Origin of the sequence: Streptomyces pyxinae, from assembly GCF_024756275.1 — a bacterium.
Classification (GTDB): Bacteria; Actinomycetota; Actinomycetes; order Streptomycetales; family Streptomycetaceae; genus Streptomyces; species Streptomyces pyxinae.
Map to the genome: position 1 here is coordinate 1 of NZ_JANUGQ010000021.1, position 57,671 is coordinate 57,671.

At 74.9% G+C, this 57,671-nt stretch carries 46 protein-coding genes and 1 rRNA gene (1 of these 47 running past the window's edge); 37 read left to right on the plus strand and 10 right to left on the minus strand.

The window, feature by feature from the left end; all coding sequences use genetic code 11:
- The first annotated feature begins 86 nt into the window (after nt 1-86).
- Nucleotides 87-203: ribosomal RNA gene (gene rrf, locus NX801_RS22040) — 5S ribosomal RNA — on the plus strand.
- Nucleotides 204-1,505: 1,302 nt separating this feature from the next.
- Nucleotides 1,506-2,255, plus strand: a complete 750-nt coding sequence (locus NX801_RS22045; protein WP_258789658.1) for a tetratricopeptide repeat protein — start codon at nt 1,506-1,508, stop codon at nt 2,253-2,255.
- 134 nt (nt 2,256-2,389) lie between these two features.
- Here NX801_RS22045 and NX801_RS22050 read toward each other — a convergent pair whose 3' ends face one another.
- Nucleotides 2,390-3,673 (minus strand): DUF1015 domain-containing protein, encoded by a 1,284-nt coding sequence (locus tag NX801_RS22050; RefSeq protein ID WP_258789563.1) that lies wholly within the window; start codon nt 3,671-3,673, stop codon nt 2,390-2,392.
- 153 nt (nt 3,674-3,826) lie between these two features.
- Between NX801_RS22050 and NX801_RS22055 the strand changes: the two genes are divergently transcribed.
- The 4 genes from NX801_RS22055 to NX801_RS22070 all read left to right on the plus strand — a co-directional run bounded on the left by NX801_RS22055 (nt 3,827) and on the right by NX801_RS22070 (nt 8,270).
- Nucleotides 3,827-4,864 (plus strand): HAD hydrolase-like protein, encoded by a 1,038-nt coding sequence (locus tag NX801_RS22055; RefSeq protein ID WP_258789564.1) that lies wholly within the window; start codon nt 3,827-3,829, stop codon nt 4,862-4,864.
- Between the two features lie 231 nt (nt 4,865-5,095).
- Nucleotides 5,096-6,145, plus strand: coding sequence for a FecCD family ABC transporter permease (locus NX801_RS22060; protein ID WP_258789565.1), 1,050 nt, complete (start codon nt 5,096-5,098; stop codon nt 6,143-6,145).
- Nucleotides 6,142-7,227, plus strand: a complete 1,086-nt coding sequence (locus tag NX801_RS22065) for a FecCD family ABC transporter permease (protein WP_258789566.1) — start codon at nt 6,142-6,144, stop codon at nt 7,225-7,227. Before NX801_RS22060 ends, NX801_RS22065 begins: the two co-directional genes overlap by 4 nt.
- A gap of 221 nt (nt 7,228-7,448) precedes the next feature.
- Complete coding sequence (locus tag NX801_RS22070) at nt 7,449-8,270, plus strand: ABC transporter ATP-binding protein (RefSeq protein WP_258789567.1); 822 nt, start codon at nt 7,449-7,451, stop codon at nt 8,268-8,270.
- A 24-nt stretch (nt 8,271-8,294) separates the two neighbouring features.
- On the opposite strand, the gene NX801_RS22075 is transcribed toward NX801_RS22070, so the two are convergent.
- Nucleotides 8,295-8,642: an SCP2 sterol-binding domain-containing protein gene (locus NX801_RS22075; protein ID WP_258789568.1), complete on the minus strand. Its 348-nt coding sequence runs from the start codon at nt 8,640-8,642 to the stop codon at nt 8,295-8,297.
- A gap of 53 nt (nt 8,643-8,695) precedes the next feature.
- Between NX801_RS22075 and NX801_RS22080 the strand changes: the two genes are divergently transcribed.
- The 6 genes from NX801_RS22080 to NX801_RS22105 all read left to right on the plus strand — a co-directional run bounded on the left by NX801_RS22080 (nt 8,696) and on the right by NX801_RS22105 (nt 16,163).
- Nucleotides 8,696-9,019 (plus strand): hypothetical protein, encoded by a 324-nt coding sequence (locus NX801_RS22080; RefSeq protein ID WP_258789569.1) that lies wholly within the window; start codon nt 8,696-8,698, stop codon nt 9,017-9,019.
- Nucleotides 9,020-9,026: 7 nt separating this feature from the next.
- A complete protein-coding gene (locus NX801_RS22085; protein ID WP_258789570.1) occupies nt 9,027-9,842 on the plus strand; it encodes a TlyA family RNA methyltransferase in 816 nt (271 codons plus the stop codon).
- 116 nt (nt 9,843-9,958) lie between these two features.
- A complete protein-coding gene (locus tag NX801_RS22090) occupies nt 9,959-10,945 on the plus strand; it encodes an NAD kinase (protein WP_428986201.1) in 987 nt (328 codons plus the stop codon).
- Nucleotides 10,946-11,171: 226 nt separating this feature from the next.
- Nucleotides 11,172-11,711: an HIT family protein gene (locus NX801_RS22095; RefSeq protein WP_258789571.1), complete on the plus strand. Its 540-nt coding sequence runs from the start codon at nt 11,172-11,174 to the stop codon at nt 11,709-11,711.
- Nucleotides 11,712-11,918: 207 nt separating this feature from the next.
- On the plus strand, nt 11,919-13,637 hold the full coding sequence (gene recN / locus NX801_RS22100; RefSeq protein ID WP_258789661.1) for a DNA repair protein RecN: 1,719 nt from the start codon (nt 11,919-11,921) through the stop codon (nt 13,635-13,637).
- 1,437 nt (nt 13,638-15,074) lie between these two features.
- Nucleotides 15,075-16,163 carry a glycosyltransferase family 4 protein gene (locus NX801_RS22105; protein WP_258789572.1) on the plus strand — a complete coding sequence of 363 codons (1,089 nt, stop codon included), beginning with the start codon at nt 15,075-15,077 and terminating at the stop codon, nt 16,161-16,163.
- Between the two features lie 22 nt (nt 16,164-16,185).
- On the opposite strand, the gene NX801_RS22110 is transcribed toward NX801_RS22105, so the two are convergent.
- Together NX801_RS22110 and NX801_RS22115 are read right to left on the minus strand one after the other, a co-directional pair.
- Nucleotides 16,186-17,883 carry a PucR family transcriptional regulator gene (locus NX801_RS22110; RefSeq protein WP_258789573.1) on the minus strand — a complete coding sequence of 566 codons (1,698 nt, stop codon included), beginning with the start codon at nt 17,881-17,883 and terminating at the stop codon, nt 16,186-16,188.
- A gap of 402 nt (nt 17,884-18,285) precedes the next feature.
- On the minus strand, nt 18,286-20,088 hold the full coding sequence (locus NX801_RS22115) for a glycoside hydrolase family 15 protein (protein WP_258789662.1): 1,803 nt from the start codon (nt 20,086-20,088) through the stop codon (nt 18,286-18,288).
- 636 nt (nt 20,089-20,724) lie between these two features.
- Here NX801_RS22115 and pyrG point away from each other — a divergent pair.
- The 10 genes from pyrG (at nt 20,725) to NX801_RS22165 (ending at nt 33,971) form a co-directional block, all read left to right on the plus strand.
- Nucleotides 20,725-22,458 (plus strand): CTP synthase, encoded by a 1,734-nt coding sequence (gene pyrG, locus NX801_RS22120; protein WP_258789664.1) that lies wholly within the window; start codon nt 20,725-20,727, stop codon nt 22,456-22,458.
- 277 nt (nt 22,459-22,735) lie between these two features.
- Nucleotides 22,736-23,365 (plus strand): NUDIX domain-containing protein, encoded by a 630-nt coding sequence (locus tag NX801_RS22125; protein WP_258789574.1) that lies wholly within the window; start codon nt 22,736-22,738, stop codon nt 23,363-23,365.
- 330 nt (nt 23,366-23,695) lie between these two features.
- Nucleotides 23,696-26,176 (plus strand): tetratricopeptide repeat protein, encoded by a 2,481-nt coding sequence (locus NX801_RS22130; protein ID WP_428986197.1) that lies wholly within the window; start codon nt 23,696-23,698, stop codon nt 26,174-26,176.
- Nucleotides 26,177-26,365: 189 nt separating this feature from the next.
- Nucleotides 26,366-27,481 (plus strand): alanine dehydrogenase, encoded by a 1,116-nt coding sequence (gene ald, locus NX801_RS22135; RefSeq protein ID WP_258789667.1) that lies wholly within the window; start codon nt 26,366-26,368, stop codon nt 27,479-27,481.
- Between the two features lie 427 nt (nt 27,482-27,908).
- The gene (locus NX801_RS22140; protein ID WP_258789575.1) at nt 27,909-29,051 is read left to right on the plus strand and encodes a ParA family protein; all 1,143 of its coding nucleotides are present in this window, start codon (nt 27,909-27,911) and stop codon (nt 29,049-29,051) included.
- Complete coding sequence (locus NX801_RS22145) at nt 29,036-29,596, plus strand: hypothetical protein (RefSeq protein ID WP_258789576.1); 561 nt, start codon at nt 29,036-29,038, stop codon at nt 29,594-29,596. Before NX801_RS22140 ends, NX801_RS22145 begins: the two co-directional genes overlap by 16 nt.
- A 254-nt stretch (nt 29,597-29,850) precedes the next feature.
- Nucleotides 29,851-31,095, plus strand: coding sequence for a segregation and condensation protein A (locus tag NX801_RS22150; protein WP_258789577.1), 1,245 nt, complete (start codon nt 29,851-29,853; stop codon nt 31,093-31,095).
- 116 nt (nt 31,096-31,211) lie between these two features.
- Nucleotides 31,212-31,817 (plus strand): SMC-Scp complex subunit ScpB, encoded by a 606-nt coding sequence (scpB, locus tag NX801_RS22155; protein WP_258789668.1) that lies wholly within the window; start codon nt 31,212-31,214, stop codon nt 31,815-31,817.
- Complete coding sequence (locus NX801_RS22160; RefSeq protein WP_258789578.1) at nt 31,817-32,881, plus strand: pseudouridine synthase; 1,065 nt, start codon at nt 31,817-31,819, stop codon at nt 32,879-32,881. The genes scpB and NX801_RS22160 overlap by 1 nt, the downstream gene beginning before the upstream one ends.
- Nucleotides 32,882-33,203: 322 nt before the next feature.
- On the plus strand, nt 33,204-33,971 hold the full coding sequence (locus NX801_RS22165; RefSeq protein WP_258789579.1) for a nucleotidyltransferase domain-containing protein: 768 nt from the start codon (nt 33,204-33,206) through the stop codon (nt 33,969-33,971).
- Here the strand turns inward: NX801_RS22165 and NX801_RS22170 are convergent.
- Together NX801_RS22170 and NX801_RS22175 are read right to left on the minus strand one after the other, a co-directional pair.
- Complete coding sequence (locus NX801_RS22170) at nt 33,891-34,640, minus strand: nucleotidyltransferase domain-containing protein (RefSeq protein WP_258789580.1); 750 nt, start codon at nt 34,638-34,640, stop codon at nt 33,891-33,893. The two genes, NX801_RS22165 and NX801_RS22170, sit on opposite strands and share 81 nt — an antisense overlap.
- A gap of 31 nt (nt 34,641-34,671) precedes the next feature.
- Nucleotides 34,672-35,010 (minus strand): DUF952 domain-containing protein, encoded by a 339-nt coding sequence (locus NX801_RS22175; protein WP_258789581.1) that lies wholly within the window; start codon nt 35,008-35,010, stop codon nt 34,672-34,674.
- A 197-nt stretch (nt 35,011-35,207) separates the two neighbouring features.
- Here NX801_RS22175 and aroH point away from each other — a divergent pair, with 197 nt between their 5' ends.
- From aroH to der, 5 genes are all read left to right on the plus strand, one after another.
- Complete coding sequence (aroH, locus tag NX801_RS22180; RefSeq protein WP_258789582.1) at nt 35,208-35,570, plus strand: chorismate mutase; 363 nt, start codon at nt 35,208-35,210, stop codon at nt 35,568-35,570.
- Nucleotides 35,567-36,661, plus strand: a complete 1,095-nt coding sequence (locus NX801_RS22185; protein ID WP_258789584.1) for a prephenate dehydrogenase — start codon at nt 35,567-35,569, stop codon at nt 36,659-36,661. Before aroH ends, NX801_RS22185 begins: the two co-directional genes overlap by 4 nt.
- A 764-nt stretch (nt 36,662-37,425) precedes the next feature.
- Nucleotides 37,426-38,109 carry a (d)CMP kinase gene (cmk, locus tag NX801_RS22190; protein ID WP_258789586.1) on the plus strand — a complete coding sequence of 228 codons (684 nt, stop codon included), beginning with the start codon at nt 37,426-37,428 and terminating at the stop codon, nt 38,107-38,109.
- Nucleotides 38,067-38,810, plus strand: a complete 744-nt coding sequence (locus NX801_RS22195; protein ID WP_428986198.1) for a lysophospholipid acyltransferase family protein — start codon at nt 38,067-38,069, stop codon at nt 38,808-38,810. Before cmk ends, NX801_RS22195 begins: the two co-directional genes overlap by 43 nt.
- A 195-nt stretch (nt 38,811-39,005) precedes the next feature.
- Nucleotides 39,006-40,454 (plus strand): ribosome biogenesis GTPase Der, encoded by a 1,449-nt coding sequence (gene der, locus NX801_RS22200; RefSeq protein WP_258789587.1) that lies wholly within the window; start codon nt 39,006-39,008, stop codon nt 40,452-40,454.
- Nucleotides 40,455-40,669: 215 nt separating this feature from the next.
- Here the strand turns inward: der and NX801_RS22205 are convergent, their stop codons facing one another.
- Together NX801_RS22205 and NX801_RS22210 are read right to left on the minus strand one after the other, a co-directional pair.
- Nucleotides 40,670-41,005, minus strand: a complete 336-nt coding sequence (locus NX801_RS22205) for a hypothetical protein (RefSeq protein ID WP_428986199.1) — start codon at nt 41,003-41,005, stop codon at nt 40,670-40,672.
- A gap of 200 nt (nt 41,006-41,205) precedes the next feature.
- On the minus strand, nt 41,206-42,000 hold the full coding sequence (locus NX801_RS22210; protein WP_258789589.1) for a hypothetical protein: 795 nt from the start codon (nt 41,998-42,000) through the stop codon (nt 41,206-41,208).
- 412 nt (nt 42,001-42,412) lie between these two features.
- On the opposite strand from NX801_RS22210, the gene NX801_RS22215 reads away from it, so the two are divergent.
- The 5 genes from NX801_RS22215 (at nt 42,413) to NX801_RS22235 (ending at nt 47,545) form a co-directional block, all read left to right on the plus strand.
- Nucleotides 42,413-43,135: a LysM peptidoglycan-binding domain-containing protein gene (locus tag NX801_RS22215; protein ID WP_258789590.1), complete on the plus strand. Its 723-nt coding sequence runs from the start codon at nt 42,413-42,415 to the stop codon at nt 43,133-43,135.
- 217 nt (nt 43,136-43,352) lie between these two features.
- Entirely contained in the window at nt 43,353-44,669 is a 1,317-nt protein-coding gene (locus tag NX801_RS22220) for a glycosyltransferase family 4 protein (RefSeq protein ID WP_258789591.1), read from the plus strand.
- A complete protein-coding gene (locus tag NX801_RS22225) occupies nt 44,666-45,535 on the plus strand; it encodes a hypothetical protein (RefSeq protein WP_258789592.1) in 870 nt (289 codons plus the stop codon). Before NX801_RS22220 ends, NX801_RS22225 begins: the two co-directional genes overlap by 4 nt.
- A gap of 163 nt (nt 45,536-45,698) precedes the next feature.
- Nucleotides 45,699-46,667: a helix-turn-helix transcriptional regulator gene (locus NX801_RS22230; RefSeq protein ID WP_258789593.1), complete on the plus strand. Its 969-nt coding sequence runs from the start codon at nt 45,699-45,701 to the stop codon at nt 46,665-46,667.
- A gap of 662 nt (nt 46,668-47,329) precedes the next feature.
- Entirely contained in the window at nt 47,330-47,545 is a 216-nt protein-coding gene (locus tag NX801_RS22235; RefSeq protein ID WP_258789594.1) for an I78 family peptidase inhibitor, read from the plus strand.
- 108 nt (nt 47,546-47,653) lie between these two features.
- Here the strand turns inward: NX801_RS22235 and NX801_RS22240 are convergent, their stop codons facing one another.
- A complete protein-coding gene (locus tag NX801_RS22240; RefSeq protein WP_258789595.1) occupies nt 47,654-48,748 on the minus strand; it encodes a phosphatase PAP2 family protein in 1,095 nt (364 codons plus the stop codon).
- Between the two features lie 897 nt (nt 48,749-49,645).
- Between NX801_RS22240 and NX801_RS22245 the strand changes: the two genes are divergently transcribed.
- Together NX801_RS22245 and NX801_RS22250 are read left to right on the plus strand one after the other, a co-directional pair.
- A complete protein-coding gene (locus tag NX801_RS22245) occupies nt 49,646-51,490 on the plus strand; it encodes an MFS transporter (protein WP_258789596.1) in 1,845 nt (614 codons plus the stop codon).
- 98 nt (nt 51,491-51,588) lie between these two features.
- Nucleotides 51,589-52,800: an acyl-CoA dehydrogenase family protein gene (locus NX801_RS22250; RefSeq protein ID WP_258789597.1), complete on the plus strand. Its 1,212-nt coding sequence runs from the start codon at nt 51,589-51,591 to the stop codon at nt 52,798-52,800.
- Between the two features lie 166 nt (nt 52,801-52,966).
- On the opposite strand, the gene NX801_RS22255 is transcribed toward NX801_RS22250, so the two are convergent.
- Nucleotides 52,967-53,404 (minus strand): cell division protein SepF, encoded by a 438-nt coding sequence (locus NX801_RS22255; protein WP_258789598.1) that lies wholly within the window; start codon nt 53,402-53,404, stop codon nt 52,967-52,969.
- A 420-nt stretch (nt 53,405-53,824) separates the two neighbouring features.
- Between NX801_RS22255 and NX801_RS22260 the strand changes: the two genes are divergently transcribed.
- From NX801_RS22260 to NX801_RS22270, 3 genes are all read left to right on the plus strand, one after another.
- Entirely contained in the window at nt 53,825-55,054 is a 1,230-nt protein-coding gene (locus NX801_RS22260) for a DUF5685 family protein (protein WP_258789599.1), read from the plus strand.
- A 168-nt stretch (nt 55,055-55,222) separates the two neighbouring features.
- Nucleotides 55,223-56,137, plus strand: a complete 915-nt coding sequence (locus tag NX801_RS22265) for a DUF1684 domain-containing protein (protein WP_258789600.1) — start codon at nt 55,223-55,225, stop codon at nt 56,135-56,137.
- 470 nt (nt 56,138-56,607) lie between these two features.
- On the plus strand, nt 56,608-57,671 hold the 5' portion of the coding sequence (locus NX801_RS22270; RefSeq protein WP_258789670.1) for a S1 family peptidase. 22 nt of this gene lie beyond the right edge of the window; 1,064 of the gene's 1,086 nt are visible here — the first part of the coding sequence; it begins with the start codon at nt 56,608-56,610; its stop codon lies off the right edge, out of view.

Genomic DNA, 57,671 nt, shown 5'->3' on the forward strand with positions numbered 1-57,671 from the left:
TTCCCGGGTTGCGAACAGTCGCACCGGTTGAACAGTTTCACTTCATTAATTGAAAAGTGTGCTTGTTCGCTAGAACCCGATAGGGTTTCGGTGGTCATAGCGTTAGGGAAACGCCCGGTTACATTTCGAACCCGGAAGCTAAGCCTTTCAGCGCCGATGGTACTGCAGGGGGGACCCTGTGGGAGAGTAGGACGCCGCCGAACAATCTTTCAAGGACCTCTGGTCCCAGCGTGCAGCGCTGGGACCAGAGGTCCTTTTTGTTTTGTGCTTATCCCTCGAAGCGCGTCGATCCGCCGGCTGCGCGAGAATGAATGCGTTACCCGAAGACAGGAGCTGTACCCATGTCCACCTACTCCTCCGACGACCGTCCGGAGCGCGAACCGCGTCGTAGGGACGGTGGCGGCGACCGGGGCGGCTTCCGTCGGGACGACCGGCGGGACGATCGCCGCGATGACCGTCGTGACGACCGGCGCGGTGAGCGCCGTGACGACCGTGGGGGCTTCCGGCGGGACGACCGCGACCGTGACCGGGGCGGCGACCGTGACCGGGGCGGTTTCCGCCGCGATGACCGGCCCGCTTTCCGACGTGACGAGCGTCGGGACGACCGACCGTCGTTCCGGCGTGACGAGCGGCCTGGTTTCCGTCGGGACGACAACCGGGGTGACAACCGGGGCGGCGGCTTCCGCCGTGACGACCGCCGGGATGATCGCCGCGACGACCGCCCGGCCTTCCGCCGTGACGACCGGCGTGACGAGCGCCGTGACGACCGGCCGGCTTTCCGCCGGGACGACCGTGACCGGGATCGCGGTGGCTTCGGCCGCCGGGACGAGGGCCGGGGCGGTGGGTTCCGCCGCGATGATCGTCGTGACGACCGCCGGGATGACCGTCCGGCCTTCCGCCGGGACGACAACCGGGGCGGCGGATACGAGCGCCGTGACGACCGTGGGGGCTTCCGTCGCGACGACCGGGACCGGGGCGGCGACCGTGACCGGGGTGGCTTCCGCCGTGACGAGCGTCGGGATGACCGCCCGTCGTTCCGGCGTGACGAGCGCCGTGACGACCGTCGGGACGAGCGGCCGGCCTTCCGGCGGGACGACGACCGGCCGCGTGGTCCGCGTCGTGACGACGAGCGCGGTGGCTCGGGCGGGTTCCGTCGGGACGACCGTCGGGACGACCGCCCCGGTTTCCGTCGCGACGACCGGCGGGACGACCGCGGGGGCTTCCGGCGTGACGACCGGGACCGGGACCGTGACGGGGGTGGCTTCCGTCGCGACGACCGCCGCGACGACCGTGGGCCGCGTCGGGACGACCGGCGCGGTGGCGGCGGCTTCCGCCGGGACGACCGGCGTGATGACCGGCGGGACGACCGCCGGGGTGGCGGCTTCCGCCGGGACGGCAGGGACGAGAACCGGGGCGGCGGGTTCCGGCGGGACGACCGGGACCGGGAGCCGGTGAAGCGGCTGCCCATCCCGGAGGACGTCACCGGTGACGAGATCGACCAGGACGTGCGGCAGGACCTGATGTCGCTGCCCAAGACCCTGGCGGTCGACGTGGCCCGGAACCTGGTCATGGTCGCCCGGCTGATCGACGAGGACCCGGAGCAGGCGTACGGCTACTCGCGGGTGGCGCTGCGACTGGCGTCCCGGGTGGCGTCGGTGCGGGAGGCGGCCGGCTTCGCCGCGTACGCCAACCAGAAGTACGCCGAGGCGCTGGCCGAGTTCCGGGCCGCCCGGCGGATGACCGGCAGCGTGGAGCTCTGGCCCGTGATGGCCGACTGCGAGCGCGGCCTCGGCCGTCCGGAGCGGGCCGTGACGATGGCCGGCGAGCCCGAGACGCACAAGCTGGACAAGGCCGGCCAGGTCGAGATGCGGCTGGTCGCGGCCGGGGCGCGGCGGGACATGGGCCAGCTGGACGCGGCGATCGTGACCCTGCAGAGCCCGGAGCTGACCGCGCACTCGGTGCAGCCGTGGACCGCCCGGCTCCGGTACGCGTACGCCGAAGCCCTGCTGGCGGCCGGGCGCGAGGACGAGGCCCGTGAGTGGTTCGCCCGTGCCCTGGAGGCGGACAAGGACGGCTCCACCGACGCCTCCGACCGGCTGGCGGAGCTGGACGGGGTGGAGTTCCTGGACGTGGCCGACGAGGCCGGGGGCGAAGCGCCCGCGGAGGAGCGGGACGGCGAGTCGGTGAAGGACGAGCCGGTGAAGGGTGAGCCGACCGACGGGCCCGCCGACGGCGAGAGCGGCCGGCGGGACTGATCCGGCGGGACTGACCCGCCGCCGGGCGGAGGCCCGGCGGCGATGTCCCAGAGCCAAGAGCAGAAGGGTGGCACCCCGGCCGGGGTGCCACCCTTCTGCCGTACCCGGGGTCGGCGGCCCGGCTCAGTCGACGGTCAGTCGATGGCCAGGCTGCGGAGCACCAGACCGGTGGCGGGCTTGGGGCCGAAGGAGGTCGACTTGCGCGGCATGGTGACGCCCTGCCGGGCCAGGTCGCGGACGACCTCCTCGCGCACCGGGTGCATCAGCACCGCGGTGGCGTCGTACCGCTCGGCCTGGGCGACGACCGCCTCGGTGTCATGGATGTAGGCGATGTGCTCGGGGGCGTCCGGGACCCGCCAGAGATGGTCCAGCAGGGTGGCGTGCAGAACGGTCGCGTCCAGGGTGCGCCAGGCCGCCGGGCGGTCGGCCGGCACGGTGCGGGCCAGCAGCTCCGGGGCCGGGCGGTCGATCAGGTGGAAGCGCCCGTCGCCGGCGAGCAGGAACGCGTTGCCGTGCCGGGCGGCGCCGGCCAGCGCGGACAGGGCGCTGGGCAGCCGGGCGTCCGGCAGCGTCCGTATCCGGAAGGCGCCGTCCAGCGCGGCGAGCGCCTTGGGCACCGGCAGCCGGTGCAGCAGCCGGTGGATGGCGCGGACCTGGAGCGGGTAGCGGGCCGTGTCGATCAGCAGCACCAGGCCGTACCCCCAGGGGCCGGGCGCCGGGTGCTCGTCGCGCAGCCGGAGGTAGGTGGCCCAGCGGTGGTGGCCGTCCGCGATCAGCGCCTGGTGCCGGGCGAGGTCCTGGGCGGTGGCCGCCAGCTCGGCCGGGTCGGTGATCGCCCAGAGCCGGTGACTGAAGCCGTCCTCGGTGGTGGTGGCGAGCAGCGGGGGCCGCTGGATGACACGTTCGATGACGGCGGTGGCCCCGGTGGCGCTGCCGTCGCCCCGGTACGTGAGAAGAAGCGGTTCCAGATTGGCGGCGGTGCCGCGCATCAGGCCGGCTCGGTCCGCCACCACGTGCGGCATGACGTCCTCGTGCGGGAGGACGACCCCTTCCTCGGGCGCGGAGAGCTCCAGGGCGCCGATCAGCCCGCGCTGCAGGATGTCGCCGTTGCGCTGCTCGTACACGTACAGCGCGGGCTCGGCTTCCGGGGTGAGCACCCCGTCGGCGAGCCAGCCGCTGAGCGTCTCGGCGGCCAGCCGGTTGCGGGCGTCGGGCTCGGCGGCCTGCGGCAGGATCAGCCGGACGATGTTGTGCGGGTCCAGGGACTCCAGGTGGTGCAGGCCGTCGGGCCGCACGACGACGTCGTACGGGGGTGAGGTCACCGCCGCGATACTGCCCACCCGTTCGGCGTCGTAGCGCAGTCCACGGAAAGGAATCACGTGCAGACCGTCGTTGGCCGCAGAACCTGTCGAGTCCATCCCTGCATCGTATGTGTGATCGGGTATGCGCGATGATCGGGGGCAGTCGGAAGCACACGGTGAGTAGCGTGCCGGGTGGGCACACGGTGAGTCACCCGCTGAGTCACCTGCTCAGTCACCCGCTGACTCACCCGCTGAGTGAGGAGTACGGATATGGGGCAGCCGGCCAGGACGCGTCCGGGCACCAGCACGCAGGCACTGAGCGAGACGTACGACACGGCGCTGCTGGATCTGGACGGGGTGGTGTACGCGGGCGGTGAGGCCATCGAGCACGCCGTGGACTCGCTGGGCACGGCCCGCCGGGGCGGGATGCACCTGGCGTATGTCACCAACAACGCGCTCCGGACTCCGGACGCGGTGGCCGCGCATCTCACCGAGCTGGGAGTGCCCGCCGAGGGCACCGATGTGATCACCTCGGCCCAGGCGGTGGCCCGGCTGATGGCCGACCAGCTGCCGGCGGGCGCCCGGGTGCTGGTGGTCGGCGGCGAGGGGCTGCGGGTGGCGCTCCGGGAGCGGGGGCTGGAGCCGGTGGAGTCGGCCGACGACGACCCGGTGGCCGTGGCGCAGGGGTACGGCGGCCCGGAGCTGGCCTGGGGGCGGTTCGCGGAGGCGGCGTACGCGGTGGCGCGCGGGCTGCCGTGGTTCGCCTCCAACACCGACCTGACCATCCCGAGCGCCCGGGGTATCGCGCCCGGGAACGGGGCGGCGGTGGAGGTGGTCCGGATCGCCACGGGCGCCGAGCCGCAGGTGGCCGGGAAGCCGCTGCCGCCGATGCACCGCGAGACGATCCTGCGCACCGGGGCGAAGAAGCCGCTGGTGGTGGGGGACCGGCTGGACACCGACATCGAGGGCGCGGTCAACGGTGGGGTGGACTCGCTGCTGGTGCTGACCGGGGTGACCACCCCGGCGGAGCTGCTGGCCGCCCGGCCCGAGCACCGTCCCACCTATGTGGACGCGGATCTGCGCGGGCTGCTGACCGCCCAGCCGGAGGTCGGCGCGGCGGAGAAGGGCGACGGCGGACACGTCTGCGGGGGCTGGACCGCCTCGGTACGCGGCAAGGCGCTGGCCCTGGACGGTGACGGCGAGCGGCTGGACGGGCTGCGGGCGCTGTGCGCGGCGGCCTGGGACCACGCGGGCGACGACTCCTGTGCCCTGGAGGCGGGGGAGGCGCTGGCCCGGCTGGGGTGGTGAGGCCCGGCCGACCGGGGCGGTGAGTCCCGGCCGGGAGCAGCGGGACGGCCGGGAGGGCAACGGGCTGTGCCGTCGTGCGGCCGGGGCCGACGGGGCCCGTGCCCGCCGCGCTCCGGAGCGGAGGGGGGAACCGGCGTCCCCGGCTCCGGCTCCGGCCGCCGTCCGGCCGCGACCGGGGCCCGGGAACCCCGGGCCGGGGGCGGAAAGCGCAGGGTAGGCTAGCCTAACCACGTGTTGGTCCAGAGTCCTCCCCGACAGAGCGCGGAGCCGAGGCCCGCCACCGTCCGGAAGCGCCAGACACTGCGCGCGGCCGGACTGCTGGCCGCCGTCGGTGTCCTGCTGCTGGTCTGCGTCGCGAGCATCGCGGTCGGCGCCAAGGCGATTCCGCTCGGTGAGGTGTGGCACGGCCTGTTCCATCCCACCGGCACCGGTGACGATGTGATCGTCCGGGACGTCCGGGTGCCCCGCACCCTGATGGGGGTGCTGGTCGGCGTCGCGCTCGGCCTCTCCGGCGCGGTGATGCAGGCGCTCACCCGCAATCCGATGGCCGAACCCGGACTGCTCGGCGTCAACGCGGGCGCGTCCGCCGCCGTCGTCTCGGCCATCAGCTTCCTCGGGATCACCTCGCTGACCGGCTATGTCTGGTTCGCCTTCCTCGGTGCCGCCGTGGTCTCGGTGGTGGTCTATGTGCTGGGCGGCACCCGGGGCGCCAACCCGGTGCGGCTCGCGCTGGCCGGCACCGCGGCGACCTTCGCGCTCTACGGCTATGTCAACGCCGTACAGCTGCTGGACTCCGCCGCCCTGGACCGGCTGCGATTCTGGACCGTCGGCTCGCTGGCCGGCGCGGACCTGGAGACGGTCGGCAAGGTCTGGCCGTTCATCGCCGCCGGGGTCGTCCTCACCCTGCTGATCGCCCGGCCGCTCAACGCCATGGAGATGGGCGACGACACCGCCCGGGCGCTGGGCGCGCACCTGACCCGCACCCGGGTGCTGGCGATGGTGGCGATCACCCTGCTGTGCGGGGCGGCCACCGCCGCCTGCGGGCCGATCGTGTTCGTCGGGCTGATGGTGCCGTATCTGGTCCGGACGCTGACCGGGCCCGATGTGCGCTGGATCCTGCCGTACGCGGCGGTCCTCGCCCCGGTCCTGCTGCTCGGCTCGGACGTGCTCGGCCGGGTGGTCGCCCGGCCCTCGGAACTCCAGGTCGGCATCGTGACGGCGCTCGTCGGCGGCCCCGTCTTCATCCACCTTGTCCGCCGCAAGAGGATGGCGCAGCTGTGAGCACCACGATCCGTACGGCACCCGCCGAGGGCGGCCGGGCACTGGCGAAGGGGGTCCGCGCGATACGCACCCCCGGCGGCCTCTCGGTCCGGGTGGAACCCCGGGCGGCGGCCGCCGGGGTACTGCTGACCCTGGTGACGCTCGCCGCCGGTGTCCTGCTCATCGGCAGCGGCGACTTCGACATCCCGCCGGACCAGGTCGTCGCCACCCTCCTCGGCCACGGCGACGCGGCCCAGGAGTTCATCGTCCACGACCTCCGGCTGCCCCGGGCGCTGGTGGCGGTCCTGGTCGGCGGCGCGCTGGGACTCGGCGGCGCCGTCTTCCAGTCGATCACCCGCAACCCGCTCGGCAGTCCCGATCTGATCGGTTTCGGCCCCGGCGCCACGGTCGGCGCGCTGACGGTGATCGTGCTGCTGCACGGCGACGCGGCGGCCACCTCGGCCGGCGCGGTCGCCGGGGGGCTGCTCACCGGGGCGCTCATCTATCTGCTGGCCTGGAAGCGCGGGGTGCACGGCTTCCGGCTGGTGCTCATCGGCATCGGCACCGCCGCCATGCTGACCGCGGTCATCCACTATCTGGTGACCAAGGCCGATCTGGTCGACGCGACCCGGGCCACGCTGTGGATGACCGGCTCGCTGGACGGCCGGGACTGGGCGCAGTTCTGGCCGCTGCTGATCGCCTCGGTCGTCCTCGTCCCGCTGATCCTGGCCTTCGGACGGCCGCTGCGGATGCTGGAGATGGGCGACGACGCCGCGTACGCGCTGGGGGTACGGGTGGAGCGGACCCGGAGCGTGCTGATGGTCGCGGCCGTGCTGCTGGTCTCCCTCGCCACCGCCGCCGCCGGGCCCATCGCCTTCGTCTCGCTCAGCGCCCCGCAGCTGGCCCGCCGGCTCACCCGGTCGCCCGGTCCCAATCTGGCCGCCGGGGCGCTGATGGGTGCCGCGCTGCTGCTGGTCGCGGACTGGACGGCCTCCAACGCCTTCGGCGAACGCCAGCTCCCGGTGGGCGTGGTGACCGGAGTGGTCGGCGGCGTCTATCTGCTCTGGCTGCTGGTCGCGGAGCGCCGGGCCGGACGGATCTGAGCCGGAGCCGAGCCGGTGCCGAGCCGGATCCGAGACGGACCCGAGCCGCCGCCCCGCCGACCCGTGGCCGGCGCCCCGGCCACCCGCCCGACCGCCCGACCGCCGGCCCCCGCGCCCGGTCCCGTACCACCCCCGTACGACCCACTCCCCGCCCGCCACACCCGCCCCACCGCTCGTACCACCCGCACGACCCGGAAATACCAGACTCCAGGAGTACGCCCATGCAGCGCCTCAGTGCCGAGTCGGTGACCCTCGCCTATGAGCAGCGGGTCATCGCGCGCGACCTGTCGGTGGAGATCCCCGACAACTCCTTCACGGTGATCGTCGGCCCCAACGCCTGTGGCAAGTCCACCCTGCTGCGGGCCCTCTCCCGGATGCTCAAGCCGACCGAGGGCCGGGTGCTGCTGGACGGGCAGACCATCCACTCCATGCCCGCCAAGAAGGTGGCCAGGACGCTCGGCCTGCTGCCCCAGTCGTCCATCGCGCCGGACGGCATCACCGTCGCCGACCTGGTGGCCCGGGGCCGCTACCCGCACCAGGGGCTGCTGCGCCAGTGGTCCCCGGAGGACGAGCGGATCGTCCAGGAGTCCATGGCGGCCACCGGCGTCGCGGAGCTGGGCGAGCGGTACGTGGACGAGCTCTCCGGCGGCCAGCGCCAGCGCGTCTGGATCGCCATGGCCCTGGCCCAGCAGACGCCGCTGCTGCTGCTGGACGAGCCGACCACCTTCCTGGACATCCAGCACCAGATCGATGTGCTGGACCTCTGCGCCGAACTGCACGAGACCCAGGGCCGCACCCTGGTCGCCGTGCTGCACGACCTGAACCACGCGGCCCGGTACGCCACTCACCTCATCGCGGTGCGCGACGGGGAGATCGTGGCCGAGGGCCCGCCGTCCGAGGTGGTCACCGCCGAGCTGGTGGAGAAGGTCTTCGGGCTGCGCTGCCAGGTCATCGACGACCCCGAGACCGGCACCCCCCTGGTGGTCCCGGCCGCCCGCGCCGCCCGCCGCCCCCAGGAACCGGCCGCCGTCCAGCAGGTCTGAGCCCCGCCGGACCGAGGACCGGCCCTACAGCAGGGAGCGCAGGCGCAGCAGGTCGCGGAACCCCGCCTCCAGCCGGACCCGGCCGGCGGCCCAGGCCCGGGCGAAGTCCAGCTCGCCGGCGACCAGCGCCACCAGGTCGTCCCCGGTCATCGCCAGCCGCAGCTGCGCCTTCTGCCGGGGCGGGCCGGCCAGCCGGTCCTCCACCACGATCCGGCCGTTCTCCAGCCGGCCGGTGAAGGTGGTGTCCAGGTCCCGCAGATGGCAGCTGAGCGTCCGGTCCAGGGCGGTGGCGCCCCGGACCGGGCCGTCCGCCCCGGCCAGCCTGTCGCTCAGCCGGGCGAGCGCCGCCCGGCACTCCTCGATCGTCGCCATGGCGACCGACCGTACACCTCCCGGTCCCGGCGCTTCGCGGTAGCGTCGGGGGCATGAGCGACGCGCACCCGGGGCCCGCGCGGCCCGAGGATCCCGTACGCCCCGAAGCCCCCGCGCGGCCCGACGAGTCCGCCGGGCCCGGGGCGGGCGCGGGGCACGGCGGCGAACCGGCCGCCCCCGCCCCGCTCGGGGTGGTGCGGGAGCCGACCGGGCAGCCCTGGGTGGACGCGGCGCTGGAGCGGCTCGGGGCCGCCGACCACCTCCCGGCCGACGGTCATCCGGCCGTGTACGAGGATGTACACCGGGAGCTGCGTGAGACGCTCGCCGCGCTCGACGCCCGCCCCCAGCCCGCACCCCCGTACGACCACAGGAGCTGAACCGAACGTGGCAGGAGTGGCACGCCGCCGTCTCGACGCCGAGCTGGTACGCCGCAAGCTGGCCCGCTCACGGGAGCACGCCGGCCAGCTGATCGCGGCGGGCCGGGTGACCGTCGGCGGCAACCCGGCGAGCAAACCCGCCACCCAGGTGGAGACGGCCGCCGCCATCGTGGTGACCAAGGACGACAGCGACCCCGACTACGTCTCGCGCGGCGGCCACAAGCTGGCCGGGGCGCTCGCCGCCTTCGTGCCGCGCGGACTGGAGGTCGCCGGACGCCGGGCGCTGGACGCGGGCGCCTCCACCGGCGGCTTCACGGATGTGCTGCTGCGCGCCGGAGCCGCCCGGGTGGTCGCCGTGGACGTCGGCTACGGCCAGCTCGCCTGGTCGCTCCAGAGCGACGAGCGGGTCGTCGTCAAGGACCGCACCAACGTCCGGGAACTGACCCTGGAGGCGATCGACGGCGTCCCGGTCGACCTGGTCGTCGGTGACCTGTCGTTCATCCCGCTCGGCCTGGTGCTCCCCGCCCTCGCCGGGGTCACCGCGCCCGGGGCCGACCTGGTGCTGATGGTGAAGCCGCAGTTCGAGGTGGGCAAGGAACGGCTGGGCAGCGGCGGAGTGGTGCGCAGCCCCGAACTGCGCGCCGAGGCGGTACGGAACGTCGCCGCCCGGGCGGCCGGTCTCGGCCTCGGGGTGCTGGGCGTGGCGGCCAGCCCGCTGCCCGGCCCCTCCGGGAACGTCGAGTACTTTCTGTGGCTGCGGGCCGGGGCGCCCGCGCTGGATCCGGCCGATGTGGACCGCGCCGTGGCGGAGGGACCTCGTTGAACTCGCTGAACCCGCTCGATTCCCCGAACTTCCCGAACTCCCCGGAGTCCTCGAACTCCCCGAACTTCCCGGAGTCCTCGGGCCTCCCGGAGTCCTCGGGCTCCTCGGATGGCCCCCTGGCCGCTCCGGACTCCCCGGGTCTCCCGAACGCCCCGGGCTCCCCGGTTCCGGTCCCGGCCGGCACGCCGGCTCCGGCGGCTGCCGGGCGGCGTACCGTCTTCCTGCTCGCCCACACCGGGCGCCCGGCCGCCGTGCGCAGTGCCGAGCGCGTGGTGCTGGGGCTGCTGCACCACTCCATCGGGGTCCGGGTGCTGGCCGCCGAGGCCGCCGACCTCCCGCTGCCCGCCTCGGTGGCGGTGGAGACGGTCGCCGAGGCCACCCCCGACGTACTCGACGGCTGTGAGCTGCTGATCGTGCTGGGCGGTGACGGCACCCTGCTGCGCGGCGCGGAGTTCGCCCGGGCCTCCGGGGTGCCGATGCTCGGGGTCAACCTGGGCCGGGTCGGCTTTCTCGCGGAGGCCGAGCGGGACGACCTGGACCAGGTGGTCGAGCGGGTCGTCAGCAAGGCGTACGAGGTCGAGGAGCGGATGACCCTGGACGTCACCGTGCACAACAACGGGGACGTCCTCTACACCGACTGGGCGCTCAACGAGGCGGCCGTGCAGAAGGACGCGCCCGAGCGGATGCTGGAGGTCGTCGTCGCCATCGACGGGCGGCCGGTCACCGGCTTCGGCTGCGACGGGGTCATCTGCGCCACCCCGACCGGCTCCACGGCGTACGCCTTCTCGGCCGGGGGACCGGTGATGTGGCCCGAGGTGGAGGCGCTGCTGATGGTCCCGATCGGCGCCCACGCCCTCTTCGCCAAGCCGATGGTCACCACCCCGGACGCGGTGCTGGCGGTGGAGGTCGAGCCGCACACCCCGGCCGGGGTGCTCTGGTGCGACGGCCGCCGTACCGCCGCGCTCCCGGCCGGGGTGCGGGTGGAGGTGCGGCGGGGCGCGGTGCCGGTCCGGCTGGCCCGGCTGCACCACGCCTCCTTCGCGGACCGGCTGGTCGCCAAGTTCGCCCTGCCGGTGTCCGGTTGGCGCGGCGCCCCGCACTGAACCCCGGGCGTCCGGAGGCGCCGCGCCGAAGGCCCGGTACGGAAAGCCCCATGCGGGACGCTCCGTGCGGGAAGTCCCTGGACGGCGGGCCCCGCGCGGAAGGCTCCGTACCGGAGGTTCCGTACCGAAGGCCGTGCGCCGGGCACCCGTGGGGAACCGGCCAACGGGCCCGGCGGACGGTGCCGTTCCGGTGCCATGGGCCGGATGCGCTTCGTAGGCTGCCGGGATGAGCCTGCGGAAAGACTGTTTCACCTGCGCCCAGGAGCTCCGGGGCACCGCGCTGCCGCCCCGGGAACGGATCGCCGCCGACGACCACTGGCGGGTGGCGCACGCCACCGGGACGGCGCTGCCCGGCTGGCTGGTGCTGGTGCCCCGGCGCCATGTGACCGCCGTGTGGGAACTCACCGACGCCGAGGCGGAGTCACTGGGCAGCTGGCAGGTCCGGCTCTCCCGCGCGCTGCGCGAGGTGGTCGGCTGCCCCAAGACGTATGTGGCGCAGTTCGCGGAGGCGGAGGGGTACGCCCATGTGCACTTCCACGTGGTACCGCGCGACCGGGAGTTGCCGGAGGAGCTGCGCGGACCGGGTGTCTTCGGCCAGCTGAACCGCCCGGCGGAGGAGTGGGTCCCCGACGACCGGGCGGATCTGCTCGCCGAGTCGCTGGGCCTCGCGCTCTCGCTGGACGGGCTGAGCGCGGAACTGCTGGGCGCCGACGACCCGGAGGGCTGGGAAGGGCCGGCCGGCCGGGACGGCTCCGGGCGGGGGTGAGCCGTCCGGCGGGCACCCCCGCCCGGTCACTCCCGGTGATCGAATGCGCACTGGTCGTCCGTCCCGCGCGGACCCGGCCGGCCCACCCCGGCGGGTGACACCCCGGACCGGCCGCCCCCTTCCGACCTGCGAGTTCCGGCGCGCGGGCCGGGGGCCGTCGCACAGGGGGCGCCGGACCTCGTAAGGTCTTCTCTCGTGTTGGAGGAGATGCGGATACGGTCGCTCGGGGTCATCGACGACGCGGTGGTGGAGCTGTCACCCGGGTTCACCGCGGTGACCGGCGAGACCGGCGCGGGCAAGACCATGGTCGTCACCAGCCTCGGTCTGCTGCTCGGCGGCCGGGCCGATCCCGCGCTGGTACGGATCGGGGCCCCGTCCGCCGTGGTGGAGGGCCGGATCAGCCTGCCGCCCGGCGCCAAACCGGCCGCCAGGGCCGAGGAGGCGGGTGCCGAGCTGGACGAGGGCGCCCTGCTCATCAGCCGTACCGTCTCCGCCGAGGGCCGGTCGCGCGCCCATGTCGGCGGGCGCTCGGTCCCGGTCGGGCTGCTCGCGGAGCTGGCCGACGAACTGGTCGCCGTGCACGGCCAGACCGACCAGCAGGGCCTGCTCAAGCCGGCCCGCCAGCGGGGCGCGCTGGACCGGTACGCGGGCGAGGCGGTGGCCCGGCCGCTGACCGCCTACACGGAGGCGTACCGGCGGCTGCGGGCCGTCGCTGCCGAGCTGGAGGAGCTGACCACCCGGGCGCGCGAACGGGCCCAGGAGGCCGATCTGCTGCGCTTCGGCCTGGACGAGATCGAGGCGGTCGAGCCGCGCCCGGGCGAGGACCGGGAGCTGGCCGCCGAGGCCGAGCGGCTGGGGCACGCCGAGGCGCTGGCGTCGGCCGCCGCGCTGGCCCACGGGGCGCTCGCGGGCGACCCCGAGGACCCGGAGGCGGTGGACGCGACCACCCTGGTGGCGGGCGCCACCCGGGCGCTGGAGGCGGTCCGGGCGCACGATCCGGCGCTGGCCGCGCTGGCCGACCGGATGGGTGAGATCTCCATCCTGCTGACCGATGTGGCCGGTGAACTGGCCGGGTACGCGGATCATCTCGACGCCGACCCGCTGCGGCTGGCCGCCGTGGAGGAGCGGCGGGCGGCGCTCACGGCGCTCACCCGGAAGTACGGTGCCGACATCGACGCGGTGCTCACCTGGGCCCGGGACGGCGCGGCCCGGCTCGGGGAGCTGGACTCGGACGACGACCGGATCGCCGGACTGACCGCCGAGCGGGACCGGTTGCGGGCCGGGCTCGCCGAGCTGGCCCAGGCCCTCAGCGACGCCCGGACGGAGGCCGCCGACCGGTTCGCGGAGGCGGTCACGGCCGAGCTGGCGTCGCTGGCCATGCCGCACGCCCGGGTGTCGTTCGCGGTCAGCCAGACCGAGGACCCCGAGGGTGTGCTGGTCGGCGGGCGCCCGGTCGCCTACGGGCCGGCCGGCGCGGACGAGGTGGAGCTGCTGCTCGCCCCGCACCCGGGGGCGCCGCCCCGGCCGATCGCCAAGGGCGCCTCGGGCGGTGAGCTGTCCCGGGTGATGCTCGCGGTGGAGGTGGTCTTCGCCGGGACGGACCCGGTGCCGACCTATCTCTTCGACGAGGTGGACGCGGGCGTCGGCGGCAAGGCCGCGGTGGAGATCGGCCGCCGGCTGGCCAGGCTCGCCAAGTCGGCCCAGGTGGTGGTGGTCACCCATCTGCCGCAGGTCGCCGCCTTCGCGGACCGGCAGCTGCTGGTGGAGAAGACCAACGACGGTTCGGTGACCCGGTCCGGGGTCACCGTCCTGGAGGGCGAGGACCGGGTGCGCGAGCTGTCCCGGATGCTGGCCGGCCAGGAGGACTCCGAAACCGCCCGGGCGCACGCCGAGGAACTCCTCGCCACCGCCCGCGCGGACGCCTGAGCCGCAGACGCCGGGGCGCCGGAAGCTCTGAGTGCCCGAGCCCGGGCCCTGGGGGGACTCGGGCCTGGGCCCCGGCTCGGGGGCCTCGGGCTTTGGCCTCGGGGTCTGGGGGCTTGCGCTGCGGGACTCGGCCGCCCGGAGCGGGACTCCGGGCGGCCGGGACCGGGTGGCCGGATCTGCCCGGCCGGCCGACCGGCCCGTCCCGCCGGTCCCGGTCCCGGTCTGCGGGACGCCGTCCCGATCCGTGGAGCCAGGAGCCCCGGGGGCTTGGACCTCGACTGCGGGGCCCGGGCCCCGGGCCCCGGGCCTTGGACTTGACCGCCGGCCGGGCCCCCTGGGTACCCGGCTGGTTCCGGACGCGGCTCCGGGCGGCGGGACCTGACCGGGGCGGGCCCCGGCCCCCGGCCGACCGGTTCGGGGCCGACCGTCCCGTCCCGGCGGTCCCGGCCCGGGACGTCGTCCCGAGCCCTGGAACCACCAGGAGCCCGGGGGGCTTGGATCTCGGCTGCGGGGACCGGATGCCGGGGCCCGGGGTCGGTAGGGGCGGTCCTGCGGTCGACTGGCCGCCCGCAGCCGGCCCCTGGGCCCCTGGGCTGTCCGGTCGCGGGGCGGGCGGTCCCCGGGGGCTGCTCCGGACGCGCCCCCCGGCCCGATCGGTGCCTTCCGTGTGCCCGGGCTTCCTCGCCGCCGCCGGGGCGGGGGCCGTGGCCGGCCGGACCGGCCGCGCCGCGTTCTTCTTCGGTCCGGGACAGGGGCCGGCACGTGCTCCTGGCTCCGGATGCGGCGGGTGCGGCGCCCGGGGCGGACGACGGACGGCTGACGGCGGAGGGCTGACGACACCGGCCCGGGTTGCGGCTCCCGGACGCCCTGTGGCCCGGTACGGACCCCCTGGCGGCGGTGCCGGTCGCTCGCCGGCGGAGCGGGCAGGGGCCGCCCGCCCGGCGGGGGCGGTGCTCGCGTACGCGGTGAAGCCGGTGGCCGTACGGCCCGGACCCGGGTGTGCCGGGTGCGTCGTACCGACGGCGCCCGGCGGCCCGTCGCGGGCCCGCGCGACCGCCGGCCGTCGCGTCGACGGGTGCCTCCGGTGCGGCTCTCGCCGGTGACCCCGGTGACCCCGGTGACCCCGGTGGCCGGGCGGACCAGTGGCCCGGGGGAGCGGTGGGTGCTCGTGTACGTGACGGAACCGAAGGCCGCCGGCCATGGGCGGCGCCGACCCGCCGCGCTCGCCGGCCGCCGGGGAGGCCGGTCCCCGGGGAGGTCGGGCCTCGGGATGGCCGGGCCCCGGGAAGGCCGGGCCCCCGAGGGGCGGGCCGGGGCGTCGTGCGCGCCGGGGCGTTCCCTCGTGTGGGTGAACTGACGCCGGGACTTGGGTCCTTCGGCACAGGTGGTTCGCTCCGGCGGTGCCCCCGGGCGCGCGGGCGCTGGCATCCTGGGCGGGTGACACAGCTGCGTACGGTTCACGTCCTGGGCGGCGAGGGCACGGGCAGCGGGGCGCACCTCGGATCGCTGGCCACCGGGCTGCTCGCGCGCGGCGTGCGGGTCACGGTCTGCGCCCCCGCCCAGCTCCGCCGCGCCCCCGGGTTCCCGGCCGCCGGCATCCGGTTCGTCCCGGTGCCGCGCCGGAGCGACCCGCTGTCCCTGGCCGCGCTGCGGTCGGCCTGCGCGGGCGCCGACGTGGTGCACGCGCACGATCCGCACGCGGCGGTGCGGGCCGCCCTGGCGCTCGGGCCCCGGCGGGTGCCCGATCCGCCGCTCGTGCTCACCTGGCACGGCCGCCCGCCCGCCGACGGCCTGCGGGGCCGGGCGCTGCGCCTGCTGGAGACCCGGGCGGTACGGGCCTCCGCCGTGGTGCTGGCCGCCAGCACCGAACTGGTCGACCGGGCCCGCCACCGGGGCGCCCGGGACGCCCGGCTGGGCGCCGTCGCCCTCCCCGTACCCCGCCCGGAGCCCGCGCCGGCCGACGCCAAGCCCCGGGCGGAGCTCGGCGCCATGGACCGGGCGCTGGTGGTGGTGGCCGGGCCGCTGGAACCGCACCAGGGGTACGACACCCTGCTCCGGGCGGCCCGTCGGTGGCGGAAGCCGGGCCCGGCCCCGCTGATCGCCGTCGTGGGCGAGGGGCGCCACCGGGCCGCGCTCCAGCGGTGGATCGACGCCGAGCGCCTGCCGGTCCGGCTGCTGGGCCGCCGGGACGACCTCCCCGCCCTGATGGCCTCGGCCGACCTGGCGGTGCTGCCGGGCCGCTGGGAGGGCCGCTCCCCGCTGGCCCAGCAGGCGCTGCGGCTCGGTGTGCCGCTGGTCGCCGCCGCCGTCGACGGGGTGCCCGAGCTGGTGGGGGAGGCGGCCGAACTGGTGCCGTACGGGGACGCCGGAGCGCTCGCCGCCGCGGTGCCGGCGCTGCTCGGGGACCCGGACCGGCGGGCGGCGCTGGCGGCGGCGGGGCCGCTACGGGCCCGCCGCTGGCCGACCGAGGACCAGACGGTGGCCCAGGTGCTCGGCGTCTACGACGAGCTGGCCGCCCGGGCCTGAACGCCCGGCGGCGCGGGCGCCCTCACCCGGTGTGGCGGCGGGCCCGGAGAGCGAGCGAGAGGGCCAGTACGGTGCCGGGGTCGTCCAGGTCGGTGCCGAGCAGCTCCCCGATCCGGGCCAGCCGGTTGTAGAGGGTCTGCCGGTTGAGGTGCAGCTCCCGGGCGGTCTCGGCCTTCCGCCCGGCGTGCGCCAGATAGGTCTCCAGGGTCGGCAGCAGCGCCGGCCGGGAGGCCCGGTCATGGTCCCGCACCGGGCCGATCGCCCGCTCCACGAAGGCGGCCAGGTCCGGATGCTCCCGCAGCCGCCACAGCAGCAGGTCGATGTCCAGGTCCCGCGCGTCATGCCAGGGGCGGTCGGGCAGCCCGCCGGCCGCTACCGCCGTCTCCGCCGCGTGCCGCAGCCCCGCCGGGACGGCCGCCCAGCCGCCCGCGACGCCCACCACGACCACCGGCGGCCGGTCCCCCGCCCGGCCGGCCAGACCGGCCCGCTCCACGCCCGCCCGCAGCGCCGCCGCCACCCGGTCGGCGACCGCCGCCCGCTCCGCCCCGGCGCGCAGCCCGAGCAGCAGCGGCACCCGGCCCTCCACCGGGCGTACGCCCAGCAGCACCGGTACGCCCACCGAGGCCAGCTCCTCCAGCACCGCCCGGGCCAGCACCGCCCAGTTGCCGGCCGGGCCCAGCTCCGCCGCCAGCCGCATCACCACCGGCAGCAGCGGTCCTTCGCCGGACCGGAAGCCCAGCACCCGGGCCTGCGCGGGCGCGTCATCGGCGGTGATCCGGCCCTCCGCCAGATCGGTGAGGAAGTCGCCCCGGCCCCGGGCCGCCAGCTCCTCCTCCTGGCGCCGCTGCATCAGCACCACCGCCAGGATCCCGGAGGCCCGTTCGGCCGCCATCCGGTGGACCGGCGCGAGCGGCGCGGCGACCGCGGGCACCAGCAGCCGGGCCCGCACCGGGCCCGGCCCCGGGCCGGCGCCCCCGCGTACCGCGCCGGGCCCCGGCGGCGCCCCGTCCCGTACCGCGCCGGCCGCCGTACCGCCCCCCGGGACGTCCACCAGCACCGCGCCCGCCGGGGGTCCCGCCTCCCGGGCCGCCCGCTTCCCGCGCAACCCCTCCCACACCTGGAGCGGATCGGCGCACTCGTCCCCGGACCCGCTGGCGGCGGCGTACAGCAGCTCGCCCTCGGCGGTCTCCAGGAAGACCGGGTTGCCGGAGAAGTCCGCGAGGATGCTCAGCACCTGGGGGATGCCCCCGCCCTCCAGCAGCGCCCCGGTGCACCGCCGGTGGACCTCCTCGGCCCGCCGCAGCAGCGTGTAGTGGCCGTTGACGATCTCGGTGTGCACCTCCTCGGTCACCGAGACGAACGCCACCTCCCGGTGCAGCTGCACCAGCGGCAGTCCGGCCGCCCGGGCGGTCTCCACCAGCGGCGCGGGCAGCCGCTCGAACCGGTGTCCCAGCTCCACCACCAGCGCCGCGATGCCCCGGTCCGCCAGCCGCCGGACGAAGGCCCGCTGCTCGGCCGGCCGGGTGGAGAGCCCGATCCCGGTGGTCAGCAGCAGTTCACCGCCCTTGAGCAGCGAGGCGATGTTCGGCACCTCGCCCGCGTGCACCCAGCGCACCGTACGGTGCAGCCGGTCCGCGCCGGCCACCACCTCCGGCAGCCCGCCGCGCAGCCCGGGCAGTTCCAGTGCCCGGCGTACGGTGATTCCGCCCTGCTCGTCCATGCGGCCGGACGCTACCCGGCCCGCCGCCGCCCGCACATCACCCGCCCGGCACCCCGTCCGGCGGCCGGCACCCGGACGACCCGCGTCCCCCGGCAACTCGCCGCCCCCGCTTGACGGTTGTCCGACCCACCGCCCGATGTGGCGTACCTCACAGGGTTCGGACCCCGCGCACCGCGGAGGGAGCGGCGGCCGGGCAGCCGTACGGCCCCGGGCCCGGCGAGACCGGGACCACGGGGCCGTGGGAGGACGAGCGGCGGAGTCGTACGCGGGAGGGCCCCGGCGGCCCGGAGCCGTACCGGAGGAGGTCCCGGGTCGGCCCCGGAAGCCGGAGCCGTACCGGAGGCCCCGGCGGCCCGGAGCCGGCGCCCCGGGACCGACCCGGCCTCGGCCGGCCGGCCCCGGTCAGCCGCCGTACGCGCCGGAGGCGGTCAGCCGCAGGGCGGTGTCGATCAGCGGCACATGGCTGAACGCCTGCGGGAAGTTGCCGACCTGGCGCTGGAGGCGCGGGTCCCACTCCTCGGCCAGCAGGCCCAGGTCGTTGCGGAGGCCGAGCAGCTTCTCGAAGAGCTTGCGGGCCTCGTCCACCCGGCCGATCATCGCCAGGTCGTCGGCCATCCAGAACGAGCAGGCCAGGAAGGCGCCCTCGTCGCCGGGGAGGCCGTCCACGCCCTCGTCGCTGCCCTCGGTCGGGTAGCGCAGGATGAAGCCGTCCGAGGTGGACAGCTCCCGCTGGATCGCCTCGATGGTGCCGATGACCCGCTTGTCGTCCGGCGGCAGAAAGCCCATCTGCGGGATCAGCAGCAGGGAGGCGTCCAGCTCCTTGGAGCCGTACGACTGGGTGAAGGTGTTGCGCTCGGGGTCGTACCCCTTCTCGCAGACGTCCCGGTGGATGTCGTCGCGCAGCTCGCGCCAGCGCTCCAGCGGGCCGTCGGCGTCGCCGGACTCGATGAGCTTGATCGTCCGGTCGACGGCGACCCAGGCCATCACCTTGGAGTGCACGAAGTGGCGGCGCGGTCCGCGCACCTCCCAGATGCCCTCGTCCGGCTCCTGCCAGTGCTCCTCCAGATAGGCGATCAGCCGCAGCTGGAGCAGGGAGGCGTAGTCGTTGCGGGCGAGCCCGGTCATATGGGCCAGGTGCAGGGCCTCGGTGACCTCGCCGTAGACGTCCAGCTGGAGCTGGTGGGCGGCGCCGTTGCCGACCCGGACCGGGGCGGAGTTCTCGTACCCCGGCAGCCAGTCGAGCTCGGCCTCGCCCAGCTCGCGCTCGCCGGCGATGCCGTACATGATCTGGAGGTTCTCCGGGTCGCCGGCCACCGCGCGCAGCAGCCACTCGCGCCAGGCGCGGGCCTCCTCGCGGTAGCCGGTGCGCAGCAGCGAGGAGAGGGTGATCGCGGCGTCCCGCAGCCAGGTGTAGCGGTAGTCCCAGTTCCGTACGCCGCCGATGTCCTCCGGCAGCGAGGTGGTCGGCGCGGCGACGATCCCGCCGGTCGGCGCGTAGGTCAGCGCCTTCAGGGTGATCAGCGAACGGACCACGGCCTCCCGGTAGGGGCCGCGGTAGGTGCACTGGTCGATCCACTCCCGCCAGAACTCGGCGGTGGCGTCGAGCGCGCCCTCCGGGTCCGGCAGCGCGGGCTCCGGGTGGTGGGACGCCTGCCAGCTGAGGGTGAACGCCACCCGCTCGCCCGGGGCGACGGTGAAGTCCGCGTAGGTGGTCAGGTCCTCGCCGTACGTCTCCGCCTCGGTGTCGAACCAGACCGCGTCGGGCCCGGCGACGGCCACCGTGCGGTCGCCGATCCGGTGCACCCACGGCACCACCCGGCCGTAGGAGAACCGCATCCGCAGCGCCGAGCGCATCGGCACCCGGCCGCTGACCCCTTCCACGATCCGCACCAGCTGCGGGGCGCCGTCCCGGGGCGGCATGAAGTCGGTCACGCGGACCGTGCCGCGCGGGGTGTCCCACTCGGATTCCAGGATGAGGGAGTCCCCGCGGTACCGGCGGCGGGTGGCGGCCGACGGCTCCGCACCGGCGGGGTGCGCGGGCCCGAGCCGCCAGAAACCGTGTTCCTCGGTGCCGAGGATTCCCGCGAAGACGGCGTGCGAATCGAAGCGGGGCAGGCACAGCCAGTCGGCCGTGCCGTCCCGGCAGACCAGGGCGGCGGTCTGCATGTCTCCGATGAGTGCGTAGTCTTCGATGCGCCCGGCCACGTGCATCTCCAGTCGAACGGCCACGTCCGCCCCGTGGGGCGCTTACTGGGGGTGGGTGTCGCTGGCAGCTGGCAGCTGCCAGAAAGGGACAGAGGGGTTGGGGTCGGGGTCCCGCGTTCAGCCCATCAGTCCATCTGAACATCAGAACACCAAAACATCCGAACACCGTCACGAACGGCGGGTCCCCCGTGGCGGTGGGGGTGGTGCCGCGCACGGGTCCGCTCGTAAACGAATGTCCGAGCAGGATACGACGCGCACCGCCCCGCCGTGTGAGCGTCCCTGTCTGCCAGTTGAGCCGATCGGGTGAGCCGGTAGCGGGCTGTACGAGACCGGTAGCGGGCTGTGCGATTCCATGCCCGCGCCCGCCCGTGGCCACCCCGCGTCCGCTGCCGTGACCGCCCCGCTTCCGCCCTCGTGGCCGGCCGGGGTCCCGCTCCCGGGTGGCCTCCGGGTGGCCGGATCCCGGTGGCCGGAAGCAGCCTCATCGTGGCGCTGATACCCTGGTAGCCCGTGGACCGGTGGCGCCGCGCCGGACGATCGGCGGCCCCCGAACCGCAGCGACGGCACCCCCGGAAGTCTCCGGTCGGACGCCGGTGCGCACCTTCAGAACGCGACCACGGGAGCCCCCTCTTGGCCATGCCGCCCGCTGCTTTTCGAAACAGCACAGCCACGACGACCAAGCACATCTTCGTCACCGGAGGTGTGGCGTCCTCCCTCGGCAAGGGCCTCACCGCCTCCAGCCTGGGTGCGCTCCTCAAGGCGCGGGGCCTGCGTGTGACCATGCAGAAGCTCGACCCGTACCTCAACGTCGACCCCGGCACCATGAACCCGTTCCAGCACGGTGAGGTGTTCGTCACCAACGACGGCGCCGAGACCGACCTGGACATCGGTCACTACGAGCGCTTCCTCGACGTCGACCTGGACGGCTCGGCCAACGTCACCACCGGCCAGGTCTACTCGCAGGTGATCGCCAAGGAGCGGCGCGGCGAGTACCTCGGGGACACCGTGCAGGTCATCCCGCACATCACCAACGAGATCAAGTCCCGGATCCGCCGGATGGCCACCGACGACGTGGACGTGGTGATCACCGAGGTCGGCGGCACGGTCGGCGACATCGAGTCGCTGCCGTTCCTGGAGACCGTCCGCCAGGTCCGCCACGAGGTCGGCCGGGACAACGTCTTCGTGGTGCACATCTCGCTGCTGCCGTACATCGGCCCCTCCGGCGAGCTGAAGACCAAGCCCACCCAGCACTCCGTCGCCGCGCTCCGCAACATCGGCATCCAGCCGGACGCCATCGTGCTCCGTGCCGACCGGGACGTGCCCACCGCCATCAAGCGCAAGATCTCGCTGATGTGCGACGTGGACGAGGCGGCCGTCGTCGCGGCCATCGACGCCAAGTCCATCTACGACATCCCCAAGGTCCTGCACACCGAGGGCCTGGACGCCTATGTGGTGCGCAAGCTCGACCTGCCCTTCCGGGACGTGGACTGGACGACCTGGGACGACCTGCTGGACCGGGTGCACAACCCCGACCACGAGGTCACCGTCGCCCTGGTCGGCAAGTACATCGACCTCCCCGACGCCTACCTCTCGGTGACCGAGGCCATCCGGGCCGGCGGCTTCGCCAACCGGGCCCGGGTGAAGGTCAAGTGGGTCACCTCGGACGACTGCCGCACTCCGGCCGGGGCCGAGAAGCAGCTCGGTGACGTGGACGCCATCGTGATCCCCGGCGGCTTCGGCGAGCGCGGGGTCAACGGCAAGGTCGGCGCCATCCAGTACGCCCGCGAGAAGAAGGTCCCGCTGCTCGGCATCTGCCTGGGCCTCCAGTGCATCGTGGTCGAGGCCGCGCGGAACCTGGCCGGCATCGCGGACGCCAACTCCACCGAGTTCGACCCGGCCACCGGCCACCCGGTCATCTCGACCATGGAGGAGCAGCTCGCCTACGTCGAGGGCGCCGGCGACCTGGGCGGCACCATGCGCCTCGGCCTCTACCCGGCCAAGCTCGCGGAGGGCTCGGTGGTCCGCGAGGTCTACGCCGACCAGCCGTACGTCGAGGAGCGCCACCGCCACCGCTACGAGGTGAACAACACCTACCGCGCCGAGCTGGAGAAGAAGACGGGCATCGTCTTCTCCGGCACCTCCCCGGACAACAAGCTGGTGGAGTACGTGGAGTACCCGCGCGAGGTGCACCCCTACCTGGTCGCCACCCAGGCCCACCCCGAGCTGCGGTCCCGCCCGACCCGGCCGCACCCGCTCTTCGCCGGTCTGGTGAAGGCCGCCGTCGAGCGCCAGGGCGCCGGTGCCGGTGCGGCCGCCGCTGCCGGTTCCGCGCCGGTCTCCGAGGCGCCGGAGGCCACGGCCGCCGAGTGAGCCGGGCCCCTCGCGGGGGCCCCGGGCTCCGGCCATGACCGGCCGGGTGGCCCGGCCGTGATCGTCCCGGTGGCCCGGGCGTTACGGTTGACCGGGGTACGCGCCCGTCCGGGCGGGTGCCCCGGTTTTCCGTGTCCCGGTACGTGCCCGGCCCGTATCCGGGTACGCGGCACGCCGGTACGCCAGGTCGTCCCGTACGGACCGTCACGCACGGGCCGTACGGATCGCACGGGCCGTACGGATCGCACGGATCGTCACGCTCGGAGGAACGTCTGCCATGACCCCCATCAAGGACACGCCCGAGGAGTGGGAGGTCACCGCGACCACCACGCCGTTCCGGGGCAAGAAGACCAGTGTCCGCACCGACGACGTGGTCATGCCGGACGGCTCCGTGGTCACCCGGGACTACCAGGTGCACCCCGGCTCCGTCGCCGTGCTGGCGCTGGACGAGGAGGACCGGGTCCTGGTGCTCCGCCAGTACCGCCACCCGGTCCGGCACAAGCTCTGGGAGATCCCGGCGGGCCTGCTCGACGTGCCCGGCGAGAACCCGCTGAGCGCGGCCGTCCGCGAGCTGTACGAGGAGGCGCACGTCAAGGCCGACGACTGGCGGGTGCTGACCGATGTCTTCCCCACCCCGGGCGGCTGCGACGAGGCGGTACGGATCTTCCTGGCGCGCGGCCTCGCGGAGGCGGAGGGCGCCCGGTTCGAGGTCGCCGAGGAGGAGGCCGACATGGAGCTGGCCCGGGTGCCGCTCGCCGAGCTGGCGCGCGGGGTGCTGGCGGGCGAGCTGCACAACACCTGCCTGGTGGTGGGCGTGCTCTCGGCCCTCGCCGCCCGGTCGGGTGACGGCTTGGACGCCCTGCGCCCGGCGGACGCCCCCTGGCCCGCCCGGCCGTTCACGGCCTGAGCCTCCCGGTTCCCGGGCACCGGGACACCGCGACCCGCCGTCGGCCTTCCCGGTGAGGTGGCTGTACGCGGAGGTTCCGGGGTACCGCGACCCGCCGGTGCGCCGTGGGCCGGGCCTTCGCCGGGCATCGGGACACGGGGCCCCGGGCACGCGGAGCCCGTTCCCCGAATGGGTGCATGCCATGGGTTTGTGGTGTGACCATCGGGTGATCCGATTGGGGGATCGACCGCCCTGCTCGGCGCTGACGGCACGCGCCGCTGAACTACGCTCGGACCACCCGCGCGGAGACCCGGCGGGTTCGGCAGGTGCGGACGGACGGGAGCGTGGCCCGTGGCTGATCAGGCGGTGGACCCGGGCGGCACCGGACGGCACCGGAAGGCCGCTGTCCCAGGGCCGGGCGTCCGGCCGCCGCGTGTCTTCCTGGGCCGGCAGCGCGAGCTGAAGGAGCTGCGCGCCGACATCGCCCGCGCCGGGCTCGACACGCTGGCCGGCCGCAAGCCGCCGCGCGCCCGGATCCTGCTGATCGCCGGGGGCCCCGGCAGCGGCCGTACCGCGCTGGCCGGACAGCTCGTCTCCGACCTCGCCCGGGGCTACCGGGACGGGGTGCTGCGAGCCCGGCTGACCGAGCCGGGCGGCGAACCGGTACCGGTCGAGCGGGTCGCCCGGGACCTCCTCGCACTGCTCGGGGTGGCCACCCCGGCCGGGGCCGACGCCGAGGAGCTGTCCGGACTGCTGCGCACCACCCTCGCGGACCGCCGGGTGCTGCTCCTGCTCGACGACGCGGCCGACGCCGAACAGGTGGACGCGCTGCTGCCGGACAACCACGCCTGTCTGGTCGTCGCCGTCGCCCGGGGCCCGCTCACCGGCATCACCGACGTCCGGCCCTGCACGGTCGGCGGCCTGGACACCAAGTCGGCCATCGAGCTGCTCGACGGCTACGCCGGTTCGGTGCGCATCACCGTGGACCCGCAGGCCGCCGAGACCCTCGCCGAGCTGTGCGGCGGGCTGCCGGCCGCCCTGGTGCTGGCGGGCGGCTGGCTGGCCGCCCGGCCGATGTCCTCGGTGGCCGATCTCACCAAACGGCTCCGCGCCGTTCCCGAGAACCCCCTGATCCCGGCCGACCAGTGGCCGCTGGCCCGCGCCTTCCGGGTCGCCTACGAGGCACTGCCCGCGGGCGCCGCCCGGATACTGCGGCTGCTCGCCCTCGCCCCGCTCGGGGCCGTGGACGCGCAGACCGCCTCCGCGCTGGCCGGCTGCTCCGTGGCGACCGCCCAGTCCCTGCTGGAGTACTTCGCCGCCGCCGGTTTCGTACGGGAGGGCGCGGGCGGACTCGTACGCTCCCTGGGACCGGCGCCCCGGGCCGCCACCGGATCCGCGTCCGCGGCGCGCGCGGCGGCCACCACCCAGTACGGCGCCGAGGCCGGGGCGGGAGCCGGCACCGCACGCGGACCCGGTCGGCCGAGCGGACCCGAGGAGGCCGGCGGAGAGGGCGCGGCGGGCACCGGCGGACCGGACCGGCAGTACGAGGTGCCCGGCTGTCTGCTGCCGCTGCTCGCCGCCGTGCTGGTGGCCGAGGACCGGCCGGCCGAGATCCAGCTCGCCCGCGCCCGGATGCTGGAGCGGACGGTACGGCTGCTGCACGCCAGCCGGGTGGCGACCGAACCGGAGGGCTCGGCCGCCCGCCGCCGGCTGGCCGGCCGGCCCCGGGCGCTGCGGTTTCCGTCGCCCGAGGCGGCCGGGGCCTGGCTGCTCGACCGGCAGCCGGCGCTGCTGGCCGCCGCCCGGCTCGCGGTGGCCGACGGGGACCTGGACACCCTGGCCCGCCGGCTGGTCGCCGCGCTGGTCCGGGCGCTCACCGCGCACCGGGGCGCCGAGGAGGCCGCGCCCGAGCTCTACGGGCTGCACGGGCTGGTGCTGGACGTGGCCGGGCGGCGTGGGCTGCACCGGGAGCGGGCCGCCGCCCTGCTGAACCTCGCCGATCTGGACGTCCGCACCGGCCGGCCCGGGGAGGCCCTGGCCCGGTACCGGGAGGCGCTGGACGCCGGACGGCTGGCGGGGGACCCGTACGCGGTGGCCCGGGCGATGGAATCCATGGGCGGCGCGCACCAGGAGCTGGCGGACTGGCCCCGGGCCGCCGACTGGTACGGCAGGGCGCTCGCCCAGCGGCTGGCCCGGGACGAGCGCGCCGACCAGGCCCGGCTGTACGGGCGGCTGGGCGCCGTCCTCACCTACGAGGGCCGGTACGGCGAGGCCCTGCGGAACTGGCGGGCCGCCGCGGCCGGGTACCGCCGCCTCGGTGACCTTCCGGGCCATGCCCGGGCGCTCAGCGAGGTGGCCCGGGTGCAGGAGTACGCGGGGCGCCCCCAGGAGTCGCTGCGCACCTGCGAGGAGGCGGTGGACTGGGCCCGCCGGGCCGGGGACGAGCGGCTGCTCGCCGCGCTCCAGCTGCGGCTGGCCGACACCCTGGACCGGCTGGGCGACCCGGCGGCGGCCCGGCTGCACCGGGCGGCGGCGGAGAAACTGCTCCGGGACCGCCGGGCCGCCGAGGCCGGCGGCCGGGGCGAGGGCGAGCCTAAGGGGGGCGCGACCGGCACCCCGGAGGCGGGCGGTGCGGCCGGGGACGGCACGGACGGCGACGCGGACAGTGACATGGACGACTCGGGTGGCTTCTCGGGCGGCGTCTCGGGTGGTGACACGGGCGGCGTGGAGGGGCCCGGCACGGCCGTCCGGGACCCGCTCGGGGCGGCCGTCGGGGCCGGTCAGGGCGCCCGGGAGGGCCTCAAGGCAACATCCACTGGCCAGGACACCTAGATGGCCTGCGAAATCCGTACTGCTTCCGCGAAAGATTAATGCTTTGCAAGGCTAGACAAGAAGAAGTCCTTCAATAGACTGGGTGGGCCGCGTTTGAGTGCGGTCCATCCCGGTGCGTACGGTGTGCCCGTTGCATCCGGGTAAGTATTGAATTGCCCCGTACCCCCAAAGCCAAGGACCGTGATCGACGTGAAGGTCGGCATCCCCCGCGAGGTCAAGAACAACGAGTTCCGGGTGGCGATCACCCCCGCCGGTGTGCACGAGCTCGTCCGCAACGGCCACCAGGTCTTCATCGAGCAGAACGCCGGTGTCGGCTCCTCGATCACGGACGCCGAGTTCACCGCCGCCGGTGCGGAGATACTCGCCACCGCCGACGAGGTCTGGGCCACCGCCGACCTGCTGCTGAAGGTCAAGGAGCCGATCGCGGAGGAGTACCACCGGCTCCGCAAGGACCAGACGCTCTTCACCTACCTGCACCTCGCCGCCTCCCGCGAGTGCACGGACGCCCTGCTCCAGTCCGGCACCACCGCCATCGCGTACGAGACGGTGGAGACCCCCAGCCGCGCGCTGCCGCTGCTCGCCCCGATGTCCGAGGTCGCGGGCCGGCTCGCCCCGCAGGTCGGCGCCTACCACCTGATGCGCTCGGCCGGCGGCCGGGGTGTGCTCCCCGGCGGTGTCCCCGGCACCCACGCCGGTGAGGCGGTCGTCATCGGCGGCGGCGTCTCCGGCTGGAACGCCGCGCAGATCGCCATCGGCCTGGGCTTCCACGTCACCCTGCTCGACAAGGACATCAACAAGCTCCGCGAGGCCGACCGGATCTTCGGCACGAAGATCAAGACGATCGTCTCCAACGCCTTCGAGCTGGAGAAGGCGGTCATCCAGGCCGACCTGGTCGTCGGTGCCGTCCTCATCCCGGGCGCCAAGGCCCCGAAGCTGGTCACCAACGAGCTGGTCGCCAAGATGAAGCCCGGAAGTGTCCTTGTCGACATCGCCATCGACCAGGGCGGCTGCTTCGAGGACTCCCGTCCGACCACCCACGCCGAGCCGACCTTCCAGGTCCACGAGTCGGTCTTCTACTGCGTCGCCAACATGCCGGGCGCGGTGCCGAACACCTCCACCTACGCGCTCACCAACGCCACGCTGCCGTACATCGTCTCGCTGGCGAACAACGGCTGGGTCGAGGCGCTGCGCCGGGACGCCGCGCTCGCCAAGGGTCTCAACACCCATGACGGCAAGGTCGTCTACAAGGAGGTCGCGGAGGCCCACGGCCTGGAGCACGTCGAACTGGGCACGCTGATCGGCTGATCGGCCGATCCGCCGCCCGGCGGTCGCGTCCGGCGCTCGCCGGCGACGGCCGCCGGACGCCGTCAAGGGCGGCGGTCAATGTCACGCGTCTGGCCGGACCTTGTGCGCGAGGTCCGGCCGGACGCGTCTGTCGATGGCGGCGTGACACGGCGTCAAGTCGCCGCGAAGATCACCCTTTAGCCGTTTCGCGTCGTCGCGAAAGCCCCGGACCGATGCCCGCACGCCCTTGACATCCGGGTGTTCGACCTCCGACACATCGGGCCGCGTCCGGCCGATTGTGTTGCTGCGGACCGGTGACACGCCATAGAGTCGCGAATCGTCGGCATGGTGCCACGCTGACCTATCGACAAGTTTCCCGGTCGCGTCCAAGGAGGTAAGACGACTTGTGAATGAGTCGACATTTACTCCTGGGGGTGGTCAGGTGGGCATGCCTGTGGCGGGCCAGGACCCGCCGCCCGGATCCGGAGCCGCCGGCCCTGTCGCCGTCGGCTCCGTCGCCGTTCGCACCCTCGCGACGCACCAGGACCAGACGACAGCCCACACGATGAAGACGATGGACGGCCAACACGTGAACGCCACGGCCGGCAACGAGAGTGGCCGAGAGTCCACCCAATTCGCCGCCTACGACGAGGTCCCCGAGGGACACTTCTACGACCCCGACGCCGAGTACGAGCCGGATCCCGAGTACGCGGCCACCCTCGCCCCGGACGCCGCCCGGCAGCGCCGTGAGCGCATCGGCCCCACCGGGCGCCCCCTGCCGTACTTCCCGATCCCCGGGCCGCTCACCGAGCACGGGCCCGCGAAGATCATCGCGATGTGCAACCAGAAGGGCGGCGTCGGCAAGACCACGTCGACCATCAACCTGGGCGCGGCGCTCGCCGAATACGGCCGCCGGGTGCTGCTCGTCGACTTCGACCCGCAGGGCGCCCTCTCGGTCGGTCTCGGCGTCAACCCGATGGAGCTGGACCTCACCGTCTACAACCTGCTCATGGAGCGGGGCATGTCGGCGGACGAGGTGCTGCTCAAAACGGCCGTGCCCAACATGGACCTGCTGCCGAGCAACATCGACCTCTCCGCCGCCGAGGTCCAGCTGGTCAGCGAGGTCGCCCGGGAGTCCACCCTCCAGCGCGCCCTGAAGCCGCTGCTCCAGGACTACGACTACATCGTGATCGACTGTCAGCCCTCGCTCGGTCTGCTGACCGTCAACGCGCTGACCGCCGCTCACAAGGTCATAGTGCCGCTGGAGTGCGAGTTCTTCGCACTGCGGGGGGTCGCGCTGCTCACCGAGACCATCGAGAAGGTGCAGGAGCGGCTCAACCCCGAGCTGGAGCTCGACGGCATCCTCGCCACCATGTACGACTCGCGCACCGTGCACAGCCGCGAGGTGCTGGCCCGGGTGGTCGAGGCGTTCGACGACCACGTGTACCACACGGTCATCGGCCGGACCGTGCGCTTCCCGGAGACCACCGTCGCCGGTGAGCCCATCACCACCTACGCCTCCAACTCGGTCGGCGCGGCCGCCTACCGCCAGCTCGCCAGGGAGGTGCTCGCCCGGTGTCACGCCGAGTGAGTCTGCCCGGTGCCGACGAGCTGTTCCGTACGACCGGGGGGACGGCGCTCCAGGCGTCCACCCCCGCCGCCCAGCGGCGCCAGAACGGCGAGCCGCGGGTCCCCGCCCCGGCGGGGGAGAGCGACCCGGCGGCCGCCGAGCCGACCGGTGCGGACGCCGGAGCCGCCGCCGGTGGCAGAGGCACCCGGGCACGTGAGCACACCACCGCCGACGCGCCCGCCCCCGCCGAGCCGCGCGCCCGGACCGGCGAGGAGGCCCCGGCCGTCCCCGGCAAGGCCGCGCCCGGCCAGGCCCCGGCCCGGCGCCGGGGGCGCGCGGCGGGCCGGCGGCCCAGCGGGCGCGAGCGGCACGACGAGAAGATCACGGTCTATGTCTCCGCCGAGGAGCTGATGGACCTGGAGCACGCCCGGCTGGTGCTCCGCGGCGAGCACGGCCTCGCCGTGGACCGGGGGCGGATCGTCCGCGAGGCGGTCGCCGTGGTCCTGGCCGACCTGGAGTCCCGGGGCGAGGCCAGCATCCTGGTCCGCCGGCTGCGCGGCCGCTGACCCCATCTCCCCGCCCCCGCGCCCTCTGCGCCCTCCGGGCTCGCCGCGCCCCGGCCGCCGCGCGGGCCGGGCCCCGGGCCGTCCGGGTGCGTGAGGTTGGTGCCTCCGGCCGTTCGGTGCCCCTGGCCGCCGCCGCCCGCGCCCCGCGCGTCCGTCCGGTACGGCGGCCCCGGGGCGCCCCTGCCGGGCCGTGTCCGCCGGCGGCGGTAGCCTGCGGGAACTGCCGCCGACCGCTCCGCCGCCCCTGGACCACGATGATCCACCGTCCCTCCGACGAGGCCGACTCCGATTCCGGCCCCGGCTCCGACTCCGCCGCCGGCTCCCGCCGCCGCCCGCTGGGCCGGGGGCCCGGGAGCCGGCCGCCCGCCGAACCCCCGGCGGCGGAACCGGCGGCCGCGGAACCGGCGGTGCCCGCGCCCCCGGAGCCGTACGCGCCCCCCGAGCCCGAGGCGCCTGCGGGCGCGGGCCCCGAGGCCCCGGCCCCGGGCGCCCCGGAGCCGTACGACCCCAGCGAAGCCCCGGAGCCGGGCGCCCCGGAGCCGTACGCGCCCCGCGAGGAGCCGGCCCCGGTGGCCCGGCAAACCCCGGCCGCGTCCGGCCCGGAGCGCCCGGAGGCGCCGGAGACCCGGGAGGCACCCCAGGGCGCGGGCCCGGGGGCGGCCGCCGGGGACGGGCGGTTCACCGTGCGGCTGGCCAACTTCGAGGGGCCGTTCGATCTGCTGCTCCAGCTGATCACCAGGCACAAGATGGACGTCACCGAGGTCGCCCTCTCCCGGGTCACCGACGAGTTCATGGCCCACATCAGGGCCATGGGCCCGGACTGGGACCTCGACCAGACCACCGAGTTCCTGGTCGTCGCCGCGACCCTGCTCGACCTCAAGACCGCCCGGCTGCTGCCCGCCGCCGAGGTGGAGGACGAGGCCGACCTCGCGCTGCTGGAGGCCCGGGACCTGCTCTTCGCCCGGCTGCTCCAGTACCGGGCGTACAAGAAGGTGGCCGACATCTTCGGCGAGCGCATGGCGGACGAGGGCCGGCGGTACCCCCGGACCGTCGGGCTGGAGCCGCACCACGCGGAGCTGCTGCCGGACGTGGTGATCAGCATCGGCGCCGAGGGGCTCGCCGGGCTGGCCGTGAAGGCGATGCAGCCCCGGGCCAGGCCGCAGGTGTACGTCGACCACATCCACGCCCCGCTGGTCAGCGTCCAGGAGCAGGCCGCGGTGGTGCTGGCCCGGCTGCGGGAGCGCGGCACCGCGACCTTCCGGGAACTGGCCGGGGACGCCCCGGACACCCTCACCGTGGTCGCCCGCTTCCTGGCCCTGCTGGAGCTGTACCGGGAGCGGGCCGTCACCCTGGACCAGGAAGCGGCCCTGGGCGAGCTCACGGTCGGCTGGACCGGGGCGGAGAGCGCCGGGGTCACCGACGAGTTCGACCGGGCGCCCGGCCGGCGGCGGCAGGAGGAGCGGGAGGAGCAGAAGGAAGAGGAGGAGCGAGACGCATGACGGAACCCGGACACCCCCTGGTCACCGGGGACACGGACGCCCCGGTGCCGGAGCCACTGGCCCCGCCCGAGGCCCCGTTCCAGACCCCGCCCGAGGCCCCGCCCGAGGACCCGGCCATGGAGCTGAAGCCCGCCCTGGAGGCCGTCCTCATGGTGGTGGACGAGCCCGCCACCGAGGAACACCTCGCCCGGGTGCTGGAGCGGCCCCGGCGGGAGGTGACGGACGCGCTCCGCGAGCTGGCCGACGAGTACGCCGCCCAGCGTCGTGGCTTCGAGCTGCGGCTGGTCGCCGGCGGCTGGCGCTACTACACCCGGCCCCGGTACGCCCCCGCCGTCGAGCGCTTCGTCCTCGACGGCCAGCAGGCCCGGCTGACCCAGGCGGCACTGGAGACCCTGGCCGTGGTCGCGTACCGCCAGCCGGTGAGCCGCTCCCGGGTCTCGGCGGTACGCGGGGTGAACTGCGACGGCGTGATGCGCACCCTGCTCCAGCGGGGGCTGGTGGAGGAGGCGGGCGCGGAACCCGAAACAGGTGCGATCCTGTACAGGACGACGAACTACTTCCTGGAGCGGATGGGCCTGCGCGGCCTGGACGAGCTCCCGGAGCTCGCGCCCTTCCTCCCCGAGGCGGACGCGATCGAGGCCGAGACGGCGGAAGGAGTCCCGTCGTTCGATCCGGACGCTCCGGATCCCGAGGACGCCGAAGACGACAAGACGGAACTTTGATGCGAAGCAGCGGCAGGAACAGCAGCGGGCGCGGTAACCACCGGGGCGCCGGCAACCAGCGCGACGACAAGCAGAAGCGCGCCGGCCGGCCCCGTCCCGAGGAGCGCCGCTACGACGTGGGCGGTTCCCAGGACGGCGGCCCCGGCCCGAAGAAGGGGCGCGGCGCGGCGGCGCGCGGCGGCGCCAAGGGCGGTCCCAAGCAGTCCCCGAAGCCGCCCACCGGGCGCGGCGGCCGCACGGCCCCCGGGCGCCCGCGCGAGCTGGACGCCCGGATCGAGGAGCGCAACCGCCAGCGGTACGCGGACAAGCCGGCGATCAAGACGCCCAAGACCTCCGGCGACCAGGAGGGCGAGCGGCTCCAGAAGGTGCTGGCCCGGGCCGGCATGGGGTCGCGGCGCGCCTGCGAGGAACTGATCGAGGCGGGCCGCGTCGAGGTCAACGGCAAGATCGTGATCGAGCAGGGTGTCCGGGTGGACCCGGAGAAGGACGAGATCAAGGTGGACGGCCTGACGGTCGCCACCCAGTCGTACCTGTTCTTCGCGCTCAACAAGCCGGCCGGGGTGGTCTCCACCATGGAGGACCCGGACGGCCGGCAGAGCCTGGGCGACTACGTCACCAACCGGGAGACCCGGCTCTTCCACGTCGGCCGGCTGGACACCGAGACCGAGGGCATCATCCTGCTCACCAACCACGGTGAGCTGGCCCACCGCCTCACCCACCCCCGGTACGGCGTCAAGAAGACCTACCTCGCCGCCATCCAGGGCCCCCTCCCGCGCGAGCTGGGCAAGCGGCTCAAGGACGGCATCCAGCTGGAGGACGGCTACGCCCGCGCCGACCACTTCCGGGTGGTGGAGAACACCGGCAAGAACTACCTGGTCGAGGTCACCCTCCACGAGGGCCGCAAGCACATCGTGCGCCGGATGCTGGCGGAGGCCGGCTTCCCGGTCGAGCGGCTCGTCCGCACCGCCTTCGGCCCGATCGCGCTGGGCGACCAGAAGTCCGGCTGGCTGCGCCGGCTGACCAACACCGAGGTCGGCATGCTGATGGGCGAGGTCGATCTCTGACCCGTCCCGTACACGAGGACACCGGGGCCCGGGACCGCTGCGGCGGTCCCGGGCCCCCGGCCGTCCCCGGGTTTCGGCCCTCTCCGGGCCGATCGCCTTCCCGCCTTCCCGCCCTCCCGGCGACCCCGACCCGGCCGTCCCCGGGCCCGCGAGGGGGCGCGCGGCGCCTGCGCGGCGGGCGCGTGCCCGGCGGACGGGGGAGCGCCGGGGGTGTCCGGGGTCCCGGGTGACGCCGGAGGTGTCCGGGCCCCGGTGACGCCGGGGGTGTCCGGGGCCCGCGGTCTGAGCAGGCTCCTTCCATGACTTCTGGAAGGCTTGGCCCATGAGCGCTCTCCTCGATCTGCCGGGACTCGGTGCCGTCGTCGCCGAACAGCCCGATCCGCTGCTGTTCGCCACCGTCTCCGGTGCGCATCTCTACGGCTTCCCGTCCCGCGACTCGGACGTGGATCTGCGGGGCGTGCACGTCCTGCCGGTGGAGGAGCTGATCGGGCTGCGCGAGCCCGAGGAGACCCGCTCCCGGACGTGGGACCGGGACGGGGTGGAGATGGACCTGGTCACCCACGATCTGCGCAAGTTCGTCCGGCTGATGCTCCGGCGCAACGGCTATGTGCTGGAGCAGTTGCTCTCCCCGCTGGTCACCCACACCACCGACGAGCACGCCGAGCTCTCCGCGCTGGCGCCCGGGGTGCTCACCACCCATCACGCCCACCACTACCGGGGCTTCGCGGCCACCCAGTGGCGGCTGTTCGAGAAGAGCGGTGAACTCAAGCCGCTGCTCTACACCTTCCGGGCGCTGCTCACCGGCATCCATCTGATGCGCACCGGCGAGGTCGTCGCCCATCTGCCCACCCTGCTGGGCGCGGTGCCCGCCCCGGAGTACGTCGCCGAGCTGATCGCCGCCAAGGCGGACGCCGAGCACGCACCCGCCACCGGGGTGGCCGCCGAGCGGGTACGGCCCGACGTGGACGCCCTGCACGAGGTGCTCGACCGGGCGCGCGAGTCCTCCGCGCTACCCGACGCCCCCACCGCGTACGACGCCCTGCACGACTTCGTCGTCCGGGTCCGGCTCGGCCGGGGCGGCCAGCGCTGACGCCCGGCGGACGCGGTACAGGAAGTCCGCCACCCGCCGCCGGTCCGGCTCGGCCGGCAGCGGGGAGCCGGGCAGCGCCGCGTCCGCCTCGGCGGCCAGCCGGGTCATCCATGCCTCCACCTCCGGCCGGCCGACCTCGCCCCGCTTCACCGCCAGCAGCCGCTCCCGGCCGGCGCCCACCCGTATCTCCAGCTCCCCGGTGCGCAGCAGGTCCCGGCAACTGGTCAGCAGCCGCAGCAGATGCATGGCGTGCTTCCAGCGCGGCGCCCCGTGCGTCCGCAGATCGGCCGCCAGCTTCCGGCGCTGGCCCAGCGCGTACCGGGTGAAGGTGGTGTGCGCCTGCCGGGAGAGGAACGCCCCGCGCAGCGCCAGCAGTTCGTGTCCGGCGCCGGAGACGTGCTCGACCAGCGGGGAGTACAGACACTCCAGGACGTTGGGGTTGGCGCGCAGCGCGAGTTCGCAGAACCGTTCCAGCTCCCAGCTGAACTGCTCGGGCGCCGGACCGTCCAGATGGGCCGGCGGCTTCTCCAGGCGCCACTGGAGCGCGGTCGGCGCCAGGAAGACCCCGCGCCGGTCGGTGTCGCTCTCCGCCGTCTCGAGGCCATAGGCGCGCGAGCCCATCACACAGGCGTAAACGGTGTGGTCGCGTATCAGCTCCTCCGGTGTCATGCCTCGGTCTCCCCCTCCCGCGCGTCCGCCGTCACCGCCCCGCCTCCCCGGGCCACGGGGCCGTGCCGGTGACCCGCCCGTCCGGCGCCCGGCGCAGCTCCCGTACCGCCGTCACGGCCGTCCGCTCGACCGGCCCGTACACATGCGGGTAGCCGCCCTCCCGCCGCACCGGGGCGGTGAGCCGGGCCTCGTCCAGCCCGACCAGCAGCAGCGGCCCCGGCACCTCGCGGTAGTACGCCTCCGCCACCGCGAGTGCCGCCGCCTCACCGTCCGAGCAGTGGACGAAGCCCTCGGCGGCGAGCGAGGCGGGGGCGTACGGCTCCCCGGGGGCGGCGGTCCAGTCCCGCGGCGGGACGACATGAAAGAGCATGCGCCCATTTCAGCCGATGACCGGGGGAGGTGGGGCACCGGGCCCCGCACCCGGCCCCGCCCGCCCCGAACCGGACCGGACAGGCCCCGGACCGGGCCGGCCCCGCCGGGTGCGGGAGCCGGGCGGCGGCCGGGCTGACTAGGCTGAGCGGGCACGCCGCCGGACCAGGGCGGGCGGCAGCGGTGAAGGAGCGGGACGTGGCGGTACGAGCGGTCCGAGGGGCCGTCCAGCTGGAGCGGGACGACGCCGGGCACATGCGGGAGCTGGTCGGCGGGCTGCTCACCGCCGTACTGGAGCGCAACGGGCTCGTCCCGGACGACCTGATCAGCGTCTGGTTCACCGCCACGCCCGATCTGCACAGCGACTTCCCGGCCGTCGCCGCCCGCGAGCTCGGCATCGTGGACGTACCGCTGATCTGCGCCCAGGAACTCGACATCGCGGGCGCCATGCCCCGGGTCGTCCGCGTCCTGGCCCATATCGAGACCGAGCTGCCGAAGAGCGCGGTCACCCATGTCTACCTCGGCGCCGCCGCCGCACTCCGCAAGGACATCGCCCAGTGAGAACCGCCGTCGTCATCGGAACCGGACTGATCGGCACCTCCGCCGCTCTGGCGCTCGCCGGGCGCGGGGTCACCGTCCATCTGGTCGACCACGACCCCACCAGCGCCCGGACCGCCGCCGCGCGCGGTGCGGGCACCACCGAGCCGCCCGAGGGACCGGTCGACCTCGCGGTGGTCGCCGTGCCCCCGGCCCATGTGGCGGCGACCCTGGCCGAGGCCATGCGCGCCGGTACGGCCCGGGGCTATCTGGACGTCGCCAGCGTCAAGGGCGGCCCGCAGCGGGAGCTGGCGGCCCTGGGCCTCGACCTGACCTCGTACATCGGCAGCCATCCGATGTCCGGCCGGGAGCGGTCGGGGCCGCTCGCCGCCACCGCCGACCTCTTCGAGGGCCGCCCCTGGGTGCTCACCCCCACCCGGGAGACCGACACCGAGGTGCTCAACCTCGCGCTGGAGCTGGTCGCCCTCTGCCGGGCGGTGCCGGTGGTCATGGACGCCGACGCCCACGACCGGGCGGTCGCGCTGGTCTCGCACACCCCGCAGCTGGTCTCCTCGATGGTCGCCGCCCGGCTGGAGGACGCCGACGACACGGCGGTACGGCTCTGCGGCCAGGGCATCCGGGACGTGACCCGGATCGCCGCCTCCGACCCGCGCATGTGGGTGGAGATCCTGGCCGCCAACCCCGGCCCGGTGGCCGATGTGCTGGCCGGTGTGGCCGCCGATCTGGACGAGACGGTACGGGCGCTGCGCGGCCTCCAGTCGGCCGACGAGGAGAAGCGGCGGGACGGCGCGTCGGGCGTGGCGGACGTGCTGCGCCGGGGCAACGCCGGCCGGGCCAGGGTGCCCGGCAAGCACGGCGCGGCCCCGGCGGCGTACGAGACGGTGGCCGTCCTCATCAGCGACCAGCCCGGCGAGCTGGCCCGGATCTTCGCGGACGCGGGCCGGGCGGGCGTGAACGTCGAGGACGTCCGGATCGAGCACGCCACCGGCCAGCAGGCCGGTCTGGTGCAGCTGATGGTGGAACCGGCGGCGGCCCCGGGCCTGAGCACCGCCCTGCGCGAGCGCGGCTGGTCACTGCGCCAGCGCCCGGAGTGACGGCAGAGGCCGGTCCGCTTCCGTACCGGTAGGGACCGGTACGGAAGCGGGGCGGACGGCTTGGGTGGGCGGCCGGGGCCGGACCACCGGGCCGGCGGTCGGTACGTACGGGTGGCCGGGGCGGCCACGGGGTGACCGACGGGGCGGAGCCGAAGACGACGATCGGGCGGCCGGCGGACGGTGGTGACACCGGGGCGAACGGGGAAAGCGCCGGCGTGATCGACGGGCCGGCGGCCGGGGTGAACGGCCGGGACGGCGTCCGGACGGCGACCCGGCGACCGACGGGCCGGAACCGGGGGCGACCGACGGGCCGGGGCCGGGACGACCGGCGGCCGGGACCGGGGGCGACCGATGGGCCGGGACCGGGACGACCGGCGGGCCGGGGCCGGAGCCGGAGAAGACGGCCAGGGCCGGGACGACCGATGAGCCGGGACCGGGCCCGCCGCCCGCGGGCCGCGGGCCGGAGCCGGGGACGGAGAAGGCGGCCGGGACCGGGGGCGACCGACGGGCCAGGGCCAGGACGACCGATGGGCCGGGACCGGGGGCGGCCGGCGGGCCGGGGCCCGGAGATGGGGGCCCGGCCGGGGGTGATGCCCGTCACCCGGGGCGAGGCGGGACGCCCGGGACGGCGAGCCCGTACGCCGGTGGCCCGCCCCTCCCCGGGCGGGCTGGGCCGAACGGGTGCGAGGGGTGGCGGCGGCAGTCGGTAATCTGGTGGCGGGCCCCTCGGCAATCGGCCGGCCCACTCCTCGCGTACCAGGAAGGTGTCCGACACCGTGGAATCCGTGATCGTCGCCATCGACGGCCCCTCCGGCACGGGGAAGTCGAGCACCTCGAAGGCGGTCGCCGCCAAGCTGGGGCTCAGCTACCTGGACACCGGGGCGCAGTACCGCGCGATCACCTGGTGGATGCTCAGCAACGGGGTGGACCCGGACGACGCCGACGCGGTGGCCTCGGCGGCCGGGAAGCCGGCCATCGTCTCCGGCACCGACCCGTCCCGGCCGACGATCACCGTGGACGGCCTGGACGCCGCCGGACCGATCCGTACGCCGGAGGTCACCGCCAAGGTCAGCGCGGTCAGCGCGGTGCCCGAGGTGCGCACCCGGATCACCGATCTCCAGCGGTCCATCGCCGCCGGAGCGCCCGGCGGCATCGTGGTGGAGGGCCGGGACATCGGCACCACCGTGCTGCCCGACGCGGATCTGAAGATCTTCCTGACCGCCTCCCCGGAGGCCCGTGCCGCCCGCCGCTCCGGCGAGCTCAAGGGCGCCGACGTGGCGGCCACCCGCGAACTGCTGGTCCGGCGGGACGCGGCCGACTCCAGCCGCAAGACCTCCCCGCTCGCCAAGGCGGCCGACGCGGTCGAGGTGGACACCACCGAGCTGACCCTCGACCAGGTCATCGAGTGCGTCGTCACCCTGGTCGAGGAGAAGCGGGCCGTCGCGTGACGACGTCCGCGCCCCGCGCCGGATCGGCCGGCCCCGATCGCGCGACCCCGTCGGCCCGGGGCGCGGCGGTCGGCCGGGGCATCGGCATCGGGCTGATGTACGGGCTGTGGCGGCCCCGGGTGCTCGGCGCCTGGCGGGTGCCGGCCGCGGGACCGGTGATCCTCGCGGTCAACCACGCCCACAATCTCGACGGGCCGATGCTCATGGGCACCGCGCCCCGGCCGGTGCACTTCCTGATCAAGCAGGAGGCGTTCACCGGCCCGCTCGACCCCTTCCTGCGCGGCATCGGGCAGCTTCCGGTGGACCGGTCCGGCACCGACCGCACCGCCGTCACCGCCGCGCTGGACGTGCTGGCGGCCGGCGGAGTCCTGGGGATCTTCCCGGAGGGCACCAGGGGCGGGGGCGACTTCGCCTCGCTGCGGGCCGGCCTGGCGTACTTCGCGGTACGCGCGGGAGCGCCGATCGTCCCGGTCGCCGTCCTCGGCAGCGCCGAGCGGCGCGGCCGGCTGATATCGGCACTGCCCCCGCTGCGCGGCCGGGTGGACGTGGTCTTCGGGGACGCCTTCGAGGCCGGTGACGGCAGCGGCCGGCGCACCCGGACGGCCCTGGACGAGGCCACCGTACGCATCCAGGAACGGCTGACCGCCCACCTGGAAAACGCCAGGCGTCTCACCGGCCGCCGGGCGACACTGGACACCTGACCGCGACGGACCGGGCCGGTGACCACCGGTCCGGCCACCGGCCCGGTCGGCCGGCGACTCGCGGTAGCGGGTCCCCACCGGGTCCGTCGATGACGAAGCACGCCGAAGAACGCCATAGCACGTCGAAGAACGCCATAGCACGTCGAAGAACGCTGTAGCACGCCGAAGCACGCCGAAGAACGAGGAACGGACTTCATGAACGACCAGCACGACCACGGGGCACTTGGCGACGCCGAGTACACGGAGTTCATGGAGCTCGCCGCCGAAGAGGGCTTCGACATCGAGGACGTCGAGGGCGCGATCGAGGAGGCCGGGCACGGCCCGCTTCCCGTCCTCGCCGTCGTCGGCCGGCCCAATGTCGGCAAGTCGACCCTGGTGAACCGGATCATCGGCCGCCGCGAGGCGGTCGTCGAGGACAAGCCCGGCGTCACCCGCGACCGGGTCACCTACGAGGCCGAGTGGGCCGGCCGCCGCTTCAAGGTGGTGGACACCGGCGGCTGGGAACAGGACGTGCTCGGCATCGACGCCTCCGTCGCCGCCCAGGCCGAGTACGCCATCGAGGCGGCCGACGCGGTCGTCTTCGTGGTGGACGCCTCGGTCGGCGCCACCGACACCGACGAGGCCGTCGTCCGGCTGCTCCGCCGGGCCAAGAAGCCCGTGGTGCTGGCCGCCAACAAGGTCGACGGCCCCTCCGGCGAGGCCGACGCCACCGCGCTCTGGGGCCTCGGCCTGGGCGAGCCGTACCCGGTCTCCGCGCTGCACGGCCGGGGCACCGGCGATCTGCTGGACGAGATCCTCAAGGCGCTGCCCGAGGCTCCCGAGCAGCGGTTCGGCAACGCGCCCGGCGGGCCGCGCCGGATCGCCCTGATCGGCCGCCCCAACGTGGGCAAGTCCTCCATGCTCAACAAGGTGGCCCGGGCGGAGCGGGTGGTCGTCAACGAGCTGGCCGGCACCACCCGGGACCCGGTCGACGAGCAGATCGAGCTGGGCGGCAAGACCTGGACCTTCGTGGACACCGCCGGCATCCGGCGCCGGGTCCACCTCCAGGAGGGCGCCGACTACTACGCCTCGCTGCGCACCGCCGCCGCCGTCGAGAAGGCGGAGGTCGCGGTCGTCCTGATCGACACCACCGAGTCCATCTCGGTGCAGGACCAGCGGATCATCACCATGGCCGTGGAGGCGGGCCGGGCGCTCGTCATCGCCTACAACAAGTGGGACGACCTGGACGAGGAGCGGCGCTACTACCTGGAGCGCGAGATCGAGACCGAGATGCAGCAGGTCTCCTGGGCGCCCCGGGTCAATGTCTCGGCCCGCACCGGCCGCCACATGGAGAAGCTGGTCCCGGCGATCGAGACCGCGCTCGCCGGCTGGGAGACCCGCGTCCCGACCGGCCGGCTCAACGCCTTCCTCGGTGAGCTGGTCGCCGCCCACCCGCACCCCATCCGGGGCGGCAAGCAGCCCCGCATCCTGTTCGGCACCCAGGCGGGCACCAAGCCGCCCCGGTTCGTGCTCTTCGCCTCCGGCTTCCTGGAGCACGGCTACCGCCGGTTCGTGGAGCGCCGGCTCCGCGAGGAGTTCGGCTTCGAGGGCACCCCGATCCACATCTCGGTCCGGGTGCGCGAGAAGCGCGGCCGCAAGAAGTAGCCGACAGGCAGGGAACGCCCCCGTCCCGGGATGCCCGGGCCGGGGGCTTCTCCGTCCGTACCGGCTTCCCCGCTGCCCGGCGGCTCCGTCGCCTGCCGGCCCGGGGCCGTGACCCGGGCGGCGGCCTCCCACCTGGGAGACGTGTCCCGGGCGGCGGCCGTCCCGTACGGGGGTACGGACCGTGAGCCCGGGCGGGGCCCCGTACGGCGCCGGGGTCAGGTCTCCCGGCGGGGGGCCGGGGGGAGGGCCGGGAAGTGACCGGCGTGCGGGCGGACCGCCACCGGCTGCCACTGGCCCGGATAGCCGGAGTGCGGGTGCGCCTGCGGAGGGCTCGGGATCGTCTGGGTGGCGTACGCCCCGGCGCGCATCCCGCCGTAGGTGAGACCGGTGCCCGAGGTGCCGGAGCCGGTGGAGAACGCCTTGAAGCCCATGTCCTCCTCGCCGCTCCGGTCGCCCGGCAGGGTCCGGAACGACCGCAGGTACTCCGAGTACAGCGCGTCGTAGATCGGCGTCGCCGAGACGCCCGGCGAGCTCTCCTGCGCCGGGCGCATGGCGGGAATCTGCTGGTACGACTGGCGGGCGGGTTCGTATGGGTGCACGTAGGAGCCAACGACCCCGCCGCCCGTCGGATGCGGCCCGGGCGCGGAATGCGCGGGGCGGCGCACCGCGTGCCGGCCGGTGCCGGGGGCGGACGACGGCACCGGCACGAGCGGTACGGGCCCGGGGCCCCGGCTCTGGTGGCGCTCGTCCATCAGGTGCCGGCCAGCGGCATGGCGGCGGCGACCAGCAGGCCGTTGGCCGCGGCCTTCTCCAGCGCGTCGCGCATCAGGTCCTCGCGCGGCTGCTGGCCGATGGAGCCGACCGGGGCGGCGAAGACCAGCACCGTGTGCGACTTGTTGGCGGCCGTGCGCCAGCCCTCGGTCACCTGGAGCGGCTGGTGCGCCTGCCACCAGGAGACCGGGCTGCCGCCGCCGCCCGTGCCCGGCTGGAGGATGGCGTGCAGCTGGCCCATGGCGAGCAGCACCGACCAGCCCCCGAGCACGGCGGGCCTGCGGTTGACGTCCGTCACCGGCTGGAAGCCCTGCTCGATCAGGAGCGGCAGGAACTCGTCGCCGCCACCGGCGGTGCCGGGCCGGGCGATCCGCGCGGTCGGCTCCACCACCAGCGCCGGGTGCAGCTCGTTCTCGACCAGCACCAGGCCGCTGGTGACGCCCAGCACCGCCTGGTTGCCGGCGGCGGGCGGGGCGGTCTGCGCCGGGACCTGCTGCTGCCCGCCGGTGATGGAGCGGACGGCGCCCTGCAACTGCTCCTCGGCGACCTGGACCACCTGCGAGGGGATGCAGGTGGCGTGGGCGAAGGCGAGGACCGCCGTCTCCTCGCCGACGAACAGCACGGTGCTGGTGCGCTCCTGGTCGGAGTCGCCCGGCGTGCGGCAGGAGGTGCAGTCGTAGCTGCCCGGTGCGTTGTCGCCGGCGAGCAGCCGGTCGGCCTCTTCGTCGCCGATCTCGGCGCGTACGTCCTCGCTGACGTCCAGCATGCGCGGCACGGGTGGCTCCTCGGACTCGGTGCGTGCGGTGCCGGGCGTTTCCCGGCACGTCTCATGAAGAGTTCAACGGGCGAGCCGGGGCCGGGGTCACGCGTCCGGCACGGGCTAATCGCACCCGTCCGGTACGACGTCCCGCCGCCCCGTACGGCTCCGGGGCACGGGCCGGCCCCCGGGTCCCGACAGCCCGGTACGGCTCCGTCCCACGGGCCCGGCACGGCGTCCCGGGGGCCCGTACGGCGCCGGAGTCCGGGCCCGCCGCACGGGTGGTCCGGTACGGCTCCGGTACGGCTCAGGGACGCGGCCCCGCCCCACGGCCCGGTACCGCTTCCGGGGCCGCCGACCGGGTGGCACCGGGCCCCGCCGGCCGCGCGGCGCCGCCGCCGGTCCCGGACCGGCCGCCTAGCGTGGCGCGATGCCGACGTTCCGCCTCGGGCCGGTCTCCGCACTGGCCGCCGCGCTGCTCGCCCTGTCCGCCGCCCCGGTCGCCCACGCCGCCCCGGCGCCCGCCGCCCGGCCCGCCGCCCCCGCCGGCCCGGAAGCCGCCCCCGCTCCCGGCCTCACCCGCGCTCCCGGGCCCGTCCCGGCTCCCGCTCCCCGCTCCACCCCCGCTCCCGGCCCCGCCGCCGCCGTCCCCGCCGGGCGGCCGGTCACCGCCCCGCCGCCCGCCCCGGGCGCGCACGGGCACCCGCACTACGACGAGGTGGAGACCGTCCCGTACGCCTGCGCGGCCGAGGGCTGGCCGTGGAGCTGTGTCGCCTCCTGCGAGTCCAGCGGCCGCTGGGACCTCAACACCGGGAACGGCTTCTACGGCGGGCTCCAGTTCCGCCAGTCCACCTGGGAGCAGTACGGCGGCCTCGGGCACGCCAAGCGCGCCGACCTCGCCACCAAGGAGCAGCAGATCACCGTCGCCCAGGAGGTGCTGCGGTGGCAGGGCTGGGGCGCCTGGCCCGAGTGCTCCAAGAAGTACGGCCTCTCCGGTCGGGCGCACACCGTCCAGCCCGGCGACACCCTCAGCGCCGTGGCCCGCCGCTTCTCGGTGAAGGGCGGCTGGGAGGCCCTCTACGCCGCCAACAAGGCGGTGGTGGGCCCCGACCCCGGCAAGATCAAGCCGGGCATGCTGCTCACTCTCCCCTGACGGCCCGGACCTCCCGGGGCCGAGGGGAGGAGGCCGTTCCGGTCGCCGCCCTCCCGGCACCGGGAGGGCCGGCGGTCCCGCCGCCCCGCCGGTCACCCCGGCCCGGTCCCGTACCGCGCAGGCGCAGTACAGTCCGTGGGGGGCCCGCCCGGGGCCACCACCAGCAACGACCAGCGAGACGGACAGTCCGGACGGACCGGGGGGACGCGGCGACGCGATGCGCATTTCTTTTCTGCTCCACAACGCCTACGGCATCGGTGGCACGATCCGTACGACGTTCACCCTCGCCCGGACGCTGGCCGAGCGGCACGAGGTGGAGATCGTCTCCGTCTTCCGGCACCGCGACGAACCCACCCTGGGCGCCCCGCCCGGTGTGACCATGCGCCATCTGGTGGACCTGCGCAAGCACAGCTCCGGCTACGACGGCGACCACCCCGACTACCGGCGGCCCGCCAAGGTCTTCCCGCGCGGCGACGGCCGCTGGAAGCAGTACAGCAAGCTGACCGACGACCGGATCGCCGCCCATCTGCGGGGTCTGGAGGCGGACGTGGTCGTCGGCACCCGGCCCGGGCTCAATGTGCACATCGCCCGCCAGACCCGGCGCGGCCCGGTCCGGGTGGCCCAGGAGCACCTGACCCTGGACAGCCACGGCTACCGGCTCCGCCGCGAGATCGGCCACCGCTACCCGCTGCTGGACGCCGTCACGACCGTCACCGAGGCCGACGCCCGCTCCTACCGCACCCGGCTCAAGCTGTCCGGGGTGACCATCGCCGCCGTCCCCAACAGCGTGCCCGCCCCCTCGGTCCCGCCCGCCGACGCCACCGCCAAGTGGGTCGTCGCGGCCGGACGGCTGACCTCGGTCAAGCGGTACGACCTGCTGATCGAGGCGTTCGCCAAGGTGGTGGCGGCCCGCCCGGACTGGCGGCTGCGCGTCTACGGCTCCGGGGACGCGACCGGCAACGAGAAGAGCGCCCTGCGCGCGCTGATCGAGGAGCGCGGGCTGCACAACCACGTCTTTCTGATGGGCCCGGCCAACCCGCTGGAGCCGGAGTGGGTGAAGGGCTCGATCGCCGCCGTCACCTCCCGTCTGGAGTCGTTCGGGATGACCATCGTGGAGGCGATGCGCTGCGGACTGCCGGTGGTCTCCACCGACTGCCCGCACGGCCCGCGCGAGATCATCGAGGACGGGGTGGACGGCCGGCTTGTCCCCAACGGGGACGCCGACGCGGTCGCGGACGCGCTGCTCGCCCTGATCCAGGATGACGAGCTGCGGCGCCGTACCGGACAGGCCGCACTGGCCGCCGCCGAGCGGTTCGACCCGGCCCGGATCGCGGAGCGGCACGCCGCGCTCTTCGCCGAGCTGCTCGAACGGGGCGAGCACGGGCGCTCCCGCAGCCGGGCCCGGGACGCCCTGCACCGGGTGCGCGGCTCGCTGCTCGACGGGCTGTACGCGCTCCGCTACCGCGCCGCCGACCAGCTCCGGAAGCGGAAGGCGGCCGGGAAGCGGGCCAAGGGGAAGGGGAAGCGGGTATGAGCGGCATCGAACCGGCGGGCGGTACGCCCCGGGTGGACTGCCTCGCGGACGCGGCGGGAGCGATCGTCTTCACGGTCCCGGCCACCGACGTGGCGGCGGCGGACGCGGCGGCGGGCACGGACCCGGCGGACACGGACCGGGCCGGCTCGGCCCCGGCGCCGGTGCTGGAGCTGCGCCGGCGCGGCCGGAGCGCCCCGGGGGCCCCGGCGGACGGGGACGAGAGGGACGGCACCGTACGGCTGCCGCTCAGCGCCGCCGGGGCGGACGGCCGGGCACGGGCCGAGCTGCCGCTCTCGGTGCCGCTCGCCGAGGGGCACTGGGACGTGTACCTCGGCGGCCGGGGCGTCGCGGCGGGCTTCCGCGATCTGCGGGCGCTGCTGGACCGGGTGCCCCCGGCCGGAGCGGACGGGGTCGCCGCCCGGGTGCCCTGCCCGGCGGCCGACGGCCGGCTGGCGGTGCGCGTCTGGCACCGGTTCCCGCACGCCGAGGCGGGCGACCTGGCCTTCGGACCGGCCGGCTGCACGGTGGAGGGCGCCCTGTACGGTGCCCCGCTCGGGCCCGGGGCGGTGGCCGAGGCCCGGGCGGGCGACCGGGTGTACCGGACGGCCGCCGAGGGCCGGGACGGGACGTTCCGCTTCACCCTGGACTACCGGGAGCTGGCCGCGCCGCCGGTGACGGAGGAGCGGATGTACGCGCTCTGGCTGCGCCCCGCCGCGGACGCCGAGCCGGTGCGGATCTCCCGGGTGCTGGACGACGTCTGGGACCGGCGGGGCAGTTTCGCGTACCCGGCCCGGCGGGGCGAGGGCTACCGGGCGGTGCCCTGCTACACCAACGGCAACGACCTCTGCGTACGCGTCACCGGCTGAGCCGGGCCCGGCCCGGGCCATGACCCCGGCCGACTCGGGCCCGGGGCCGGCCGGACGCCCGAGGCGCCCGGGACTGGAGCCGGGCCGCCCGGGACCGGAAAGGCCGGGCCGCCCGGGGGCATCGCGGACCGTGGCTGTCCGCGAGGGGTGACAGACTCGCCGCATGGTGGAGACCTCGGCACGGCTGCTGCGCCTGCTCTCGCTGCTCCAGGCCCGTCGCTCCTGGTCCGGCACCGACCTCGCGGAGCGGCTCGGCGTCACCCCGCGTACGGTGCGGCGGGACGTCGACCGGCTCCGGGAGCTGGGCTATCCGGTCAACGCCACCCCCGGCACCGGCGGCGGCTACCAGCTCGGCGCGGGCGCCGCGCTGCCGCCGCTGCTGCTGGACGACGACGAGGCGGTGGCGGTCGCCGTCGGACTGCGCACGGCGGCGAGCAGTGGCATCGAGGGGGTGGGGGAGACCTCGGTGGGCGCCCTCGCCAAGCTGGAACAGGTGCTGCCGGACCGGCTGCGCCGCCGGATCGGCGCGCTCAACGCCTTCACCGTGCCGCTGCTGCGCACCCCCTCCGCGCGGGTCGACCCCGGGGTGCTGACCGAGCTGGCGGGCGCCTGCCGGGACAGCAGGCGGCTGCGGTTCGCCTACCGCGACCACGGCGGTACGGCCACCCGCCGCACGGTGGAGCCGCACCGACTGGTGTGCACCGAGCACCGCTGGTACCTGGTCGCCTGGGACGTGGAGCGCGACGACTGGCGCACCTTCCGGGCCGACCGGATCGAGCCGCGCCCGCCGCACGGCCCCCGCTTCACCCCGCGCCCCCCGCCCGCCGGTGACCTGGCGGCCTATGTGGCGCGGGGCGTGTCCACGGCCGGGTATCCCGAGCGGGCGCTGGTGCGGCTGCACGTTCCGTACGAGGAGGCGGCCCGGGTGGTGGGGCCGGCCAACGGGACGCTGGAGGCGGAGACCGACGCGACCTGTCTGCTGCGCACCGGGGCCGGGACGCTGGACGTCATGGCCTTCCATGTGCTGTTCCTGGGCGTGGAGTTCGAGGTGCTGGAGCCGGCGGAGCTGACCGAGCGGATACGGAGCCTGCGGGACCGGCTCACCCGGGCCCTGGACCGGACCGGCGGCTGACGGCGGGGCCCGGCCGGGGACGGTCACGTTCGGGGGCGGTCACGGGCGGGCCGGGGTGGCGGACAGCCGGGCACCCGGGCACTCGGGTACCCGGACACCCGGAGCGAAGAGCCGGGACCTGTCCGGGCCGCTCGTCGCCGGGTGTGAGAGCGATGCGGCGGAATAGTGAAAGGCGCGTGCCGGTGACGTGCTCGCGCCGACCCGCCCCGGTGGCACGGCGGTATCGGTGGCCTCGGCGGCGCCGGTGTCCGGTTTCCCCCGGCGCACCCGCATGCCGGTGTACCGCGCTGTCCGGGCGTTCCCGGGGAATGACGGCCCCGGTTAATCCCGCTGTGCCCCGGCGGCGCATCGGCGTATCCGCCGTAGCTTGTCGTATTCGCCGTCCCGCGGAGCGCTTTCCGTGACCGGGCCGCGATCCCGGGGTTTCCGGAGTCACCGGGATTCCCGGGAAATGGTGTGCGGAGCCGCCCGCGCGAGCCGCCCGGGGCCCGCCGAATTGACGCTCGAACACCCCTCCGGGGAGGGGACCGGCGGCCCGGGACGGTGTCGAGAGGTTGTGACACGAGCGTGATCGAAAAGGGACCCGGGCGTGATGGGCACCCCCCTCGCCGGGTGCCGCGCCCGGTTTCCGTACCCCCTCGCCGCCGCCTACGGTGGACGGCATGGCAGCGATACCGACCCCTCCCGCCCAGCCCGACGACGACCCCGAGAGCTACCTCGGCCGGGACGACCGCGCCGCCGAGCGGCTGGCCCGCTCGCGCGGCTGGACCACGGTCCGGTCCCTGCCGCCGGGCGCGATCATCACCATGGAGTACGTGGTCGGCCGCCTCAATTTCGAGGTGGACGACCACACCGTCACCCGCTGCTGGGTCGGCTGAGACCCGCGTCCGCCCCGGCCCGGGGCGAGGCTTCAGGGGCCCGAACGCCTCGGGGTCCGGACCGGCGACCGGTCCGGACCCCGAGGCGTTCAGCGGGTCGTGGTGCCCTCAGGCCCCGGCCACCGGCCGGGAGTGCGGCGGCCGGCGGCTGCCCGTCGGGGAGACCGGGGAGCGCTCCGAGCGGGCCATGGCGTGCGGCCGGGGCTGGGTGATGGTCGTACGTGCCGCCGAGGGCCCGGCCGCGCCCGCCAGACCCGCGACCCCCGCGGTGGCCGGGGCGCCGGCGGTCGCCGCCGCCGGAGCCGTACGGCCGGCCCCCGGGGCGGCCATCGCCGCGCGGACCGGGTCGTCGTCCACCGCCGTCGCCGTCGTCGCCTCCGCGATCGCCGTCACCGCCCCGGTGCCGGTCAGCCGCGGATACAGGGCCGGACGGGGGCCGCCCGCCGCCACCGGGCGCGAGGGGGCGGACCTGCGGCGGGCCCGCAGCCGCTCCCGGGCGGCCAGGATCAGCGCCTCGGCCCGCGCGATCACCGGCTCGCACCAGGGCAGTCCGAGCAGGATCAGCAGGCCGGCGGCCCAGCCCAGCAGCACATCGCTCAGCCAGTGCGTGCCGAGGTAGACGGTGGTCAGCCCCACCCCGAGCGCGACCACGGCGGAGAGCGCGGACAGATACCGCCGGGCGCGCGGGGTGGTGGCGAGGTACGCCAGGATGCCCCAGGTCACCACCGCGTTGGCGGTGTGTCCGGACGGAAATATATCGCCGCCGGCGAAGAGCTCGGCCGAGCCGATCTGCGTCGCGTAGTGGGGGCCGAGCCGGCCGAGGCCGAGCTTCACCGCGCCCACGGTGGCGTTCAGCGCCAGCAGTGCGGCGCCCAGGGCCAGCAGCGGCCGCAGGGTGTGCTGGCGCCAGGAGCGCCAGCCCAGCCAGGCCGCCACCATCACCGCCGTGGGACCGCGCTGACCGAGCACCACGTAGTAGTCCAGCCAGGCGTGCAGCTCCGGCCACTGCTGGTAGGGCCGGAAGAGCATGACCTTCCAGTCCAGGAGGACCAGCCAGGACGAGACGAGCACCGCCACCACGATGGCGACATAGAACGCCAGGGTCCCGCCGAAGAGGGCGAGACGGGTGCGGCTCATCCGCGGGATCTCAATCTTCGGCGGTTCCGGCTCCCGGTCCAGCCGGGCAAAGATGTCGGTACGCACCCAATCGACGTTACAGGGAGTGAGTGACACCCTTGGCCGATCACGCCTCTTCGTAATGACGATGTGATCTGGCGCTGGCCTCGAACGAAGGTTTATCCGCTGTTTATCCATAAACCATGAGGGCCTTGTCGAGTATGAGCGTGCGGATTTCCCCGCAAGCCCGTTCGGCGATCGCAGAAATACCCTGACATGTTTTGGCTTCGTCCGCCGATCGCAGTCACCCTCCGTGTTCATCGGCGTCCATTGGCGCCCATCGGCAGCCATCGGTGAACACCGGCGTTCATCGGCGGTGGCCATCGGCCGCGTTCATGGCGCCGGACGGGTCGGCGTGCCGAATGGGCTCGGACGAGCGGATCGGACCCGGCCGGACCCGGTCGGACCGAACGGTCCGGCGGACCGAGTCGGGTCGATCCGCCGGGTCGATCCGGCCGGGTCGATCCGCCGAACGGATCCGCCTCCGAAGGGCCGTCCACGGACCCGGGCGGGCCCGGCGGGCCCGCCCGGGCCGGTCCCGGGTGAACCCGAACCGACCCGGGCGGATCCGGGCGATCCGGCCGGTGCCACCGCCGGCACGCCGTCCGTACCGCCGTCCGTACCGCAGTCCGTGCCGGTCCCCGCGCCCGCCGCCTGCCCGTCCGCCCGCGCTCCGCCCCGTCGGCACCCACCCCTTCACACCGCCTTCGCGCCGCCTTCGCATGAGCTTCGTGCGGCCTTCACGTGGTCGATGCCACACCTTGCCTCCTGCCCCGGTGAGAGGTGGGCCACGCGTCACCTTCCGGGACTCGCGTACGCTGGCGAGACGCCTCGCCCGTCGATGCCGGGCCCACCCCGGGGCACCTCGCAGGTCCCAGGGGCAAACGCCCACCGAGCGCGAGAGATCCACCGGGAGGTACGCGCATGTACGGGACGACCACGGCCGGAGCACGCCTGCGTGCCCCCGGCGGCGGTGCCAACCGCTGGGTCGTCCTGGTCGTGCTCTGCGTCAGTCTGCTGCTGGTCGCGCTGGACGCGACCGTGCTCCATGTCGCCGTCCCCCAGGTCACCGAGGACCTGCGCCCCAGCTCCACCGCCCTGCTCTGGATCGTGGACGCCTATCCGCTGGTCTGCGCCTCGCTGCTGATCCTCTTCGGGACGCTCGGCGACCGGATCGGCCGGCGCCGGGTACTGCTGTCGGGGTACGGCCTCTTCGGCGCCGCCTCCGCCCTCGCGGCGGCGGCCGACGACCCGGCGGTCCTGATCGCCGCCCGGGCGCTCCTCGGTGTCGGCGGGGCGATGATCATGCCGGCCACTCTCTCGATCCTCCGCGCGGTCTTCCCCGACCGGCGCGAGCGGGCCACGGCCATCGGGATCTGGACCGCCGTGGCCGCCGTCGGAGCCGCCACCGGCCCGGTGCTCGGCGGTTTCCTGCTGGAGCACTACTGGTGGGGCTCGGTCTTCCTGGTCAACATCCCGCTGATGGCGGTGATCCTGCCGGTCGGCCGCTGGCTGCTCCCCGAATCGCGGGGGAGCGGTGACGGCCCCTGGGACGTGCTGGGCGCGCTCATGGCGGCGGCCGGAGTGCTGGGCGTGGTGCTCGGCGTGAAGCGGCTGGGCGCGGGGGAGACCCCGCTCGGCGCCGTCACGCTGGGGCCGCTGCTGCTCGGCGCCGCGCTGCTGGTCCTCTTCGTACGCCGCCAGCGGCGCCGCCCGCACCCGCTGATCGACATGCGGATGTTCGCCCGGGCGCCCTTCACCACCTCGGTCGGCTGCATCGTCCTGGCCATGCTGGCGCTGGTCGGTCTCGAACTGATCGCCGTCCAGTACCTCCAGCTGGTGCTGGGCCTGAGCCCGGTGGAGACCGGGCTGCGGCTGCTGCCGCTGACCTTCGCCGCGATGGCCGCCGGCGCCACCGGCTCGTACACCCTGCGGCGGGTCGGCCCGCGCCGGATGGTCGGCTGGGGCTTCACGCTCACCGCCGCCGCCGTGCTGCTGCTGGTCGCGATGGGCCAGCATGACCGGCCGCTGCTGCTCACCGCCGGCTTCGTGCTGCTCGGCTTCGGGCTCCAGACCACCCTGTTCGGCGCGTACGAGTCGATGCTCAGCGAGGCCCCGGCGCACAGCGCGGGCGGGGCGGCGGCGATCGGGGAGACCTCCTACCAGCTCGGCGCCGGTATCGGCATCGCCCTGCTCGGCAGCGTGATGAACGCCGCCTACGCCCCCGGGCTCGCCGCCGTCCGGGGCGTCCCGCACGAGGCGGGCGCGGCCGCCGCCAACTCGCTCGGCGAGGCGTATCAGGTGGCCGCCCGGCTCGGCGGACCGGCCGGGGAGGCGCTGCGCACCGCCGCCCGGCACTCGTTCGTCCACGGGCTGCACGTCACCCTGCTGGTCAGCGCCGGGCTGCTGCTGACCGGCGCGCTGATGGCCCTGCGGCTGCCCCGGGTGATGGAGTGCCCGGCGGACCTGGCGGACCCGGCGGGCACGGCCGGCGGCCCCGATGAAGCCCGCGCGGCCCGCGCCACCGCCAAGGACGCCGCTCCGGCCGGTATCGCGGTGGCGGCCGCCGGCCGGCCGCCGGCCCGGATCCCCGCCCCGGCCCGGCACTCGGACGACCACGGGGCCGCCGAGCCCGACCGGGCGGACGGGACGGACGGGACCGGCGGGTCCGACCGAGCCCTCCGGACCGACCGGACCATGATCGGGCGGTCTGGACGCACGGCACCCGGCGCCGTAACGTCGGCCCCGCACCGTAACTACCAGCGCTAGTCAACGCCGCAGTCCGTCCCGCTCCGCTCGGCTCGCCCGGTCCAGGTTTCGCCGCTCCGGTCGCCGCTCAGTGGCCGGTCAGCCGCCGGAGGCCCCGCATGTCCGCACCCTCGCCGTCGTCCGTGCCCGCCACCCCGCCGCCGCCCTTCGACCCGGCCGACCCGCTCGGCATCGACGACCTGCTGAGCCCCGAGGACCTGGCCGTCCGGGACACCGTGCGCTCCTGGGCCGCCGACCGGGTGCTGCCGCACATCGCCGACTGGTACGAGCGCGGCGAGCTGCCCGGCATCCGCGAGCTGGCCCGGGAGCTGGGCGGGATCGGGGCCCTCGGCATGTCGCTGGAGGGGTACGGCTGCGCCGGGGCGAGCGCCGTCCAGTACGGACTGGCCTGCCTGGAGCTGGAGGCGGCCGACTCCGGCATCCGCTCGCTCGTCTCCGTCCAGGGCTCGCTGGCCATGTACGCCATCCATCGCTTCGGCAGCGAGGAACAGAAGCAGCGCTGGCTGCCCGGGATGGCGGCGGGGGAGACCATCGGCTGCTTCGGTCTCACCGAGCCCGACCACGGCTCCGACCCGGCCGGGATGCGCACCCGCGCCAAGCGGGACGGCTCCGACTGGATCCTCGACGGCCGCAAGATGTGGATCACCAATGGCTCGGTCGCCGGGGTGGCCGTCGTCTGGGCACGCACCGACGAGGGGATCCGCGGCTTCGCCGTCCCCACCGACGCGCCCGGCTTCTCCGCGCCCGAGATCAAGCACAAGTGGTCGCTGCGCGCCTCCGTCACCAGCGAGCTGGTCATGGACGGCGTACGGCTGCCGGCCGACGCCGTGCTGCCGGGCGTCACCGGGCTGAAGGGCCCGCTCAGCTGCCTGTCGCACGCCCGCTACGGCATCGTCTGGGGCGCGATGGGCGCCGCCCGGGCCTCCTTCGACGCCGCCCTCTCCTACGCCCGCACCCGGGAGCAGTTCGGCCGGCCCATCGGCGGCTTCCAGCTCACCCAGGCCAAGCTGGCCGACATGGCGCTCGAACTGCACAAGGGCGTACTGCTCGCCCATCACCTCGGGCGCCGGATGGACGCCGGCCGGCTCCGGCCCGAGCAGGTCAGCTTCGGCAAGCTCAACAATGTGCGGGAGGCGATCGAGATCTGCCGCACCGCCCGCACGATCCTCGGGGCCAACGGGATCTCGCTGGAGTATCCCGTGATGCGGCACGCCACTAATCTGGAGTCGGTGCTCACCTACGAGGGCACCGTGGAAATGCACCAGCTCGTGCTGGGCAAGGCGCTCACCGGCCTCGACGCGTTCCGGTGAGCGCGTTCCGGTGAGCCGCCGCTCAGCTCCGATCGGTTCTGATCCGCGCTGATCTGTAGTGATCCGCAGTGATCCGCGCTGATCGTCCGATCCTTGATTTCCCGATCCCCGATCAGTTCCGGTCGGGTCCGGTCGGGATCTGGTCCGGCCCATCCGGCCGGACCGGTCAGCTCTGGTTGAAGAACCCGCCCTCGGTGCGGCTTCCGGTCTCCCCGCTGACGATCTGGGTGTCCGCCGGGGTGAGCAGGAAGACCCGGGTGGCCACCCGCTCGATCGACCCGCGCAGTCCGAAGGTCAGCCCGGCGGCGAAGTCGACCACGCGCTTGGCGTCGGCGGACTCCATCGCCGTGAGGTTCACGATGACCGGGACGCCGTCCCGGAAGAGCTCACCGATCGCCCGGGCGTCCCGGAAGCCGGCCGGGGAGACGGTGGCGATGCGGCGCCCCACCTCCTCGGCGGTCTCGGAGGCGACCCGGACCCGGGGGTCGGTGACCCAGGAGTCGCCCTCGCCCCGCTCACCCTCGGCGTACTCGTCGTCGTAGTAACGCTCGTCGTTGTCCTCGACGAGTCCGAGCCAGGCACTCGCCTTGCGCACCGATCCCATGGACGCCTCCTTTCGACGCGGTCACGTGTGATTCCGCACCCCTATGGTCGTCCATGATGCGGATCGCGCGCCAAGTGGACAGCCGCCGCGCAGGGGATTCGTGACGGTACTGGTGCAGAAAAACTGGCGTTTCGTCAAGGTTGTTCGCACATACGGCCCCTGGGAGGGACGATCCGTAACTCACATAGGACTTTCAGGCCGGATGGGTGAGCGACCAGACGTACGGGTGAACGGTTACCCCGGATACGATCCAGCACGCGCACCGGTCGTCCGTCCGTCCTCTGTCCCTCTGTTTCTCTGTGCCTCCGGTTTCTCCGGGCCTCCGTTCTCCGGGCCTCCGTTCTCCGGGCCTCCGTTCTTCGGGCGTCCCGCGGTCCGTCCGGGCGCGCGCACCATCACCACGACTCTCGGGGGAGTGCCGTGTTCGGCATCGTCAGACCCTGTAAACACCGGCTCACCAGCGGGCTCAGAGCGGAATGGACGGCCCATCTCTGCGGTCTCTGCCTGACCCTGCGGTCCGAACACGGGCAGTACGCCAGGATCGTCACCAATTACGATGGCTTGCTGGCCTCGGTGTTGACGGAGGCTCAGTCCGGTCCCGCGCCGGACGCCCGTCGCACCGCCGGGCCCTGTCCGCTGCGGGCCATGCGCACCGCCCCGGTGGCGCGCGGCGAGGGCGCCCGGCTGGCGGCGGCCGTGTCCCTGGTGCTGGCCTCCGCGAAGCTGCGGGACCACCTGGCCGACCGGGACGGACTGCTGGCCCGCCGGCCGGTGGCGTTCGCCGCCCGCCGGGTGGCCCGTTCCTGGGACCGGGCCGGCGCCCGCACCGGCCGGGGGGTCGGATTCGACACCGCCGTGCTGGTCGACGCGGTGGACAGGCAGCCCGGCATCGAGGCGCTGGCCGGCCCCGGTACGTCCCTGCTCACCGTGACCGAGCCGACCGAGACCGCCACCGCCGCCGCCTTCGCGCACACCGCCGTACTGGCCGGCCGCCCCGGGAACGCCGCCCCGCTCGCGGAGGCCGGCCGGCTCTTCGGGCGGCTGGCCCATCTGCTGGACGCGGTCGAGGACCGGGCCGCCGACGCCGCCTCGGGCGCCTGGAACCCGCTGACCGCCACCGCGACCGGTGTGGCCGAGGCCCGGCGGCTCGCGGACGACGCGGTGCGGGGCATCCGGTCGGCGCTGCGGGATGTCGAGTTCGCCGACGACCGGCTGCCGCACCGGCTGCTCGTCCATGAACTGCCCCGGTCGGTGGGCCGCGCCTTCGGCACGGCGGGCTGCTCCCACCAGGGCCACGCCGCCGCCGGAGGCCCGTACGGCCCGGGGAACCCGGGGAATCCGTACGGGGAGGGGAATCCGTACGGCCCGGGAAACCCGTACGGCGGCGGAAACCCGTACGGGGTGCCGGGCGGCCCCGGGGGTCCGGCCGGACCCGGCGGGGTGCCGTTCGGCTCCGGGGGCGAGCCGCCCCGGCCGCCCCGGCGGGGACTGCTCGCCGGATGTGCCGCCTTCAGCTGGCTCTGCTGCACCTGTCAGTTGTGCTGCGCCAAGGAGTACGAGAGCCCCTGGTCGCGCAGGAAGCGGCAGGGCGCCTGCCGGGACTGCGACGACTGCTGTGACTGCTGCGAGTGCTGTTCCTGCGACGGCTGACGGCTGACGGCGGCGGTCGGTGACTGACGGCCGGTGAGTGACGGCTGATGTCCGGCGGGTCGGCGGCTGAGGACCCGCGGCTGAGAACTGGCGGCCGGGGCGGGGCCGGATCAGGGAGGAGCGTCCGGAGCATGCCGGCCGGTCATTCCCGTGTGGCAGGGTGCCCGCATGACCACCGAACCGGAGCAGACCCCTTCCGCACCTGCCGGCCCGGAGCGGGAGTGGCGGGCCTGGCACGAGCTGCGCACCGCCACCGTCACCTCTCCGCACGGCCCGCTCTCCCTGACCGGTACTCACTGGCTGTCCGACCACCCCGACGGGCGCCTCCCCGGCGTCCCCGGTACCTGGCGGGAGGCCGGTGACGCGGGGGCCGCCGGTGACGCCGGGGCCGCTGTCGTCCTCACCGCCGCCCCCGAGGACGGCATCCTGCTGGACGGGAAGCCGCTGAGCGGCACCGTCGAACTCTCCGCCGACCACGCCCCCGTACCGCGCTCCCGGCTCGCCGTCGGGGAGCGCCGGCTCGTCGTGCTGCGCCGCGAGGGCCTCTGGGCGGTGCGCGACTTCGACCCGGACGCACCGGCGCGGCACGCCTTCGCGGGCATCCTGGCCACCCCGTACGACCCGCGCTGGGCCGTGCCGGGGACCTACCGGCCGTACGCCGAGCGGCGCAGCGTCCGGGTGGGCAACGCCGACGGGCGGGAACGGGGGCTCGGGCTCTCCGGCGAACTCGTCTTCGCGCTCGGGGTATCCGGCGGACCCGGCGGACCCGGCGGACCCGGTGGATCCGGGGAGCCCGGCGGACCCGGCGAAGTGGCCGTGGAGCACACCCTTCAGGTGGCGGAGGAGGAGGACGGTTCGCTGTGGGCCGTCTTCGCGGACGCCACCAGCGGCCGGGACAGCTACCGCTTCCGTTTTCTGCGGCCCCCGGCGCCGGGACCGGACAACCGGGTGACGGTCGACTTCAACCGGGCGCTGCTGCCGCCGTGCGCCTTCGCCGACCACTTCATCTGCCCCTTCCCGCCGCCGGGCAACACCCTCTCCGTGCCCGTGCCGGCCGGTGAGCGCAAGCCGCTGACCCGCTGACCGCTGACCGCTGACCCGCGCTCTTCACATCTTCGGGGCGGCCGAAAACGGACTATACGGTGGTGTACCGTCGGCTACGCGACCAGTGGGCCATAGACGGCGATGACCTTCCATCACCTGCCAATCCCTCCCGGGAAGATGGCGGTTCGCGGTGTGAGTCATGTCTCGAAGGGCAGCCGAAGAGTTCTTCAACAGGGTGGAGCGGCGCGGAAATGCGCCGGTGAACGGCGAAAACAAGCCAGGTCCAGACCTTACTGCCCTCCTACGCGTGATCGCTCAATGTGTTCGCATTCGGAACCGACCAGTGGTGACCGCCGGTAGCCGCACAGGGTTTCCACAGCGTGAAGGGCATGTGGGCGTCCGGAACTCGGCCTTGTGTGTCACCCACAGGCATCGGAATAGTGGGCCGCCCATCCTCCGTGTCAGCGCCCCCCACGTGCTCTGATGCGGGTCCCCACAGGAGGTTGATGTTGAAGCACCGGCGCATATCCACCAAGCGCGCGGTTCTGGCCGGCGGAGCCGTGGTGGCTCTGCTGGGCACCGCAGTCACTTTCCAGACTGCGAACGCGAGTGAGGATGCTCCTCAGTTCACGGTGAAGACCCTTTCGGCGACGGCGGCCGGAAATCTCGCGTCGACGCTCAGCCAGAAGCTCGGCGGCGACGCCGCCGGCGCCTACTACGACTCCTCGGCCAAGGCGCTGGTCGTCAACGTCGTGGACGAGGCGGCGGCGGAGTCGGTGCGTCAGGCGGGCGGCAAGGCCAGACTGGTGGACCACTCGCTCGCCGAGCTGTCCGGCGCGCGTCAGACGCTGAAGAGCAAGGCGACCATCCCCGGCACCTCCTGGGCGGTCGACCCGGTCTCCAACAAGGTCGTCGTCACGGCCGACCGCACGGTCGACAAGGCCGAGTGGGCGAAGCTCTCCGAGGTCACCGACGACCTGGGCTCCAAGGTCGAACTGAAGCGCTCGAAGGGCGAGTTCAAGAAGTTCATCGCGGGCGGCGACGCCATCAACACCAGCGGCGGCCGCTGCTCGCTCGGGTTCAACGTGGTCAAGGACGGCCAGCCGCACTTCATCACGGCCGGCCACTGCGGCAAGGCGGGCAGCGAGTGGGCCGAGACGCAGGGCGGCCCGGCGATCGGCACCATGGTCGACTCGCAGTTCCCCGGCAATGACTTCGCCCTGGCCAAGTACGCCGACGGGGCGGAGCACCCGAGCGAGGTGAACCTCTACAACGGCTCCACCCAGAAGATCACCAAGGCGGAGGAGGCCACCGTCGGGATGAAGGTGTCCCGGAGCGGCTCCACCACCCAGGTCCACGACGGCGAGGTCACCGGTCTCAACGCCACGGTGAACTACGGCAACGGCGATGTGGTCGAGGGTCTCATCCAGACCACCGTCTGCGCCGAGCCGGGCGACAGCGGCGGCTCGCTCTTCGCGGGCGACGCGGCCGTCGGCCTCACCTCGGGCGGCAGCGGCGACTGCTCCGCCGGTGGCGAGACCTTCTTCCAGCCGGTCCCGGAGGCGCTGTCCGC

Coding starts and splice junctions, on each gene's coding strand:
- NX801_RS22050 (WP_258789563.1), bottom strand. CDS start 3,673: ATGGACTCGACAGGTTCTGCGGCCAACGACGGTCTGCACGTGATTCCT.
- NX801_RS22055 (WP_258789564.1), top strand. CDS start 3,827: ATGGGGCAGCCGGCCAGGACGCGTCCGGGCACCAGCACGCAGGCACTG.
- NX801_RS22070 (WP_258789567.1), top strand. CDS start 7,449: ATGCAGCGCCTCAGTGCCGAGTCGGTGACCCTCGCCTATGAGCAGCGG.
- NX801_RS22075 (WP_258789568.1), bottom strand. CDS start 8,642: ATGGCGACGATCGAGGAGTGCCGGGCGGCGCTCGCCCGGCTGAGCGAC.
- NX801_RS22080 (WP_258789569.1), top strand. CDS start 8,696: ATGAGCGACGCGCACCCGGGGCCCGCGCGGCCCGAGGATCCCGTACGC.
- NX801_RS22095 (WP_258789571.1), top strand. CDS start 11,172: ATGAGCCTGCGGAAAGACTGTTTCACCTGCGCCCAGGAGCTCCGGGGC.
- recN (WP_258789661.1), top strand. CDS start 11,919: ATGCGGATACGGTCGCTCGGGGTCATCGACGACGCGGTGGTGGAGCTG.
- NX801_RS22110 (WP_258789573.1), bottom strand. CDS start 17,883: ATGGACGAGCAGGGCGGAATCACCGTACGCCGGGCACTGGAACTGCCC.
- pyrG (WP_258789664.1), top strand. CDS start 20,725: ATGCCGCCCGCTGCTTTTCGAAACAGCACAGCCACGACGACCAAGCAC.
- NX801_RS22125 (WP_258789574.1), top strand. CDS start 22,736: ATGACCCCCATCAAGGACACGCCCGAGGAGTGGGAGGTCACCGCGACC.
- NX801_RS22140 (WP_258789575.1), top strand. CDS start 27,909: ATGCCTGTGGCGGGCCAGGACCCGCCGCCCGGATCCGGAGCCGCCGGC.
- NX801_RS22150 (WP_258789577.1), top strand. CDS start 29,851: ATGATCCACCGTCCCTCCGACGAGGCCGACTCCGATTCCGGCCCCGGC.
- scpB (WP_258789668.1), top strand. CDS start 31,212: ATGGAGCTGAAGCCCGCCCTGGAGGCCGTCCTCATGGTGGTGGACGAG.
- NX801_RS22160 (WP_258789578.1), top strand. CDS start 31,817: ATGCGAAGCAGCGGCAGGAACAGCAGCGGGCGCGGTAACCACCGGGGC.
- NX801_RS22165 (WP_258789579.1), top strand. CDS start 33,204: ATGAGCGCTCTCCTCGATCTGCCGGGACTCGGTGCCGTCGTCGCCGAA.
- NX801_RS22170 (WP_258789580.1), bottom strand. CDS start 34,640: ATGACACCGGAGGAGCTGATACGCGACCACACCGTTTACGCCTGTGTG.
- NX801_RS22175 (WP_258789581.1), bottom strand. CDS start 35,010: ATGCTCTTTCATGTCGTCCCGCCGCGGGACTGGACCGCCGCCCCCGGG.
- der (WP_258789587.1), top strand. CDS start 39,006: ATGAACGACCAGCACGACCACGGGGCACTTGGCGACGCCGAGTACACG.
- NX801_RS22205 (WP_428986199.1), bottom strand. CDS start 41,005: ATGCGCCCGGCGCAGGAGAGCTCGCCGGGCGTCTCGGCGACGCCGATC.
- NX801_RS22215 (WP_258789590.1), top strand. CDS start 42,413: ATGCCGACGTTCCGCCTCGGGCCGGTCTCCGCACTGGCCGCCGCGCTG.
- NX801_RS22220 (WP_258789591.1), top strand. CDS start 43,353: ATGCGCATTTCTTTTCTGCTCCACAACGCCTACGGCATCGGTGGCACG.
- NX801_RS22225 (WP_258789592.1), top strand. CDS start 44,666: ATGAGCGGCATCGAACCGGCGGGCGGTACGCCCCGGGTGGACTGCCTC.
- NX801_RS22230 (WP_258789593.1), top strand. CDS start 45,699: ATGGTGGAGACCTCGGCACGGCTGCTGCGCCTGCTCTCGCTGCTCCAG.
- NX801_RS22235 (WP_258789594.1), top strand. CDS start 47,330: ATGGCAGCGATACCGACCCCTCCCGCCCAGCCCGACGACGACCCCGAG.
- NX801_RS22245 (WP_258789596.1), top strand. CDS start 49,646: ATGTACGGGACGACCACGGCCGGAGCACGCCTGCGTGCCCCCGGCGGC.
- NX801_RS22250 (WP_258789597.1), top strand. CDS start 51,589: ATGTCCGCACCCTCGCCGTCGTCCGTGCCCGCCACCCCGCCGCCGCCC.
- NX801_RS22255 (WP_258789598.1), bottom strand. CDS start 53,404: ATGGGATCGGTGCGCAAGGCGAGTGCCTGGCTCGGACTCGTCGAGGAC.
- NX801_RS22265 (WP_258789600.1), top strand. CDS start 55,223: ATGACCACCGAACCGGAGCAGACCCCTTCCGCACCTGCCGGCCCGGAG.